The sequence below is a fragment of the Rhizobium sp. KNZ2-6A genome (genome assembly GCF_056755475.1).
On the sequence record NZ_JBNDIC010000046.1, the window covers coordinates 1 to 55,419 of the forward strand.

Genomic DNA, 55,419 nt, shown 5'->3' on the forward strand with positions numbered 1-55,419 from the left:
ATCACCATGTCAATCAACGCGTGAAGGCTGCTACGATGCCAGACGCGCCCCCTGTCCCAGCTTAAGGCGACGCCACCGTTCGCCATCCTCGCGCCGGCCCACAAATTGCGCAAATCGGTGCGAGCCGGCGCAGATCTCATCGCCACCGCCGCGGCATTCGTCTTCCTGGCGGTCGCCGGCGGCGGCATTGTCGCCTCGCTCGCCAAGAACATCATCGGCCGCGCCAGACCGGAACTGCTGCTGACGAATGGCGCCTTTTATTTTCGCCCCCTCGCCTTTCACGCCGACTTCGCATCCTTTCCCTCCGGACATTCTGCCACGGCCGGCGCCATGGCGATGTCGCTGGCGCTCGTCTTCCCCCGCCTTCGCCCCGTCTTCATGCCGGTCGGCGTCCTGATCTGCCTGTCGCGTCAATGGGTCGGCGCCCATTGGGCGAGCGACACGCTGATGGGCTGGGGCGTCGGCGTCGCCTTCGCCTTGTGGCTGGCGCATGTATTCGCGCGGCGGCGTCTCCTCTTTGCCTATGATCCCAATGGCCGCCTGCGCCTGGGCGAGCAATACAAGGCAATCCTTGCCGTCCGGCGCGCGTTGATACGGCGCATGCCGGTGGTCGGCAAAAAGGCGATACCCGCGGCAAAGGCATGTCCGTCACAGTCCCGCCCAGCATCCCAGACCTTTGAAATTCGATCCTGATCCCACGGCAAGCGCAGTTCTTCGGCAAGGGTTGCGCGGATTTGCGCACCGCAAATGCCCGCTTCCTCCTGTGAATGCAAAAAGATCGAACGCAGCGACGGATTTACCGATCGCAGCCGTTTAAGCGCTGAAGGGATAACAGCGTCAAGCTCTTCCAGGACGAATGAGGACATCATGAAAAAGATCATCTTGCTGGCTTTTGCAGCAACGGCCTGCTTCGCCGCGATCTCGCCGGCCGAGGCCCGCGACGGATGCGGCGTCGGCTTCCATCGCGGCCCCTATGGCTATTGCCGCCCGGATGGACGGCCGGTCGTGGTCGTACCCGTGGTTCCGGCCTATGGCGCGTTTTATCCCGGCCGAGGCTACTGGGACGGGCGCCGCTACTGGGTGCATCGCGAATGGTGGCACGGTGGCTGGCGCTATCGTTAAGTCTTTGCTCCAGTGGAAACACGGCCCGGTCATCAAGATCGGGCCGCATGCCGCCGGGCATCGAAGGCCCTGCTTTTCCGCTCCCCATAACCTGCTCTGCGATTCAAATCTCACGCTCCTGTGTTGGTTTGGCATGGCAGCCTTCCCAAACGTGCAATTGACGGCGGCAGCTCAACCGGACAATTCTGTGAGCAGACCGGGCACGGAAAACGCGACGTCGACATGAGCAATAGCAATAGCAGCGAATACCATGGGCCGATCATCGTCTTCGACGCCTTGTGCGTGCTCTGTACCGCCAATGCCCAGTTCGTGCTTCGCCACGACCGCATCGGCCACTTCCGCCTTGCCTCCATGCAGAATGAAACCGGCGCTGCTCTTTATCGCCGCTGCGGGATAGATCCTGCCAATCCCGACAGCCTGATCATCGTCGATGGCGCAAAGGTGCTGCGGGACAGCGACGCGGTGCTTTCGATCTATGAAGGCCTCGGCTGGCCCTGGAAGGCAATGTCCCTCTTGCGCCTTGTGCCCCGCATGTTGCGCGACCCGATCTATCATTGGCTTGCCCGCAACCGCTATCGCATCTTCGGCAGGCGGGAGACATGCTGGCTGCCGACAGCTGACCAGGCGAGCCGCATCCTTTGAGGAAGATCCCCGTTCTCGGCAGCGAAACAGGCTAGACTATCGAGGCCGGGCGATCTCTAGCGATCGCCGGCCAAACAGCCGAACATGCGAAAGTCATGGAAGGCCTCTTTGAACCGCGCCTTCTGCCGAAGCGTGCCCTCATACTGGAACCCCGCCTTTTCAAGAACCCGATCGGAGGCGGTGTTTCCCGGCAGCGTCCAGGCCTCGATGCGATTGAGGGAAAAAACGTCGAAGCCACATTGGACGACCGCCCTCGCCGCCTCACTCATGAGCCCTTTGCCCCAGGCCGAGGGATGCAGCTCATATCCGAGCTCGGCGCATCTGGCGTGCCGGTCGAGACTGTTGAAGCGGATGGCACCGAGCAAATGGTCGGAAGCGCGGTCCTCGATGATCCAAGTACAGCCCGTTCCCTTGGGGAAGATTTTGATCATCCATCGAACGGAGCGCTCGATCTGCGCCCTCTTCGGCGCATCGACCCAGTTCGAGAACCGTGTGACCTCCGGAATCGAAATCATCGTATGGAAATCGTCGCAATCATCCATGCTCGCTTCGCGAAGCCGCAGCCGGTCCGTCACAAGCGTGGGGAACTTGTCTTGTGGCTCAGCCATTTTCAGACTTTCAGGAAGTTGGCGAGAATGATTTCGCGCCAGACACGCGTGGGCGTTATCCAGGCGTCCCATGCATTGTATTTGCCGGAATAGATGACGGCGGCAATTCCCGCATCGGGCATCAGCCAGAGTCTTTGACCGCCGTTTCCGAAGCCCGCATGCCAGGGGCGTGGATTGGCAAATGCCGGCGCGGGTGCCTCGCCGCAAAACCACAGCATGCCATAGTCCAAACCGTCCCCGGTCGAAATCGCCGGCGCCAGCGATTGCGCGATCCACTCTTCCGAGACGATCCTTTGGCCGTTCCACACGCCCTTCTGGAGGAACAGCGTGCCGATCTTCAGCAAATCGGGTGCCGTAAGCCGCAATCCGGACGCCGACGACGCCACGCCGTCATAGCCGGCCGACCAGTGGAACTTCGCGATGTCGAGCGGCTCGAAGAGAATCTCTCGTGCGAAATCGGGCAAGCGCCTGCCCGTGCCGCGCTCGATGATCGCCCCCACAAGCGCAACGCTGCCGCCGGAGTAAATCCAACGCGTTCCCGGCTCGGCGATCACCGGACGCTCCAAGACGAAACGATATCGGTCCGGCGCATTCTCCATCGCAATTTCGCTGTTCAGCGGATCGGTATAGGGACGATCTTCGTCCCACTCCATCCCCAGCGTCATCGTCAGCGCGTGGCCAATGGTGATCCTGGCGCGTGCGGGATCTCCGGCGAGATCGTCGTATTCCGGGAACTGCTCATAGAGGGATGCGTCCGCTGGCGGCACTAATCCTCCGTCGAGTGCGATGCCATAAAGAAGACCGGTAATGCTCTTGGTGACCGAACGCAGATCGTGCAGCGTATCCGCATCGAAGGCGACGTCGCCGAGCGGGGCGCCCCAATTTTCATCGGAACCAACGCCGTAATACTCCATGAATATCTGCTGGGAACGAGCGGCAAGCACGACATGCAGATCGCGCAGCAAGCCGGATTCGATGCCAGCCGCAAACTTGCGATGAAGGGCCAGATCGAAGCCTACCGACTGCAGGATCTCGCTATCCGAAGCATTCTGCGTCATGCCCATAAACCGCGCCCTCCATTTAAGCGATTTCCAGCCTCAAGCTACAATCGGGACGCGCATTCGACAAGGCGGCAAAACCGGATTTCGGGCCATATTCGCAACCATCTAAAATCAGCTCTGCCCCATCTTCCGCTCTTCTTCCGCCTCCATTGCAAAGGCCGCTACCGTCCTGTTGCGTCCGTCGAGCTTTGCCTTCAGCAAAGCCCCATCGGCGCGATTGATCAATGTCTTGGCCGGTCCAGAAGCCGGGGATGAGGCAATACCGATGGAGACGGAGAGCGGCCCGACGATGCGCGCGCGATAGGAAAACGGCGTGGCGAAGACGCGCGCGCGCAGTTGCTCGGCCAGCGCGAAACCGGCTTCGTCGGCCATGTCGGTAGCGATGACCGTCAGCTCCTCCCCGCCGAAACGATAGACCGTGCCGGTTTCGGCGACCGTATCGGCGACGATCTGCCCGACATGGCGCAGCACTTCGTCGCCGGCATCATGGCCGAACTCGTCGTTGAAGCGCTTGAAGTGATCGATGTCGATCATCATGCAGATGACCGTGCGGGCTGAATGATCCCGGTAAAGATTGTTCAGCATCTCATCCAGGGAGCGCCTGTTGAGCAGGCCCGTCAGCGCGTCGCGCACGGCGAGGTTGATCAGCCTGTCGCGCAGCTGCAGGTTTGCAATCGCAAGGCCGATATTCTCGGCGATCAGTTCCAGGTAGAGCCGCGGCGCATCGGCGGCAGCGGCATCCTTCGATCGATCTTCGAAATAAAGCAGGCCGATCGCCTCGCCGAGCGCGGTCAAAGGCACGCAAAGGCCGGGGATGCCGGAACCATCCAGATGCTGGCAGGGAATATCATTCTCCGCGACATGGCTGACATGCGGCCGGCCGCGACGCAGCCCCCAGCAGGCCGAAGCGGGAAAGGACGTCTCGGTATGGGCGGGCTCCAGCCACCGACTGACTTCCGTCAGCGCAGTCCTGCTCTCGTTCATCGTATAGAGGCATCCGGCGATGCCCGGAAAGATCTGCGGCACGAACAGCGCGACGACTTCGGCAAGCTCGTTCTGAGCGTAGCAGGCCTGCAGGCGATGCATCATCTGTAGGATGAGATCCTTCGTCTCCAGGTCACGCTTGCGCTCGGCGTCGAGACGGTTCCGCTCCAGCCCGTTCTCGCGGAAGATCTGTATGGCGTCGTTCATCTCGCCGATTTCGTCACGGCGGCGGTCGGCCGGCACTTCGACGGCATAGTCTTGCTTGGCCAGCCGGTTGACGATCCCGGTCATGCGGATCAGCGGCAAGGCAACCCGGCGGCGCATGATGAAATAGAGCACGCCGAGAAACACCGCCGCGGTCAAGGCAAGCATCACCTTGGCAACATTGGCCCATAGATCGCTGCGGGCCTGAGCGCTGCGCACGGCCGCTTCGGTGCGCGCTGTTGCCATGGCGCGAAACTGGCGGACACCGTTGAGGAGAGCGATCTGGATGCGCTCGTGTTCCGGGCCGAACAGCGTGTCGCGCGCACCCGCCTGATTGCCGCCCCCATAGGCGGCCACCGCCCCTTCCTCAATCTTATCCAGTGCTTCAGCATTGGCCACCACCTGCTCGGCGACCTGAAGCTCGGCGTCGGGAATGCCCGAGCCGCGCAGGGAATTAAGCGCAGCATCGCGCCGGCGCTCCTCGCCCTCGTCGACTGTGAAAGCATCGAGATGCCTCGCCTCCCCGCGCATGGCGTAGAGACGAGCCTCGTCCGTCGTCTCTTCGGCTGCGAGCGCAAGTTCCTCGCCCATGCTGGTCAGCAGCAGATGCTGCTCCACTGCCTGCCTTTCCTGAATGGCGCTTCGGGCCGAGAGGATGAATGCCACGGCAGACAGCACGGTCAGGACGACGGTGATGCCGTAGGCCCAATTCGTAATCGTCGTAATTCTCATCTGCCGTTCCCTGCGCCTCGCTCATGCATTCCCGAAGTACTCCTCTCGAGCCTTCAGTTGTGACATCAGCCTCTATGATAAAGCGTGAATAAGCGGCGAGGAAAGCCTATTCCGGACCTCCGTAGCGCACATCCCCGCCAATCCAATCCACGACCATGGCGAATGGCTGGATTCCGACACCCCGATATTTTCAAGCCGCTTTCTCACTCTTTTGGGCACCCGCCGATCGGCATTGGTATCCTCTGACGGGAATCTCGGCCGCAGCTGAGGGCCGCCTCCGAGACTCCCGGCTGTCGTCAGGGGTGAGTACGACAGCGCCGACAACAAATCGATTTTCAAACCGGCAATCCATAGGCTGACTGGAAGCTGGCAAACGCAAGGTTAAGTTCCACAAGTAACTGCCCCATCTTGGAACATCCATCGCAAAAATCTCAATTGAATCCTGGCCAAGATTGGCCGCATTTGAAGCAATTGTTGTTCAGATCTCGCACAGTGTCGATGAATTCGACGTTCGAACTTAACCAATTTTCCTGAATAGCTCCCTCCGAACAGGGGGCAAGCAGCATCGGCGGCATCGTCGCTCACCAAAGAGCGGCCGATGGCTGAAACCATTGGCCGCTCCCCTGTTTCAGGAGCGAGAGCTTACGCCGCCTGTGACTGCGACTGAGCTTCCAAAGCCATTGCACGCGCCGTCACGAAATCGACCTTACCGGAACCGAGGACCGGCACCTTACCGACGGTGACTTCGGCGGGGACCATCATTTCCGTGGCGCCCTTCGATTTTGCGAATGCCAGAAAATCGCTTCGGGTCGCATCCGGCGCATCGGTCAGAAGCACAAGACGCTCGCCCTTCTTGGCGTCGGGCACGGACGAGACGACGCTCAAAGCACCAGGCGTTTCCTCGGCCTCATCGAGCGTTGCCAGGTCGGAATTGTCGTGGCAGGCGTCATTGAGTCTCTGTGTCTGCTGGGTTGCACGCGCCAGGCGCTCGCCGCGCTGCAACTCCTGCAATCGCGCTTCGGACGCGCGAACCGTTGCCTTGAGCTTGCCGATCGTCTGCGTGAACTGCGCCTGGGCTTCTCCATAATAATCCCGCTCGATACCCCACGGGCATTCTGAAACACGATGGATCACGCCTCGATCTGAATTCCCTCTGAAATGAGGAGCTTGAGAATTTACTCCGACCTGTCCGACGGGTGGTAAAACGCAAATGCACATCGTCAGCTTGCAGCGGCCATTCTGCGGGCAAAGAAGCCCCCTTCCCCGCCTCGCACACTCGACGGTGTTCGTCCTTCTCCAACCTTCGAATGACCCACCGAACGGCAAAGAGCGCAATCAACGTCGTTGGTGTCGACTCGCGCAGATCGCTGGCCTTGGCTGCATACAGACGTCGTCGGTGCCTGCCCCATTGGTCCGGGTCGCGCCACAAGCTGCCGTTCGATGCCGGCCCGGGAGCAGACACTAGACGAAAGCTCCATAAGGGCCGCTAGAGCGTTTCCGTCGAACGTTGAATCGATCGTGATGTGACGAACTCGGATCGGGCTGATGCCGATCAGACAAGCCGGCAGCTTGGCGAAGAGCGAAAGCAGTTGCGCTCGCCGAACTTGCCGCCGGACCATGACCGTGCCGCTCCGGTCGACGCCGTGAACCTGAAAGACCGACTTCGCGATGTCCAACCCGATTGTGACTGCCTGATCCATGCTCTCCTCCATCTCTGCGAGAGCTTACGCTCCTGCGGGGCTGGAGAGCCGTCCACAGCATCATGAGCGGACACTGGTATTTTACTGAAAAGCGGACACACGACTAATTCAAAAGGCTCGGATGAGCGCGTGACCGCGCCCAATACAAGCGGCGGCGTTCTGCGGTCTCCGCGGCGCGAGGGTCCTTATTTCGCCCGTGGCGTATTATTGGCGACGACCTGCTCATAGGCAACGAGATCTAGGAATGCTTCGGCCTCGGTGACCTTTCCGTCTCTCATCCGGAAGAGCCAGACGAACTGGTTGCGGTAGGGGTGCCCGCCGGTCGTCGTCGCGGTCGCGTCGAAACGGATCATGACGCGGTCCTCGACCGCCCAGATACGCTGGACCTGCGGGACAAGCGGCGTCGCAAGGCGGCTGACCAGCGGCATGGAAGCATTCTCGACGAAGTCTTTCATGCCGCGATAGGTACGAGCGACGGAGCCCGAGCCCGGAATCGTCCAGACGATGTCCGGCGCCAGGAGCTGCTGGAACACATTGTCGCCTGCCGCCCAACGCTGGAACGCATCGCGGACGATCATCTCGTTGCGCGCCGTGGCGGATGTGTCAGCCCGCGCCGGCGTGGCGACCATCGGAACGACCGTGAGGGCGGCGAGCGCAACCAACCCTCCACAGAACACGGTATTCGCCACACGGCGGCGCAAGATCTTGAATGTCATCGAATTTCTCCTTCTGCGAAAATAGGGAAAAGAAACGCTCCGGCACCGAGACGCGAGTTGCCGAGGCGGTAGGCGAGATCAGGGAGATATCGGCGTCGACGGCCGCGCACGTCGGAGCAGGACCATGCCGCCGTGATGCAGGGTGTCGGGCTCGACGAAGTCGCCATCAGCGGTGAAGCCCGTGTCGTCCCAGTACTCGATCCGGGTTCCGGTCACGGCGTAGCGTCCGCGATAGGCACCCTCGCGGTTGCCACGGGCTTCGACGTAGCTGCCGTTGGGCAAAAGCTCGTGGCGGACTGCGTTGTCGGCTGTGACCCACATGCCGACATAGGGATGATTGATTTGCTGCATTGGCGTTTCTGCCCAGGTGAGAGTTGCGAAAACCGACATGAGGCCGGTCGCCAGCATTAGGCGTGCGGCACACATTAGTGCGGCGCCTTCGTCGGGCGAATGACGATTTCATTCACGTCGACGTCGTCTGGCTGTTCCAGCGCGTACCGCACCGCGCGCCCGATGGCGTCGGGCTGAAGTGCGATCGCCCGATAGGCCTTCATGGCGTCGATCGCCGCGGGATCGGTGATCGTGCCGGCGAGCTCGCTTTCGACCACGCCGGGATGAATGCAGGTCACCCTGATGTCGGCCCGTTCCTGGCGAGCCCGTCCGAGATCGCGCGAACGGCGTATTTGGTGGCGCAGTAGACGGCCGCCGTGGGCGAGACGCTCAGCGCACCGATCGATGCGATGCTGACGATGTGGCCCGTGCCGCGAGACGTCATCTCCGGAAGGACCGCGGCGATGCCGTACAGGACGCCCTTAATGTTGACGTCGACCATGCGGTCCCACTCGTCGACCTTGAGCGAGGCCATGAGAGAAAGCGGCATGACGCCGGCATTGTTGACGATGGCGTCGACTTGGCCGAACCGTGCACGCGCCGCTTCGACGAAGGCTGTGACATCATCCCGGCGGGTGACGTCGAGGTTGCGATACTCGACCTCCGCGCCGAGCTGCCTGAGTTCGGTCGCCAGCGCGGCAAGCCGATCCGTCCGGCGGGCGCCGAGCATGAGATGGGCGCCGGCGGCTGCCAGCTCGCGGGCGATGCCGGCGCCGATGCCGCTCGAAGCACCCGTTATCAATACGGTCTTGTCCATGGTCTCGCTCCAAAGCCTTTCGATCGATCCGCTTCGAGGTGCGGATCCACGAACGAGACAATGGCCGCTAGCGAGCGTCGCGAGTAGCTGGCCATCGAGCGACATAGTGGTTAGATTCTCTAACCAATGACGCTTGATCTCAATGCACTGGCCACCTTCGTCCTCGTCGCAGAGGGGCGGAATTTCCGGGTCGCGGCTGACCGGCTCGGCGTTTCGCGTTCTGCTGTCAGCCAGACCATCAAGCGACTGGAAAACGAGATCGGGATCGCCCTTGTCCACCGGATCTGCAGCTGCGGCTGATCGAGGCGGCGCGCAATCGCATCGCTGCCGACGGCCTTTCAAATCTCAGGGCGCGCGACGTCACGCAGGATGTCGGCTGCGCTCTGGGCGGTCTTTATACGGTCTTTGCCGATCTCGACGATCTTGTCATTCATGTCAATTCGGCGACGCTGAAGGCGCTCGAGGCTTCCCTGACGCTGGCGGAGGTTCGGGATCACACGCCGACGGACCGGCTGCGAAACCTGGCGCGCGGCTATCTGCGGTTCGCGGTCGCGCACCGCAATCTGTGGAAGGCACTCTTCGATCATCGGCCACCGGACGATCGCGCGAGCCCCGAATGGCACCTGCAAGAGCATATGTTCCTGATGGGTGTCATTGCCGAGCCGCTCGCAGAATTGCAGCCGACTATGTCGGAGACGGGGCGCGCCATCCGGGCGCGAACCCTGTTCGCCGTCCACGGCGTCGTCAGCATCAGCCTCGAAGGCCGCTTTGTCGGCCTGCCGGTCGAGAGCCTGGAACAGGAACTCGATGACTTCATTCTGACGGTTGCGACGGGAGCCGCGGCGAGACAAGCCTAAGCAACAAATACGAGTGGTTCAAGGATTCGATGGCGCGTAGGTTCTGATATCGCCGAAGGCATAGCCGCGTTCGCGAAGCGAACGGATCAACGTTCTCAGATTATCCTGGCCGTTGAACTGATCCTGGAACATTTCGTCGTGCATCAGCAGGATCATCTTACCACGCTGCGTGAAGCGGCCGTATTGGAAGAGATGATCGATCTCGCTGACCAGATGGTCCACCGATTGGACCGGCTTGCCGTCGTCGCTGTGCACCCACTCGAAATCCCAGCCGTAGAGATAGAAGCCCGCTTCGGCGACGAGCTCGTAATCCAGCCATTCGCGCTCCCATTGCGCGACATTGATGGACAGATCCTCTCTCGCGACCGTGGGAAGCCGAAAGACGTCCCTGCCCGGCAGCCGCGCATGCACGACCGGGGTCAGGCCAAGCACTTCGTTGGCATGGCGCATGTCCGCCACCACGGCCTGGGTATCGGAGTAGTATTTCCTGTAACGATTGTTGGCGTGGCTGTAGCTGTGATTGCCGACGGTCACGAGCGGCATGGCCTTGGCTTCGGCAAGCAGGTCGCGCCCGGACGAAATGGTTTCGACATGCAGGCCGACCATGAACATGGCGGCGGGAACCTTTTCCTCGCTCAGCACGGCGAGAATGTTCTTCGTTCCCGGCAAGGGGCCGTCGTCGAATGTGAGATAGATCGTCTTGTCGGCCGCCTGGGCACCGAGGGCGCATACAGCAAGGAAGATGCCGGCAAGCAACCACGAGAATACGGCATTCCGTTGATTGTCCAATCCGCCCAAGCCAATCGCCCCCCGCATGATGAGCGCAAACTGGCATATCGCATCGGACAAGAAAAGGGCTGCGAACGCGACAAAAGCAAAGGGCGCTCTACCCATTTCTGGGGAGCGCCCTTGCTTTTTAACCCGGACAGCGAACACCGGCTCGACACGGAAATGTCAGCGGCAGGCCATCGATACAGGTGATGGCCAGCAGATAATCGCGAATCACACCCTTTACAAGGGCAAGCTTCGAAAAACTTCGCAGCTCTGCCACATGGGAAGACCATGTGGCATCATTCGCACACATGCGCGGTGCTGGGGCTTGCCTCAGGCGGCCTTCAAGGCCGCATCGCGCGGGATCTCGACATCGATCTCCAGCATGGAGACATCCTTATCGCGATCCATCTTCACCTGCACCTTGTCGCGATCGACCTGGACATGCTTCGCGATGACGGCGAGGATTTCCTCCCTCAGCACGGATACGAGATCCGAGCCCACGGAGGCGCGCTCGTGGGCAAGAAGGATCTGCAGACGCTCACGCGCCAACGGTGCAGATCTCTGCTTGCGGAACAGTCCGAAAATGCTCATGCGGCCCTCCTTGCGAAGATCTTGCCGAAAATACCCCGCTTTTCGCCGGGGATGGTGATCGGCAGCTGCTCGCCGGCAAGACGGCGCGCGGCTTCGAAATAGGCGAGCGACGGCGCGCAGCGTGCATCGGCAAGCGTGACCGGCGAGCCGAGGTTGGAAGCGCGCAGAACGTCCGTGCTTTCCGGGATGATGCCGAGCAACGGGATGGAGAGGATTTCCAGCACGTCGTCGACCTTCAGCATGTCGCCGCGTTCGGCGCGGCCGGCATCGAAGCGGGTCAGCAGCAGATGCTTTTCCATGCGCTCGCCGCGCTCGGCCTTCAGCGTCTTGGCATCAAGCAGGCCGATGATGCGATCGGAATCGCGCACCGATGATACTTCCGGATTGGTGACGACGACGGCGACGTCGGCATGGCGCATGGCAAGGGTTGCGCCGCGCTCGATGCCCGCCGGGCTGTCGCAGATGACCCAGTCGAAATAGTTCCTGAGCTCGTTGATGACGCGCTCGACACCCTCAGGCGTCAGATTGTCCTTGTCGCGGGTCTGCGAAGCCGGCAGCAGGAAGAGCGTCTCCAGCCGCTTGTCGCGGATCAAGGCCTGCGGCAGCTTGGCATCGCCATGGATGACGTTGACGAGATCGTAGACGACGCGGCGTTCCGCGCCCATGACCAGATCGAGGTTGCGCAGGCCGACGTCGAAATCGACCACGACGACCTTTTCGCCTCTCTGTGCCAGAGCCGCCCCCAATGCGGCCGTCGAAGTCGTCTTTCCAACTCCACCCTTGCCTGATGTGACGACGATTACCTTGCCCATCTCGCTCTCCTGTTTTGGCCGGCTTCGGCTCAGATTAGTTTTTCGGCCATGATCGTTTCGCCATCCAGCCAGAGCTGAACGGCCTGCCCCCTGAGGCCTGGTGCGATGTCTTCCGCCATCTTGTAAATGCCATCGATCGCCAGCAGCTCGGCCTCGAGCTTGCGGCAAAAGATTCGCGCCGAGGCGTTGCCGATCGAGCCTGCCATGGCGCGGCCACGAAGGGCGCCATAGATGTGGACCGATCCGCCCGCGATGACCTCAGCTCCGGAGGCCACCGAACCGATGACGGTGACATCGCCCTCGGGAAAGATCACCGACTGACCCGAACGCACCGGCTCGCGGATGATCAGCGACTGCGTGACCGGCCTAATTTCCGGCGGAGCCTGTTTGGGTTCGCTGTTGCGGCGCTCCACGACCGGCTCGGTCTCGTTAACTTCAAAATCCGCAGCCGGACGCCCACCCTTCAGTATTGGCGGCATGCCAGGCCCGGCGATCGACGGGCGCCCACCCTCGATGCCCATGATGCTGACATTGCGGGCCGAAAGCTCTGCAATCAGCTCCTTGAGCTGCGCCTTGTCGATCGACAGGTCAGTGATGTCGAGCACGACCGGCCGCCCTAAAAAGAAGCCGGCCGAACGGGCTGCGAGGTCGTCAAGCCTGATCAACCACTGATCCAGCGGAAGATCCGGCGAAAGCATGACCGCAAGAAAGGAGCGGCCCTTGATACGGATCGAACGAGCGTCTGTTAGCACTTTGGTCATCTATGTGAATAAATCGTTGATCCTGTGTACCGTCGATATGGTTAACAAGTGGTTAACGCGGGCTTCCATTCGGGCCCGAACCGCCCCACAAAACGGCGATGCTCGCGAGCGCCGAAGGCTCGTTGGAACTGGGGTCGTAGACGCATGGAGCGGCGAAAATCGCAGCTCCAGCAAGGAGAAGAATGACAGCCTTCATGTGATCCTCCAGGCGCAAGGCAGACGTTGCCTTGCTTGATATCCGATGCGATAAAAATTAACGATTCTGCACGCCGCATCCTCCGGAGCGGCGCGCAATACCCACGCTTGAGCGATTCTCAGGCGAGCTTCAGCTCGACATTGATGTTGCCGCGAGTCGCCTTCGAATAGGGGCAGGTCTGGTGCGCTTCTTCGACCAGCGTGCGTGCCAGCTCAGGCTCGATGCCGGGCATGCTGATGGTCAGGCGTGCCTGCAGGAAATAGGCGCCTTCCGTGGTGCCGAGATCCACTTCGGCATCGACGGCGAGATCGGCCGGCAGCTTGATCTTGCGCTTGCCCGCAGCTAGGCCCATGGCTCCGATGAAGCAAGCCGACCAGCCGGCAGCGAAGAGCTGCTCGGGATTGGTGCCGGCATGCGCGCTGCCGGGAGGCGAAAGCTTGATATCAAGCTGGTGGTCATCGCTGCGCGCAAAACCGTCGCGGCCGCCGATGGTGTGCGTTCTGCCGGTGTAGAGAACCTTGTCGATCTTGGTCATGGAACACTCCTTTGTTGCGTCGCCCGGCTTGTTATGTCGTCTGGGGCGACGTCTGCTGACGGAGTGGTTTTGATGGATCGACGTATCCGCCGTGTTTCCGGAATCGCCGGAAGTGTCACAGAACGTAGGCTCCAACAGACTGGATACAATTGCTTACAAAGAGCCTGGAAATCGTCGCAAGAACCGTCAGGAAATAACGACTTCGGCTGCCAGGCCGCCGCCCTCGCGGTTATAGAGCCTGACGGAGCCGCCGAGCGTCTGGGCAAGTTGCTGGGCAATCGCAAGCCCAAGTCCCGTGCCGCCGGTGTTGCGGTTACGCGACTGCTCCAGCCGGAAGAAGGGCTGCATGGCCGCCTCGATCTGATCCTCCGGAATGCCGGGACCGCGATCCAGAACCGTGATCGCAACCTGCCCCGTATCCCGACGGTCCACGGCGATTTCCGCCGCGCCTGCAAACTTTAGGGCATTGTCGATGAAGTTTGTGAGAATGCGGCGAAGGGCATGCGGCTTCGTTGCCGCCGTTCCGTAAACGAGGCCGAGAATTTCGACGGACTTGCCCGTGTCCTGATAGTCGTAGCAGATGCTTTCGATGAAGGAGGCAAGATCGATGCGCGCGCTCTTCTCGCCATTGCCATGAGCGCTGCGCGCATAGGCGATCCCGTCCTGCACCAGACGCTCGATCTCGCCGAGATCCTGCAGCAGCTTGGTCTTCTCGGGCGAATCATCGGCAATGTCGGCGCGCAGCCGCATGCGCGTGATCGGTGTTTGCAGGTCGTGCGAGATGGCTGCGAGAATCTGCACGCGCTCCTCGAGATAATGCGCGATCCGATCGCGCATGGCGTTGAAGGCCTTGGCGGCATGGGCCACTTCGCTTGGCCCCCGATCGCTCAATGCCTGGCTCTTCTTGTTGGGATCCAGCGCATCGGCCGCGGCGGCAAACTCGGCGAGCGGACGGATAGCCTGGCGAACGGCGAACCAGGTGCAAAAGACGATCAGCAGCATCTGGACGATGAAGACATAAGGAAGCCATGCCGCGATCGGCATGACGCCCTTCGGCGTGACGTCGATCGTCAGCGGACTGCCATCGCTCAAATTGAGATGCGCCTGCAGACGCATGACCGGACCCGGTATCGATTCCATGCGGATGGGAAAACGATGACCGACCGCCTCTTCTATCTTGGCGGCGATCTCCGCGCCATGCGCGGAGGTATCGGGCACACCGGGCAGACCGTTGCCCAGTTCGAAATTATAATTGCCGCGGCTGAGCCAATCGACGAAATTCGCCCTCTCGTCCGCCGGCAGGCGATCGAGCACGGCGATCGAGGTCGCGACGTCGCTCTCCAGCGTGCCGAGCATAACAGCCTTTGCCGACATGTAACGCTCGATGTAGAGCACGCTGAAGGACAGGCCGTAGGCAATCGCCAGGCCGGCGAGCAGGATCAGAAAAATGCGCGAACGCAAGGTGCTGGGCCACCATGGCCGGCGACCTGACAGGTCCGCCATGGTCATGGGCGAAGCTCCGTTATTTCCACCGGAACGGAGAAGACATAGCCTTCGCTGCGGACCGTCTTGATGTAGGCCGGTTCGCGCGCATCGTCTCCCAGCCGCTGGCGAAGACGGCTGACAAGCAGGTCTATGGACCGATCGAAGAGATCGGCGTCGCGGCCCTGCGTCAGGTTCAGCAGCTGATCGCGATTGAGCACTCGCTGCGGATGGTCGATGAAGACGCGCAGCAGGCGATATTCGGCGCCGCTGAGCGTGATCTCCGTTCCATCCCGGTCGAGCAGATGACGCCCGACCGTATCCAGCCGCCAATCGCCGAAGACCAGCATCTGGCCGGCTTCGCTGATCTGCAGGTTGGGCGGCAGCATGCGGGTGCGGCGCAGAACCGCCTTGATGCGGGCAAGAAGTTCGCGGGCGGCAAAAGGCTTTGCCAGATAATCGTCCGCGCCCATCTCCAGCCCGAGAATGCGGTCCATTTCGTCGCTGCGCGCCGTCAGCATCAGGATGGGCGTCGCCTTGTGCTTTCCGGCGCGAAGCTCGCGACACAGCACCAGGCCATCGTCGCCCGGCATCATCACGTCGAGCACGATCAGATCGACCGAATTGGCCTCGAGAAAGCTGCGCATCTGGCGGCCGTCGGCGGCCGTCGTCGCCCTCAAGCCGTTCTTCTTCAGATAGCTGGACACCAGCTCGCGGATTTCCCGATCGTCATCCACGATCAGGATATGGTCGACATGCTCCATTTTGATTTCCCGCTCAACATCGTAAGCACCAACCTACGAATAGTCATCCTTCGTCGCGCCAACGGCAACGGGCGCCGGCCTATGCCGGCGCCCACTCGCACACTACCGCCGAACTAGAAACGATCAACATCTATCACAGCCTGGGCGAAGGCTTGCGGTGCTTCCTGGGGAAGATTGTGGCCGATGCCGCCGGTGATGGTGCGATGTTCATATTTGCCCGAGAACTTGCCGCGATAGGCCGAAGGCTCCGGGTGAGGCGCGCCGTTGGCATCGCCCTCCATGGTGATCGTCGGGATCGAAATCACCGGCCCCGCGGCAAGCTTCTTTTCGACCGCATCGAACTTCGCCTCGCCCTTGGCAAGATCCAGCCGCCAGCGGTAGTTGTTGATGACGATATCGACATGATCCGGATTATCGAAAGCGGCGGCCGAGCGGTCAAAGGTGGCGTCGTCGAAAGCCCATTGCGGCGAGGCGGTGTGCCAGATCAGCTTTGCGAAATCGTGGCGGTTTTCCTGATAGCCGAGGCGGCCGCGCTCGGTGGCGAAATAGAACTGATACCACCAGGCAAGCTCGGCCTTCGGCGGCAGCGGCTTGCGGTTGACCTCCTGGCTGCCGATAAGATAGCCGCTGACCGACACCAGCGCCTTGCAACGCTCGGGCCAAAGCGCGGCCATGATGTCGGCGGTGCGGCCGCCCCAGTCATAACCGGCAACGACAACCTTTTCGATTTTCAGCGCGTCGAGAAGCGCGATCATATCGGCGGCAATGGCTGCCTGCTGGCCGTTGCGCGGGGTCTTCTTCGATAGGAAGCGGGTGGTTCCATAGCCGCGAAGATAGGGAATGATGACCCGGTAGCCGGCACCGGCCAATAGCGGCGCGACATCGACGAAGCTGTAGATGTCATAGGGCCAGCCGTGCAGCAGCAGCACGACCGGGCCATTGGCCGGGCCGGCTTCGGCGTAACCGACGTTGAGCACGCCCGCATCGATCTGCTTCAGCGCGTCGAAAGAGGTGTGGCTCCCGGCCTTGACCGCCGGCAGGGTCGAAGCGGAAGTCTTTTCCTCAGCGCCGGCGATCGCGGGCAGGCCGAATTCGGCGGCTGCGACGGCGATGGCGGCAACACCAAAGAAGCGGCGGCGATTGTGATTGATTTCCTCAGACATCTGTCTCTCCTGTCGATTGGATCGTGAGGTTGAGAAAGCCAGCCGCATGTATCGCCGATGTGTCGCCAGTCGCGTGGTTTTGAATGACTATGTAGCTTCCGAAGGCGCAGATACAGTCTGATACAATCCACCCCCTTTGTCGGGCAATGTCTGGAAGCCTCTGAAGCGCCGTTAAAAATCGCGCCGGCCTCCTGCAATTTGTATCGCATTGTATCGAAGCCGAAGACATCGACGTTTCGGTACATTCTCCCATCTGGCCAGACACATTCGAGATACGTCGCCAACGGCAGATGGCGTCACTGCCGGGCGCGGCGCGTCGCCGTCCGCAGCCGGTTGATTGCTTCTAAAGGAACAAGACGATGACGCTTCTTATCATAGCCTATCTCGGCGGTGCGCTGACGATCTTAAGTCCGTGCATCCTGCCCATTCTCCCCTTCGTCTTTGCCCGTGCCGGTCAGCCCTTCGTCAAGAGCACGCTGCCCATGCTGGCAGGCATGGCGCTCACCTTTGCGCTTGTTGCAACGCTGGCTGCGGTCGGCGGCGCATGGGCGATCCGCGCCAATGAATATGGCCGCCTGGCAGCCATCGTCCTGCTCGGCCTCTTCGGCCTGAGCCTGATCTCGCCACGCATCGCGAGCGCCCTGTCCCGGCCCGCCGTCGATCTCGGCAACAATCTCCTGAACGCGGCGGGCAACGGTCGCGCGACATCGAGCGTCAGAAGCTCCTTCCTACTCGGCATTGCAACCGGCCTGCTCTGGGCGCCCTGCGCCGGCCCGATCCTCGGGCTCATCCTGACGGGCGCCGCGTTGAAGGGCGCCAATCTGCAGACCACATTCCTGCTGCTTGCCTATGCCGAGGGTGCTGCAACCTCGCTTGCCGTTGCACTCTTTGCCGGCGGCAGGATCTTTGCCCGCATGAAACAGTCGCTCGGCGTCAGCGAACGCATCCGCCAGCTCGCGGGCGCTGCCGTCCTCGCCGGCGTGGCGGCCATCGCCCTTGGTCTCGACACCGGCCTGCTTGCCCGTCTTTCCTACGCAAGCACCGGCTCCTTCGAGCAAGCCCTTCTGGAGAAGCTGCAGAGCAAGAGTGCGAGCCCGGGGACCGAAGTTGCCAGCAACAATGCAATGAAGATTGCCAGCGACGCGACGCATCCCTTCCATAGCAACCTGCCCATCGAAGGCCCCGCCCCTTCGCTCGACGGCGCCGTCACCTGGCTGAACTCTCAGCCGTTGACGTCAACCGAGCTTCGCGGCAAGGTCGTGATCGTCGATTTCTGGACCTATTCCTGCATCAACTGCATCCGCACCATTCCCTATGTTCGTGCCTGGGCGGAAAAATACAAAGACCAGGGCCTCGTCGTCATCGGCGTCCATTCTCCCGAATTCGCCTTCGAGAAGAATGTCGATAACGTCAAGAAGGCGATCGCCGACTTCAAGATCGGCTATCCGGTCGCGATCGATAACGACTACCGCATCTGGCGCGCCTTCGAGAACAACTACTGGCCTGCCCTTTACCTGATCGATGCCAAGGGACAGATCCGCTACCAGCACTTCGGCGAAGGCAACTATCGACAGACCGAACAGGCGATCCAGGACCTTCTGCGCGAGGCGGGCAGCGACATGGCCCAAAGCGGTCCAGTCGTTCCGGAAGCAAAGGGTGCGGAAGCAAGCCCCGACCTCAGCCATATCCGCTCGGGTGAGACCTATGTCGGCTACAAGCAGGCAACGGGCTTCATTTCTCCCGAAGGTCTGAAGGCCGATACGGCGGCCGACTATTCGATTGCCAATCCCGGCCTCAACCAATGGGGTCTGGAAGGCACTTGGACCGTCGGCCCGGAAGAGGCCTCCCTCGACAAGGCAGGCGGCGGCATCACTTACCGCTTCAGCGCCCGCGACCTGCATCTCGTCCTCGGGCCGGCGGCCGACGGAAAACCGATCCGCTTCCAGGTGACCGTGGACGGAAAGGCGCCCGGCGCCGACCACGGCTCCGATATCGACGCCGACGGCAATGGCACCGTGACGGAAACCAAGCTCTACCAGCTCGTCCGTCAATCCGGTGACGTCACCGCGCACAACTTCGAGATCCGTTTCCTCGACCCCGGAGTCCAGGCCTACGCCTTCACCTTCGGCTGAAATTCCCCTCCCACCCAAGCATGAACCTCAACTGACAGGAGTCACATCATGAGCATCCGTTTTCTCTCCATCGTCGCTCTCGGGCTTGCCGCAAGCACGTTTGCCTTTGCGGCGCAGGCAGCCGAGATCAAGAACATCGTCATCGTCCACGGCGCCCTTGCAGATGGTTCGGGATGGCGCAAGACCGCCGAAATCCTTGAAAAGGACGGCTTTAAGGTCACTGTGGTGCAGGAGCCGATCACCTCGCTGGCCGACGATGTCGCTGCCACCAACCGCGTGCTCGACCTTCAGACCGGGCCGAGCCTGCTCGTCGGCCACAGCTATGGTGGCATGGTGATCACCGAGGCGGGCAATCGACCGGATGTCGCAGGCCTCGTCTATGTCGCCGCGTTCCAGCCGGACAAGGGCGAAAGCCTGATCAGCCTCGCAAGCTCCAAGCCCGCCGGCGGCATGAACATCCGCGAAACCAAGGACGGCCAATATCTCTATCTCGATCCTGCGGCCTTCGCAGCCGACTTCGCGGCCGACCTGCCGAAGGACGAGGCCGATTTCATGGCGAAATCTCAGGTCTTCGCGGCCAAGGCCGCCTTTACCGCCAAGATCAGTGATCCGGCCTGGCGGGCGAAAAAGAGCTGGGCCGTCGTTGCAACCAACGACCGCTCCATCAATCCCGAGCTCGAGCGCGACATGGCAAAGCGCGCCGGCAGCGACGTCACCGAAATCAAGGCAAGCCACGCCGTCTTCGCCTCGCAGCCGGAAAAGGTTGCCGCCGTAATCGAGAAGGCGGCCAAGGACGCTGGAAAGTAATTAAGCCAGCGGCGGCTTCATGAACGGGGCCGCCGCCGATATCGGAGGATCTTGAAGGATCGTCCGGGCTCTCGGTCGGCATTCAGGTTCTCGTTAGAATCACGCCCTATCCTTGGAACGCTTCAAATCCGAGGAGATCCGATGCCTGCCAGATCTGCCTATTCCGTTCCGCAACGCATTCTTCACTGGCTCATGGCCGTGCTCATCCTCTTCAATCTCCTGTTTCCTGACGGGATGAACGCGTGGCGACGTCTGGTCCGCAACGGCCAGGCGCCGTCGTCAGCCGACATCGCCAGCGCCAATATCCACGCCTATGCCGGCATTGCCATCCTGCTGTTGGCCATCATACGCCTTGCGGTCAGGTTTTCCTCCGACGTCCCCGCCACGCCGGATGGCCAGCCCGCCTTCCTGCGCTACCTTGCAACGCTGACACATGTCCTGCTCTACGTGCTGATCTTTGCGATGCCGCTATCGGGAATGGCAGCCTACTATCTGGGGATCGATACGGCGGCCTTCGTCCATGGCGGCCCGATCAAATCCCTGCTCTGGATCGTCGTCGTCCTTCACATCCTCGGCGCACTCGTCCAGCACTTCTATTTCAGATCGGACGTGCTGCGGCGAATGACGATCGGCTAAATTGCGGCGAGACCGGCGGCTATGCCCGCAAGCCGCCAAAGTGCTTCTCAAAGGAAAACAGGGCGGTCGGCAATGCGCTTCCGCCGTCGAGCGCCAAATCCGCAAGGATTTCGCCGACCACGCTTGCAAATTTGAAGCCATGGCCGGAGCAGGCCGAAGACACGACGATATCAGGCTGTCCCGGCAAGGTGTCGATGAGAAAATCCTCGCTCGGGAGCATGGTATAGCGGCAGGTCGTTGCCCGCACCCGAAACGACGCCGCTTCCGGCAGGCGCTTGCGGGCGAAACTATCGAGCAGACCGGTATCGGTGTCATTGACCGGCGGATTGGGCATCGTGGGGTCGATCGGCTCACGGAAATGCGCGTGGCGGCCGATTTTCACGCCATCGACACCGATCGCCGGGAAGCCGAAATAGGAACCTTCGGCGCCTTCGTCGCGCAGGAAGCAGGGCATGCGCTGCGGTTCGGCAACAAAGCCGTCCTTCGGCTGATACCAGGCAACCACCTGCCGGATCGGCTGCGCATGCGCCCTCAGCTGCGGCACGAGCTCCGCGATCCATGCGCCGGTCGCGACGATCACCTTGCGGGCGCGATATTGCCCCGTCGAGGAAACGACCGTTACGCCCGTATCGTCGGGCTCGATGGAAACGACGCGTTCGCCGAAATGCAGGACCGCACCGTCCTCCGCCGCAAGCCTCAGATAGCCCATGATCGCAGCTTCCGGCCTGATATAGCCGCCCTGCGGATCGAGCAGCCCGACCTCGCCCTCTTCCAGCGTAAAAGCCGGGAAGCGTCGCTTCATGGCATCCCGGTCGAGTATCTCATGCGGCAATCCGTGCATGTCGCAGGAAGCGCGCGTGCCGCTGACGATCTTGCTGTCGGGCGCGCCGATCTGCAGGACGCCGGTGACCGTCAGGATCTCGGCGCGCAGCCTTGCCTCCAGCGAGCGCCAGTTTTCATAGGCTCGTTTCAGCAAGGGAACATAGGAGGGGTCCTCGAAGTAGCCAAGGCGGATCAGCCGGCTGTCGCCATGCGAGGAGCTAAGGGCATGAGCGGGGAAATGCACCTCGATCCCGATCGCCTTTGCGCCGCGAGCGGCGGCGAAGGACAATGCAGCACTTCCCATCGCGCCGAGCCCGATGACAGCAACGTCAAATTCCGCAGACATATTATGCTCCAGCTTCACTTTCGGCCGGCGGCGCGACTTGAGCGATCATGTCGCGTAAACTCTCCATGTCGACATTCAGCGGACGATCGTCGCCATAGAGAGGAACCCGCGAACGGACCGCGGTGTAGAGGCGATCCGTTCCCGGCGCTCGCGTCCCTTGCGAGACAAGAAAGTCATGGGCCTGCGCCGCCGCCATCAGCTCGATCGCCAGGATATATTCGGCATTGTCGAGGATCGCGAGCAGCTTGTTGGCAGCCGCTGTCGGATGGGCGAGAAAATCCTCCTGAAGGCCCGAGGTCAGGCCGCCATCGAGCGATGCGGGAGCGGCTAGGCGCCGGTTGTCGTTGCTCAGCGCCGCAGCAGTGTATTGCGCGATCATGAGGCCGGAATGGCTGCCGGCGTCGGTCGCCAGGAACGGCGGCAAGCCGCTGACCAGCGGATTGACCAGGCGATCCGTCCGCCGCTCGCTCATGGCTGATACTTGGGCGATGGCGATCGCCAAACTATCGGCCGCCTGACCAAGGGCCGGCGCTACTGCATGGGCTTCGGAGGAGACGATCGGGTGTTCAGGGGTACCCGAGACGGCCGGGTTATCCGTCACCGAGGCTAGCTCCTGATCGACGATGCGAGCCGTCTGTTCGAAGACATCCCAGGCCGCGCCATGGGCGTGCGGGACCGACCTCAGGCTCAACGCATCCTGCGTCCGACGGCCAAGGGCCGCAGCGACAAGGCCGCTGCCCTGCAGGCGGCTGCGCAATCGGCGCCCGACCTTAGCGATACCGGTCGACGGGCGGAGCGCCAGCACCTTCTCGTCGAAAGCGGCAATCTGGCAGCCCACGGCTTCCAGCGTCAGGGCCGCAATGGCGTCGGCCCAATCGAGCAGGCGTTCGGCGCGGGCGACGGCAAGCGCCGACAATCCGGTGGCGCAGGCCGTACCGTTGACGAGGCTCAAGCCTTCCTTGGCGCCGAGCACCAATGGGCTCAAGCCGATCGCCGCAAGCGCCTCGGCACCCGGCATGGACTTGCCCTTCACGACCGCCCTGCCCTCGCCGATCAGGACGAGGGCGGTGTGGGCATTGTGCGTGAGATAACCGGCTGACCCTTTGGACGGGACTTCCGGAATGCAGTCACGTTCGAGAAACGCAGTCAGATACCGGATGATTTCGGGGCGTACGCCGGAATGGCCGTGGGCGAAATTGGCGATCTGCGCCGCGATGATGGAGCGCACCTCGCGCGCCGGCAGAAGCGGGCCGACGCCGCAGGCATGGCTCAAGATGATGTTGCGTGACAGCCGGCTCTGGGAATCGCGGTCAACCACCGTATCGGACAGGGCGCCGACACCGGTATTGATGCCGTAGGCGCGCACGCCCGTTTCGACGATCCGCTCGACGATACGGCTTGCCTCGGCAACGCGGTCCCACGCCGCCTCGGAGAGGGAGAGCGGTTCTCCGGCACCGACGCGCGCGACCTCACGCCAGGAAATCGGCCTGTCGATGGTGATGGTCATTGCCCGGTTCCGAAATGACCGATGAACTGGCGGAAGGCCGGCGATGCGCCGCCGCCGAACATCTCGTCCGGTGTGCCGCTGCTTTCGACCAACCCTTCCTTCATGAAGACGACGCGGTTGGAGACGTTGCGGGCGAAGCTCATCTCGTGGGTGACAACAAGCATCGTCGTGCCCTCTTCGGCAAGCGAGCGCATGACGCGCAGCACTTCGCCGACGAGTTCGGGATCGAGCGCCGAGGTCGGCTCATCGAACAGCATCAGCTTCGGCTTCATGGCAAGCGCGCGGGCAATCGCCGCACGCTGCTGCTGGCCGCCGGAGAGATGGGCGGGATAGGCATGACGCTTGTCGGCAATGCCGACTTTCTCCAAAAGGATTTCGGCCTCGGCGATGCACTCGGCGCGCGAGCGCTTCAACACATGGACCGGCCCCTCGATGATATTCTGCAGGATCGTCATGTGGGACCAGAGATTGAAGCTCTGGAACACCATGCCGAGTTCGGAACGGATATGATCGACCTGCTTGTGGCTCGCCGGATAGCTTTTGCCATTCTTGTGGATCATGCGGATCTGCTCGCCATCCACCCAGATCTCTCCATCCGTGGCGATCTCGAGGAGGTTGATACAGCGAAGGAAGGTCGATTTGCCCGAGCCGGAAGCACCGAGCAGCGAAATCACATCGCCATCCTGGGCATCGAGCGATATGCCGCGCAAGACCTCATGTGTACCGAAGCTCTTGCGGATGTTGCGGACGGATAGTCGAGTGACACCTGGCATGATTTGCCTGCTCCAGTAAGCTTTACGCCTTCAGCGCCGGCGGAATGGCGCGGCGATGGCGGGACAAGGAATATTCCAGCAGGGCCATGGCCTGCAGAATGACGAAATTCAGCACGAGGTAGATGATCGCGGCGCAGATGAAGACTTCCATCGTGCGATAGGTCTGCGAGATCAGCCGCTGGGCAACGCCCGTGACTTCCCAGACCGTGACCAGGCTCGCAAGCGCCGTCGACTTCATCATCAGCACGATCTCGGTCGAATAGGCCGGCAGCGCGTGCCTAAAGGCGATCGGCGCGATGATGCGGCGAACGAGCAGCAAGCCGGACATGCCGATCGAACGCGCCGCCTCGATTTCCTTCGGCGAAACGGCACGGATGCCGCCACGGAAGATCTCGGCCGAATAGCCGGCGGTGCAGAGCGCCAGCGACAGGATGGCGCAAACGACAGGTTCGCGCAGGAACGGCCAGAGGAACGAATAGCGAATGATGGAGAATTGCGCCAATCCATAGAAGATCAGGAACATCTGGATCAGCAGCGGCGAGCCGCGAAATACGAAAATATAGCCCTTGGCGAAACCCGACAGGATCGGATTGCCGCTGACGCGCATGGCGACGATGACGAGAGCGAGGAGGCCGCCGCAGAGGATCGACAGCGAGAACAGCAGCAGCGTCATCGGCACTGCCTTCAGCAGGGTGACCGTCGTGCTCGAAAGAAAATCGATATCCATGTCTCCCCCTCAAGCCTGGCCGATCGTCGCAGCAGGCATGCTGCGATTGGCGCGTCGTTCCGCCCTGTTGAAGATGCGATCCGACAGGCTGGTCAGGATCAGGTAAAGCAGGCCGCCAGCGATGAAGAAGAGGAAATACTGGCGGGTTGAGCCGGCAGCCACCTGGCTGGTGCGCATCAACTCGGCAAGGCCGGTCACCGAGATCAGCGCGGAATCCTTCAGGCTGAGCTGCCAGACATTGCCGAGGCCAGGAATGGCGAAGCGCAGAACCTGCGGTATGATGATGCGCCGCAGGCGCAGGCCGCGATGCATGCCGATCGCTGACGCCGCCTCAAGCTCCCCCTTGGAGATGGCAAGATAGGCGCCACGGAAAACTTCCGCCTGATAGGCGCCGGAAATGATGCCGACGGCAAGCGCGCCCGCGGCAAAGGACGGCAGGCCGAGAAAGCCTTCATAGCCAAGCCATTTGCCGATCGAGGTCATCGCCGACGAGCCGCCGAAATAGATCAGGTAGATGATCAGGAGTTCCGGAACGCCACGAAAGACAGTGGTATAGATGTTACCGAGCGTCTTCAGCGCGAGACTTCCGGAGAGCTTGGCGAAAGCGACGATCGCGCCCAGCACGGCTCCAATGGCCAGGGCTGTCGCCGTGACGGCGAGCGTCATCAAGGCGGCGACGAGCAGCAGCGCGCCCCAGCCGTTCGGGCCGAAGCCCAGCAATTGCAAGGTTGCCATAGATCCAATCCCTGTCCGTGGCAGTTTCAGGCGTCAGCATATCATACGGTCTCCGGCCGCAAAGCCGGGGACCGGTGATAACGGCCCGAAGGCCGCACTCGTCATTGCGGGCTGACGTCTACCTTGAACCACTTCATCGACAGGGTCTTGATCGTGCCGTCGGCAAGCGCCGACTTGATCGCCTCGTTGAACTTGTCGCGCAGATCGGTATCGGCCTTGCGGATACCGAGGCCTTCGCCTTCGCCCCAGATGGAGCCGGCGATTTCCGGGCCGGTGAAGGCGAGCGAGTCATTGGCGCTGGCAAAGGCGTTCGCGAAGTAGACGGCGTCATCGAAGCCGAGATCGATACGGCCGTTCTGCAGGTCGAGATCGCGGTCGGCGCCGGTCTTGTATTCGCGGATCGTGGCGATCGAGCCGAAATTGTCATAGACGAATTTGGCATAGACGGTCGCGGCCTGGATGCCGATGGTCTTGCCCTTGAAGGCTTCCTTCAGGACGTCGATTTCCTTGACGCCGGTCTGGCCGGGGGTCATCTTGATCGTGGCGCCGGTGCCGGCGGCATTGGCAAGCGGGCTATCCTTGGCGGTCGCAAAGGCGGCGGGCGTCGCGGCATAAGGAATGGTGAAGCCGATGACCTGCTTGCGCTCGTCGGTGATCGACAGCGCATCCATGATCACGTCGAACTTGCCGGCGTTCAGCGCCGGGATCATGCCGTCCCAATCGGAGGCAACCAGCTTGCAGTCGATCTTGGCGCGTTCGCACAGAACCTTGGCAAGTTCCGGCTCGAAGCCGCCAAGCGTGCCGTCGGCATTGGTCATGTTCCATGGGGCGTAGGCACCTTCCAGGGTGATCGTCGCCGTCTTCCAGTCCTTGGCGGCAGCAGGGACCGCGAACGCGGCGGCGGCCACGACGCCTGACAAGAGAATTGCACTGAATTTCATCGTGTAGAGCTCCTCTGAGGTTGAAAACAGGCCTTTCAGCACTTCCTACCGATCTTCGCCGGCTTGCCCGCTTTCCCAATTAAATTTTAGGATTGATTGCGAGGTTGTATAGGGTACCATATGAGATAATTTATGATATGCAAGTGGGAAAGTTGTTTTCGAGGCAGATTCACTCGGTGCAAAGGGAATAGGCAATGAAGCGCTCCGGCGAGATGAAACGCGAACTGGCGGAAAACGACGCCGCGCCTCTCTATGCCGGCGTCAAGCAGATGATACTCGATCGCATCCACAGCGGCGAGTGGCCACCCAAATATCGCGTCCCCTCCGAGAACGAACTCGTTACCGAACTCGGCGTCAGCAAGATGACGGCCAATCGGGCGCTGCGCGAACTCGCCAACGAGGGTGAGCTGGTGCGCATCCAAGGCGTTGGCTCCTTCGTCGCCGAACGCAAAGGCGCATCCGCCCTGTTCGAGGTGCGCAACATCGCCGACGAGATCGCCGAACGCGGCCATTCCCACCAGGCAACGGTGATCGTGTTGGCCCGGGAAACCGCCTCGCCCGACGTTGCCGATGCGCTGGAACTCGACATCGGCTCGCCGGTCTTTCACTCTCTGATCGTGCATAGCGAAAACGGGGTGCCGGTCCAGATCGAGGACCGGCATGTCCATCCGGAGGCGGCCCCCGACTACCTGCAGCAGGACTTCAGCGGCATGACGCCAAACGCCTATCTTTCCGCGGTCGCGCCCTTGAGCGGCTCGGAACATGTGGTCGAAGCGGTCATGCCGCAAGCCTGGGAATGCAAGCTCCTGACCATCCTGAAAACCGAGCCCTGCCTGACGATCCGCCGGCGCACATGGTCGACGCGCGGCGTCGTTTCCACGGCGCGGCTGGTTTATCCGGGAAATCGCTACCGGCTGGAAAGCCAAAGCAGCAGGTCTTCGGATCGCTAGGTTGTATATGGAGGATGCCTCCTCCGCATAGCGCGGCCTCGACGACATCGGCCATCTTCAAAGACTGCTGAGCAGCAGGCTGGTTTCGCTGTTGGCAACGCCATCGATCATCCGCACTTCGCGCAATACCCGGTCGAAGTCCGAAAGGCTGGTCGCGCGGATATTCGCCACCAGGTCCCAATTTCCGTTGGTCGTGTGCAGCGAGTAGATCTCGGGCAGACCACGCAGCTTGCGGATAACCTGGGTCGTCGATTTCCCGACGACTTCGATCATCATGACGGCATGGACGGTCTGCTCCTCATAATCTTCGCGCACCCGCACGGTGAAACCGAGAAGCGTGCCGGTCTCGATCAGCCGGTCCAACCGGTTCTGCACGGTCCCGCGCGCCACGCCCAGGGCATCCGACAGCTTGGAGAGCGAAGCGCGGCCATCGGCGCGCAAATGCGCTATGATGCGTCGATCAAGATCGTCCGGAATATATTTGGCGAGCGCCATCGCGTAATCCCGTTCTGCGTTTTCGGTCAAAAATACTAGGCAATTTGCACAAAGCCATACCAGAGCTGACACAGTTTTGCGATTTCAGTCAATCGATCCGCTTGTTACCCTATGGGAAATCTTTGCATTGAGGACATGACGATGCCCGCACCGCTCCCTTCGGAAAAAGCCTTCATTCCCTTCGTCAGCGTCGAGAATATGATGCGGCTCGTCCATCATGTCGGCATTGAAACCATGCTGATCGAACTCACCGACGCCATCGAGGCGGACTTCCGTCGCTGGGACCTTTTCGACAAGACGCCCCGCGTCGCCTCCCATTCGCATGACGGCGTCATCGAGCTGATGCCGACCTCCGACGGAGCGGTCTACAGCTTCAAATATGTGAACGGCCATCCGAAGAACATGGCTCAGGGACTGCAGACCGTCACCGCCTTCGGCCTGCTGGCGGAGGTCTCGACCGGCTACCCGGTGCTGCTGACCGAAATGACGCTGCTGACGGCGCTGCGCACGGCTGCGACTTCGGCGATGGCGGCCCGCCATCTGGCACCGGCCAATTCGCGCCGCCTCGCCCTGATCGGCAATGGCGCGCAGGCGGAATTCCAGGCGCTGGCGATGAAGGCGGTTCTCGGCATCGAGGAAGTCCGCCTCTACGACATCGATCCGAAGGCGACGGAAAAGACCGTGCGCAACCTCACCGGAACGGGCCTACGGCTGGTGCCATGCACCTCGGCCCAGGCCGCCATCGAAGGCGCCGACATCATCACCACCTGCACGGCCGACAAGCAGTTCGCGACCATTTTGACCGATAACATGGTCGGCGCCGGCGTGCACATCAACGCCATCGGCGGCGACTGCCCCGGCAAGACCGAGCTTCACCGCGACATCCTGCTGCGCGCCGACACCTTCGTCGAATATCCGCCGCAGACCCGCATCGAAGGCGAGATCCAGCAGATGGATCCGGACTATCCGATCACCGAACTCTGGCAGGTCGTCGCCGGCCGGGCACAGGGCCGCAGCAGCGAGCGGCAGATCACACTGTTCGACAGCGTCGGCTTCGCGATCGAGGATTTCTCCGCCCTGCGCTATGTGCGCGAGAAGCTGGCAGGCACGGACTACTTCCAGAAGCTCGACATCATTGCCGACCCGGACGACCCGCGCGACCTGTTCGGCATGCTGCAGCGGGCGGGGTGAAAAAATCGATGGCGATCGCATTCGCGACCGCCATCGAATTCATCCATTCATTGCGGATGCTTTCAGCCCCTGCCGCCCGACGCGACCAGTTTCGGTTCCTCTACCTTGCCGCTCAGCGAGAAGGCGAGCAGCGCCGATAGCAACATCAGCGCCCCGACGATGAACATCGGCAGTTGGTAAAGGCCGGTCGCATCCTTGACGACACCGGTGATATAGGGCGCGGCAAAGCCGGCAATATTGCCGATCGTGTTGATCAGGGCGATGCCGGCCGCAGCCGCCGGTCCCGTCAGGAAGCGGGATGGAATGGCCCAGAAGTTCGGCAGGGCGGAAAAAATCGCGCACGCCGTCAGCGTGATCATGACGATCGTTGCTTCGGGCGAGCCCATATAGAGCGCAGCCGGAATGCTGAGAGCGCCGATCAGGGCCGGAATGCCGATATGCCACGGCCGCACGCCGCGCCTGGATGCATCGCGGCTCCAGAAGAACAGGGCAACGGCTGCCGGCAGATAGGGAACGGCCGTGATCAAGCCCTTGTCGAAAACGTCGAACTTGGTACCGAATTTCGTTTCGAAACCGGCAATGATGGTCGGCAGGAAGAAGGCCAGCGCATAGAGGCCGTAGATCAGGCCGAAATAGATCACCGACAGCAGCCACACACGGCCATCCGTCAAGGCCAGGCCGGTCATCTTGCCATGAGCGGCCGTCTTTGCCTTCTCCTCACGGGCAAGTTCCCGGTTCAGCCAATCCTTCTCCGTCTGCGTCAGCCACTTGGCATCATCAGGTCGATCCGCCAGATAGAACCATGCAACGATGCCGATGACGATGGCGGGGACGGCAACGCCGAAGAACATGACGCGCCAGCCTTCCAAGCCGAAGAGGCCGTGCATCTGTATGAGCATCGCCGCAAAGGGTGCACCGATGACCGTTGTCAGCGGCTGGGCGAGATAGAACAATGCCAGGATCTTGTTGCGATGCTTGGCGGGCACCCACATGCTCAAAAACAGGATCGCGCCCGGAAAGAAGCCGGCTTCGGCAACCCCGAGGAGGAAACGCAGCACGTAGAGTTCCGTCGCGCTCGATACCCAGGTGAACAGCAGCGCCACGATGCCCCAGCTCACCATGATGCGAGCGAGCCAGCGACGGGCGCCATATTTGTGAAGCGCCAGATTGCTCGGAATCTCCAGCACGATATAGCCGAAGAAGAAGATGCCCGCCGCGAAGCCGAACTGCGCCGCCGTCAGCGCCAGATCGGTCGTCATGCCATTCGGCCCCGCAAAGGAGATCGCGGTACGGTCAAGGAAGTTGATGAAGAACATCAAGGCGATGAACGGCACCAGCCGCTTCGACACCTTGGCGATGGCCGAACGCTCGACCTGTGACATTTCCCGATTAGCAGGCTGCAATAGAAATCCTCCCCCAGTTCTGAAACCCTCGCGACGCAGCGCTCCGCTTGCGTCGCTGACAGAACGGAAACTCCGACTTCCCTTCCAATCCCTGCCTTCGGCCGCATGCGCCCTCGAATGACCCTGATCTCTAGCGGTATGGACAAGCCGCAAGCAAACGATTTAATCTCCCCGTCATGTGAGGAAAAATCACATCATATTATCGCAGGACTGGAAAATGAGCGGCCCTCTTCCATCGTTGAATGCCTTGAAGGCTTTCGAAGCGACCGCGCGGCACAGGTCGATGACGCTTGCCGCCGACGAGCTTTGCGTCACGCATGGCGCGATCAGCCGGCACGTTCGCGGTCTCGAACAGACATTGGGCGTCATTCTCGTCAACCGCCGGGCGCACTCCACCGAGCCGACGCCCGAGGGGCTGCGGCTGGCCGAGGGGCTGGCGAGCGCCTTCGGCCTAATGCAGGCGAGTGTCGAGCGTGTTCGTCCCGGCCCGCTGACGCTTTCCTGCTCCTCATCCATCATGATGGGATGGATCATCCCCCGCATCGGCCAATTCCACGAGCGCCATCCGCACATCGCCCTGCAATTCAACATGAACTACGATCAGGTCGATTTCGTCCGGGACAAGATCAGCCTCGCGATCCGCTCGAGCGTCATCGAACCGCCGAAGGATGCGATCATCCGCGAGCTTGGCGGCGAGGCGATCGGCCCCGTCTGCTCGCCGGAATATCTGAGCCGCTTGGGCATTCTTAGCCCAGGCGACATGGAGAATGCGGCACTCCTCTCTACACGCACGCGCCCGCAGGCCTGGAGCGACTGGCAGGCGATCGCCGGCGAGAGGGATCTGCCGCTCACGTCCCAGTCCGCATTCGACCATTTCTACCTGCTGATCCAGGCCGCCGCCTGCGGCCTCGGCATTGCTGTTGTTCCGCAGATGCTGGTGCTCGATCAGCTCGCCTCGGGGCGGCTGGTGGCACCGTTCGGTTTTCTGCCTGGACCCAGGCGCATGGTGCTCTGGATCGCCCCGCATATTGCAGGCAGGCCGGACGCATTGGCGCTCGAGCGGTGGCTGACGGCCGAAATGCATGCAAGGCCGGACACCTGACGGCACCGATCGGGACCGGTTTGAAAGACGTTGAAATCAGCGGAATTTTCTCTCTGCGCGTCGCAATCGGGAATGTGCTATGAATTCTTGCGAACATGAGCAAACGGGACAAGCCTTGCAAACCCAGCCGTCGTTCGAGAGGGGATCCGTCCTGAACATCGTGGCAAGTCACACCGGTGAAATGGCAGCGCTTATCTCTGACCTGGATTGGGGAGCGACCAGTCTCGGTCCTCCATCGGCATGGCCCTCTTGCCTCACAGTCGCGGTCGATATCATGCTGGCGGCACGGGCCGAGATCGTCATGTTCTGGGGCGAGGACTTCGTCGCCCTCTACAATGACGCCTATGCCGCCACGATAGGCGACAAGCATCCGCAGGCCCTGGGACGTCCCGCGCGGGAAAACTGGGCAGAACTTTGGAACGATCTGGAGCCGCTTCTGCGCTCCGTCCTGCAGGAAGGCAATACGGTCGTCGCCAAGGACCGGCCGTTCTACATCGAGCGCCACGGCTATCCCGAAACGGTCTATTTCGACATTTCCTATTCGCCCGTTCGCGATGCGAACGGCAAGGTGCTGGGCGTTTTCTGCATCGTCAACGAGACGACGGAACGCGTTCGCTCCGAACAGATATTGCGGGAAAGCGAGGAACGAATCCGTGCCGTCATTTCCCAATCCGCGACGGGAATGGCCCAATGCGAGCTCGACGGCCGCTTCGTTCAGGTGAATGGGCGCTTCTGCGAGATCGTCGGCTATTCCGAGACCGAGCTTCTCGGCATGCGGATGGACGACATCACCTATCCGGACGATCTGCACGAGAACACACGCCTGTTGGAGAAGATGATGGCGACCGGCGAAAACTTCGAGATCGAAAAGCGCTACGTCCGCAAGGATGGCAGCCTCATATGGGTTGCAAACTCCGTTTCCGGCCTGCGGGACGGTTCGGGACGCATCCAGCGGATCGCCGGCGTCATCACCGATATCACCGAACGCAAACGGGTACAGCAGGTGGAGCGGCGACTGGCGGCCATCATCGCCTCTTCGGACGACGCGATCCTCAGCATCGATCTCAACATGGTGATCACAAGCTGGAATACCGGTGCGGAAAGGCTTTACGGCCACTCCGCCGAAGAGGCGGTCGGCGAGTCGGTCACGATGCTCCTCCCGGACGACCGAAGCGAGGAGGAACCGACGATCCTCGCCCAGATCCATGCTGGTCAGAAGGTCGAGCCCTATGAAACCAAGCGGCGCTGCAAGAACGGCGAACTTGTCGACGTCCTGCTCAGCGTCTCCCCGATCTATGACGCCTATGGTAGGATCGTGGGGGCCTCGAAGACCGCCCACGACATCAGTGCGAAGAAGGAAGCTGAGCGCCTGCAGACGGTGCTGGTCGGCGAACTCAATCATCGCGTCAAGAACGTGCTTGCAACCGTCATGGCCATATCACGCCAGACATTGGGGCGCGACGAAGTCGACAAGGCGGCCGTCGAGACATTCGAGGCGCGGCTGGCTTCGATGGCGCGCGCGCATGACCTGCTGATCCACGGCAAATGGGAGGAAGCGGACCTCGTGGCAGTCATAGGCCAGGCACTGTCGCTCTATCCCAAGGAGAGGTTCGAAATTTCCGGTCCGGCGATCAAACTGGCGCCGCGAACCATTGTCTCCATATCGCTTGCGATCCACGAGCTTGCGACGAATGCCGCCAAATACGGCGCGCTGTCGGTGCCTGATGGCCGGGTGGCCATCCGCTGGTCTCTGGAACCCGGCAGGACCGATCGGCTGAGCCTGCGCTGGCAAGAAGCGGGAGGACCGACGGTCAAACCACCCACGCGCAAGGGGTTTGGCTCCCGGTTGATCGAAAGCCTGCTGGCGGCCGAGCTGAACGGTCAGGTCAATATCAGCTACGAGCCGAGCGGCGTGATCTGCGAGGTACATGCCGCGACAGGCATCGGCTGGGATCAGTCCTGAGAAAGAACTGCCTGAAACAAGGTATGCGCGGAGTAGGCAGCTTGTTCAGCGCGGATTTTTCGGCCGCGTCGCAAGCACATTGCGGATCGAGAAGCTCGAATGGATTCGCAGCACTCCCGGCATGGTCGACAGGATATCCTTATGGATACGTTCGAAGTCGCCGGGATTGGCGACTTCGACACGCAGCAGATAGTCGGAGTCGCCCGTCATCAAAAAGCATTCCTTGATCTCGGGATGTTTACGCACCGCCGCCTCGAAGCGATCGAGATGCTCTTCCGTCTGCCGCTCAAGCGTGATGTTGATGATGACGGCGATCGATGCCTCTGCCTGCGACGTGTCCACCAGCGCCGTATAACCGCGGATTACCCCGGCCTGCTCCATCAATTTGATGCGCCGCAGGCAGGCCGATGGCGATAGTCCAACTTCGCTTGCCAGCCTCGCATTGCTGACACGGGCATCAAGTCGAAGCAGGCGGAGAATATTGCGGTCGATGGCGTCGAGAGCGGCCATGTGGAATCTTTCAAAAATTCGCAGATCATTTCAATATCTTTGGAATTACACAATAATCAATCACTGTTTGGCGAGCAATTTCACGATCCTTTCAATAATCTGCCTTTGAAGAAGCGAGGGCGGATATGGACGGCGGTATTGTGGATTCTCGGACGCCAAAGTTGGCGATGGATAGTGGAGCATGTGGCTATCTGACGATCGATCCGGCCGCTCTATGCCGGAATTACGACAAGTTATCCGCCATCGTTGCGCCGGCAAAAACAGCTGCCGTCGTCAAGGCTGATTCCTATGGGCTCGGTGCCAATCAAGTCTCGAAAGCGCTCTACGAGCGCGGGTGCCGGCATTTCTTCGTCGCCCATTTCATCGAGGCACTGCGACTGCGGCCGCAACTCGCTGGCGATGCGACGATTTTTGTACTGAACGGCCTATTGCCCGGCAATGAGGCTACCTGCGCCGATGGCGGCATCGTGCCTGTCATCAATTCGCTCGATCAGTTGCAGCAATGGTCGCAGACTGCACGCTCTCTTCAGCGCAGGCTCCCTGCGGTTTTGCAATTCGATACCGGCATGTCGCGCCTTGGCATTCCGCCGGAAGACAGAAGTGCCGTCGCTGCTCATCTGCAGACATCCGACGACATCGAGATCCTGTTCATCATGAGCCATCTTGCCTCCGCAGATGAGGCCGACAGCGAACAAAACGCCGATCAGCTGGCGGAAATGCGCCGCGTCGCAGCGGAGTTTCCCAGCTACGATATTTCTTTCGCGAATTCTGGCGGCATCTTTCTCGGCGGCGATTTTCACGGCGTGCTGGCGCGGCCGGGCATTGCCCTTTACGGCGGTGCACCGACGAGCGGTGTCGCCAATCCGATGGAAGCCGTCGTCCGGCTCGATGTCGCCGTGGTGCAGACCCGAACGGTTCCGGAAGGCGTGCGTGTCGGCTATGGCGGCGTGCACGTGACGAAGACCCGGACCCGGCTTGCGACGATCGCCGCCGGCTATGCCGACGGCCTGCCGCGCAGCCTCAGCGACCGTGGCGCGGTTTATTATAACGGCGTGCGTCTGCCGATCGTCGGCCGCGTGTCGATGGACAGCGCGACAATCGATATCAGCGCTCTGCCCGAAGACGCGCTCTCTTTCGGAAGCATGGTGGAGGTTCTCGGAGATCACCAGAGCCTGGAGGATCTTGCGCGGGATGCCGGCTTGATTTCCTATGAGATCCTGACCAGTCTCGGCCACCGCTTCCACCGTCAATACCGCTGACCTTCCCATCTCTCAAGTCTCTGAGGACATCATGAAAGTCGTCGTTCTGGGTGCCGGCATCATCGGCGTGACGTCAGCCTACCAGCTTGCCAAGGCGGGCCACGAAGTCACGGTCATCGACCGGCAGCAGGGACCGGCGCTGGAGACGAGTTTTGCCAATGCCGGCGAGGTCTCCTTCGGCTACTGCTCGCCCTGGGCGGCACCCGGCATTCCCATGAAGGCGATCAAGTGGCTTTTCATGCACCACGCGCCGCTCATCCTGCGCCCGAAGGTCGATGGCGCCATGCTTTCATGGCTCGTCAAGATGCTGTCCAACTGCACGTCGGAACGCTACGCAATCAACAAGAGCCGGATGCTGCGGCTTGCCGATTACAGCCGCATTTCCCTCGCTGAGCTTCGTGAAGAGACCGGTATTGCCTATGACGAACGCATGCAGGGCACGCTGCAGCTTTTCCGCACGCAAGCGCAGCTCGACGCATCGGCCAAGGACGTCAAGGCTCTGGCAGCCGACGGCATCCCCTATGAAGTGCTTGATCCCGACGGCTGCGTCGGCGTCGAACCGGCGCTCCGGCATGTCCGCGGCAAGATCGTCGGCGGCTTGCTGACGCCGAAGGACGAGACCGGCGATTGCTTTAAATTCACCAATGCGCTTGCGGCGAAGGCGATCGAGCTCGGCGTGAAGTTCCGATATGGCACGACGATCAAGGGGCTCGATGTCGAAGGCAGCCAAGTACGTGGCGTGATGACGAATCTTGGACGCGTGGATGCCGATGCGATCGTTGTCGCGCTCGGCAGCTATTCGCCGCTTTTGCTGAAGCCGCTCGGCATCAGCCTCTCCGTCTATCCGGTTAAGGGCTACTCGCTGACGATCCCGATTACCGATGCGTCACGCGCGCCGGAATCGACTGTGATGGACGAGACCTACAAGATCGCCATCACCCGGCTTGGCGATCGCATCCGCGTCGGCGGCATGGCGGAGATTTCCGGCTATACCAATGATCTCGGGCTTGCCCGGCGCCAGACGCTCGAGCACTCCGTCACCGATCTCTTCCCCGGCGGCGATGTTGCCAAGGCTTCCTTCTGGTCAGGCCTGCGGCCGATGACGCCGGACGGCACGCCGGTCATCGGGCCGACGAAGATCAAGGGCCTTTACCTCAATACCGGCCACGGCACGCTTGGATGGACGATGAGCTCCGGCTCGGCGCGCGTCATCAGCGATCTCGTCAGTGGCCGCAAGCCTGATATCGACGCAACCGACCTCGCGATCAGCCGCTACGCCTGACCAGCAGGATTCGGCATATAGGCGCTTGAAAAAGCGGCGGGCTCTTCGTCAGCCGATATCGATCAATGCCGCGAGATTCGTGGCAGGAAGATCGTGAACAGGCCGAGCAGCGGCAGATACGAGCAGATCGTGTAGACGAAGGAGATGCCGTGCGTGTCGGCAAAATCTCCGAGCGCTGCCGCGCCAAGGCCACCGGCTCCGAAGGCGAAGCCGAAGAAGATGCCGCCGATCAGCCCGACGCGGCCGGGAATCAGTTCCTGCGCAAAGACGACGATCGCCGGGAAGGCCGAGGCCAACACGAGGCCGATGATGACGGTCAGGACACAGGTCCAGAACAGGTTTGCATAGGGCATCATCATCGCGAAGGGAATGACGCCGAGGATCGAGAACCAGATGACGAAGCGGGCGCCCAGGCGGTCGCCGACCGGGCCACCCATGATGGTACCGACGGCAACGGAGCCGAGGAAGAGGAACAGCATCAGCTGCGCATCGCGGACATCGAGATGGAACTTGTCGATGACGTAGAAGGTGAAATAGCTCGAAATGCTGGCCATGTAGACGTTCTTCGTTGCCGTCAGCAGGATGAGGATGGCAAGCGCCCACATCGCCTTGTTGCGCGAGATCGGCAAAGCGCGGCTCGGCGCGGGACGCGCCGACTGCTGGCGACGGTGATTGACGAACCAGTTTCCGACCCAGCTCAGAACGATGAAACCGATGACGGCCAGCACCGAAAGCCAGGCCACGCTCTTCTGGCCGTGCTGCAGGACGAAGAAGGCGGCGATCAGCGGCCCGATTGCCGAACCGGCATTGCCGCCGAGCTGGAAGAGCGATTGCGCCAGGCCGTGACGTCCGCCGGACGCCAGACGGGCAACGCGCGACGCCTCCGGATGGAAGACCGCCGAACCGAAGCCGATCAGGCTTGCGGCTATCAGAAGCACGCTGAAACTGCCGGCATAGCCGAGCAGCAGCAGGCCCGAAAAGGTGCTGACCATGCCGAACGGCAGCGAGTAGGGCATCGGCCATTTGTCGGTGACGATGCCGACCACCGGCTGCAGCAGCGATGCGGTAATCTGGAACATCATCGTCAGCAACCCGATCTGCACGAAATCGAGCGCGTAATTCTCTCTGAACATCGGGTAGAGCGATGTCAAAAGCGACTGCATCGTATCGTTCAAAAGATGGCAGGTACTGACCGCCATAACGATCGACATCGTCGTCTTTTCATATCGGGCCTGCGTACCCGAAAATGCCGCAACCATGGGAGGATTCCTTGCCTGTGTCGACCGCCTTGCCGACCATATTGTTTCTTCCGCCTTTAACACGGCTTGCGTGTGTCCTTCTTTCGTGTTTTGGTCCAATAGTTTCTCGATCGGGCCAAAATGGAAAAGCTATCGAAACAGTTGCTGGCAACCCTCGACAACGATCATGTGCAGAACATGCGCTGGATGGAGGATTCGCCCGCCGATGTGCTTGTCCATAGCGCCGAGCCGCCGCAGGGCTATACCGTTCCCTGGCACCATCATCGCCGCACGCAATTGCTTTGCATCTTCGCCGGCGTGGCCCTGATCATGACGGCGCGCGGCCGCTGGATGGTGCCGCCTGGTCATGCTCTCTTCATCCCTGTTGGGCTGGAACATTCGATCGAGATCCTGAGCGATGTCAGCATGAAATCCGTCTACGTGACGCCGCGTGGCCAGCCGCCGAAGGATGAGGCTCCGCGCGTCGTCGAAGTTACGGATTTCGCCCGCAGCCTGCTGTTGGAGGCCATTCGGTTGCGAGAGGCGCCGGTCAGTCATCGAAAGGCACGGCTTGTCCTGTCTCTACTCGTCGAGGAAATCGCGACCCTGCCGGAGCGTCCGCTCGGCCTCCCCTTCCCCTCCGACCGTCGGATGGCCGTGCTCTGCCGCGACTATCTGTCCAACCCGTCGCCCAACGCCAGGCTCGACGATTGGGCCGAGAAGCTTTCGGTAAGCCGCCGAACGTTCACACGGCAATTTCGCAAGGAAACCGGCATCAGCTTCACCACATGGCGCCAGCAGGCGAGCGTTTTCGCCGGCCTGCCGCAGCTTGCCGAGGGCCAACCCGTCACCAATGTCGCACTCGAAGCAGGCTACGAAAGCGTAGCGGCATTTACCACCATGTTCCGCCGCATGCTCGGCACCTCTCCGCGCAGCTATATGGCCAACCGCTGGACGTTTGAGCGGCAATCGGCTTGAAGCTCCTCTTGAAATGATCGGACGCTTCCGGCAAACAGCGCCAGAGCGGCTCAACCTTTCAAGTAATCTCCGAGCCGCTCTATCTCTTTGTTTCCTTGCAATTCCGGACGGAAAACCGCTGCGCACTTTTCCTGGAATTGCACCAAGAGCGAGGGCAAGCATATGCGGCATATCCACATCGTCGGCATCGGCACGGGAAATCCCGAACATCTGACCGTGCAGGCGATCAATGCGCTGAACGCCGCCGATGTCATCCTCATTCCCAGCAAGGGCGCGGCCAAAAGCGAACTTGCCGACGTCCGACGGGAGATCTGCCAACGCTATGTCACCCATCCCGCCACGCGCTTCGTCGACTATGACGTGCCGTCACGGCAGACGGCGGAGCGCAGCTATGTACAGAGCGTCGACGAGTGGCATGACGCGATTTCCGCGACCTATGAACGGCTGTTCCTGGAGCACCTGACGGAAAGCCAAAGTGCTGCCTTCCTCGTCTGGGGCGATCCCGGCCTCTACGACAGCACCTTGCGCATCCTCGAGCGGGTCGTTGCGCGCGGCAATGTCGCTCTCGACTATAGCGTTGTTCCCGGCATCACCAGCATCCAGGCGCTGACGGCAAGCCATCGCATCCCGCTCAATCTCGTCGGTAAGCCGGTGCAGATCACCACCGGCCGGCGGCTGGGCGAGAGCTTTCCCGGCATTGCCGAAACGGCCGTCGTTATGCTTGACGGCGAGCAGGCCTTCAGCAAGATCGACGATCCCGATGCCTATATCTACTGGGGAGCCTATCTCGGCACCAAGGACGAGATCACCATCGCCGGCCGGCTGGCGGATGTTTCCGAGCGCATTCTTACTGTTCGGGCCGAAGCCCGCGAGCGGCACGGATGGATCATGGATATTTATCTCATGCGCAAGGGACACGATTTCGACGATCTCGAATAAGCGCTGAGTAGCAAATCGTTTGCCCGCCGATCCGGTTTGTGCAAGGAAATGTGCCTTATGAAGGGCAGTTTATGGTAGCGGTCGACACGCAGACAATGGAGGAACAAGCGTGCTTCTCTCAGGAGGGAGCTGCCGAGGATGGCGTTGCGTCGCCTCTGCCCTCCATGGTTCGCGGTGCGTGCCCCTCCTTGAGCGCGCCGATGCAGACGGGCGACGGGCTGCTCGTGCGCTTGCGGCCCTCGACGCCAGGCCTGACGGTTGCGCAGTTCCGCGCCTTGGCCGAGGCTGCCCAAAAGCATGGCAACGGCTTGATCGAAATCACGGCGCGCGGCAATCTCCAGCTTCGCGGTATGAGCCCGGAAAGCATGGCCGGGCTGGCCACCGATATTGACCGCGCCGGTATCAGGCCGGAGAGCGGTGTTGCCATCGAAGTCCCGCCGCTCAGCGGCCTCGATCCATCGGAAATTGCAGACGCACGCGGGCTCGCCGAGCACCTGCGCAGCGCCATCGATGCCCTTCATCCCAAGCCGCTGCTCGCTGCCAAGCTCGCCATTATCATCGACGGCGGCGGGCGGCTGGTCCTCGACGACCTCTCGGCGGATATCAGGCTGAAGGCCGTCAAGCTTGCTGATGGCCGTCGACTGTGGGCACTCGCGATCGCCGGAGCGGCGGTGACGGCCACGCCGCTTGCCGCTTTGCCGGACGAACAGGCGATTGCCGGCGTCATCACGCTGCTGAAAACCTTGGCTGCGATCGGACCCCGCGCACGTGGCCGCGATCTGGACATCGCCACTCTGCGCGCCCAATTTCCCGCCGCGCCAGCTCTTGCACGCAGCGAAACCATCTCTTCAGCCTCCCCCGTCGGCATTATTCGTCTCGGTAAGGAACAATCCGCTCTCGGTCTACGGCCGGTTTTCGGGCAGATCCATGCCCAGGATCTCATCCGCTTTCTTGGGCTGGCCGAGGCGGCGGGCGTTCGTGAAATCCGGACGGGACCGGAACATAGCCTGTTGCTGCTCGGCCTTCCGCGTGATCGGGTCGAAAGTCTCCTGGCTACGGCAGCCGATTGCGGCTTTCAGACGCGCGCCGACGAGCCGGCAAATTATGCCATCCCATGCTCCGGCGCCGGCGCCTGCGCTTCCGCCCATTATGCCACGAGACAGGCCGCCGCTGATCTGGTCGAAGTGGGTGCCGACCTGCTGGACGGCTCGCTCAAGGTGCACCTGTCCGGCTGCACAAAAGGCTGCGCCCATCCGTCTCCGGCAATGCTGACCATCGTCGGTGCTGCAACAGGCTATGCTATTGTCGTAAATGGGTCATCATCAGCGGAGCCCGTGGCTTACATCCACAAGGAAGACCTGAAATCGGCGCTGGCTGCGCTCGGGAAACTGGTACGAAACAAAGCTGCTGGCGAATCGGCACAGCAGTGTCTTAAACGGCTCGGCCGGGACGCAATCGCGACGGCTTTACGACAGGGATAGAAATGCCTGACTATGACTATATCCGCGAGGGGGATGCGATCTACGAACGCTCCTTCGCGATCATCCGCAGCGAAGCCGATCTCACGCGTTTTCCCGAAGCCGAGGCCGATGTCGCAGTGCGCATGATCCATGCCTGCGGACTGGTGGAAGCAGCACAGCATTTCATGTTCTCGCCCGATTTCGTCGCATCCGCCCGCAAGGCGCTGTCTGCCGGCGCACCGATCTTCTGCGATGCTGAAATGGTCGCGCGCGGCGTCACGCGCGCCCGCCTGCCGGCCGCCAACGAGGTGATCTGCACTTTGCAGGATCCGCGCACGGCGGACATCGCAAAGACCATCGGCAACACGCGCTCGGCTGCCGCCATGCATCTGTGGGCCGATCGGCTTGCCGGCTCGGTCGTCGCCATCGGCAACGCGCCGACCGCCCTCTTCCACCTTCTGGAAATGCTGCGCGATGGCGCGCCGAAGCCTGCCGCCATCATCGGCATGCCCGTCGGCTTCGTCGGCGCGGCGGAATCGAAGGATGCGCTTGCCGAGAACTCCTACGGCGTTCCCTTTGCCATCGTGCGCGGCCGGCTTGGCGGCAGTGCCATGACGGCAGCCGCCCTTAACGCTTTGGCGAGGCCGGGCCTATGAGCGCGCCTTCAATCGGAAGCCTGATTGGCGTCGGCACCGGCCCCGGCGATCCGGAACTGCTGACTGTCAAGGCCGTCAAAGCCTTGGAGCGTGCCGATGTCGTCGCATACTTTGCCAAACAGGGCAGAGGTGGCAACGGAAAGGCCATTGTCCGCGACCTGCTGAAAGCGGACGTGACGCTGCTGCCGCTCTACTATCCCGTCACGACGGAGATCGATAAGGACAAACCGGACTATATCGGCCAGATCACCGCCTTCTATGACGTCTCGGCCGAGATGGTGGCGGCGCATCTGCGCGAAGGAAAGACGGTTGCCGTGCTCAGCGAAGGTGACCCGCTTTTTTACGGCTCCTACATGCATCTGCATGTGCGCCTTGCCGATCGTTTTCCTACCGAAGTCATACCGGGCGTGACGGCCATGTCCGGCTGCTGGTCGCTTGCCGGATTACCGATGGTTCAGGGAGACGACGTACTCTCCGTGCTGCCGGGAACGATGGCGGAAGCCGAGCTTACCCGCCGCTTGGGCGACACGCAGGCAGCCGTGATCATGAAAGTCGGCCGCAATCTGCCGAAGATCCGCCGCGCGCTTGATGCGGCCGGTCGGCTGAACGAGGCCATCTATGTCGAGCGCGGCACGATGGCGAACGGCGCGATGGCGCCGCTTGCCAGCCGCGACGATGCCGAGGCGCCCTATTTCTCGCTGGTTCTCGTCCCCGGCTGGGAAGGACGGCCATGAGCGGGCGCCTCTATGTCATCGGCACAGGCCCCGGCAATCCCGTACAGACGACGCCGGAGGCATTGAATGCGGTTGCCGATGCCCATGAATTCTACGGTTACGGCCCTTATCTCGACCGCCTGACGCTTCGCGGCGATCAGATCCGCCAGGCATCCGATAATCGCGAGGAGCTGGATCGCGCCAAGCTGGCGCTGCAGCGGGCCGCAGCCGGCGTCAATGTCTGCGTCGTTTCCGGCGGCGATCCCGGCGTCTTTGCCATGGCTGCCGCAGTCTGCGAAGCGATCGATCACGGCCCGGCGGAATGGCGGACGGTGGATCTGGTTGTCGTGCCTGGCATTACGGCCATGCTTGCCGTGGCGGCGCGCATCGGTGCGCCTCTCGGTCATGATTTCTGCGCGATTTCGCTGTCGGACAATCTCAAGCCCTGGCCGCTGATCGAAAAACGGCTCCGCGCCGTCGCAGAAGCGGGCTTCGTGATCGCGCTCTACAATCCGATCAGCAAGGCGCGGCCCTGGCAACTGGGCAAGGCTTTCGAAACCCTGCGCGCCGCGTTGCCTGCAGACACGCCGGTCATCTTCGGACGTGCCGCCGGCCGCCCCGACGAGCGCATGACAGTGGCGCGGCTGGCGGAGGCACAAGCCTCGCAGGCCGATATGGCAACCTGTGTCATCATCGGTTCGGCCGAGACGCGCGTCATTACTCGCGAAGGACGCCCGGATCTGGTCTATACGCCGCGTTTCATCAGGGAAGAGACGAGATGATCGATCCGATCGAGCGCAGCATCGACTGTTTCGACCACCGGCAAGCCAGCAGTCTCCGCGCGCTCGACCATGATCACCCTGATGCCGAGCTGCCTTGTCGCCTCGATCTTCCCGTAGGTCGCGTCACCGCCGCTATTCTTAGCGACGACGACCTCGATTGCATGCCGTTGCAGCACATCCAACTCGTCGGCCAATCGGAACGGGCCCCGGCTGTGGATGTAGCTGACATGCGGCACAGTCAGCGGCGGCTCGACGGGATCGACGCTGCGGACCCAATAATGGTGTTGCGGCGCCGCATTCGCCTGATGCGCCTCCTGCCGGCCCGTCGCCAGGAAAACGCGCAGAGGTGCCGCACCGAGCGCGGCTACGGCCTGCGAAACGCTATGCACCGACAGCCAATCGTCTCCTTCCACCGGCAGCCAAGCGGGACGGCGCAACGCAAAGGCCGATACATCGCATTGAGCAGCCGCCTGCGCGGCATTGGCGGAGATGCGGGCCGCGAAGGGATGGGTGGCGTCGATCACCAGATCGATCTTTTCATCGCGAAGATAACGCGCGAGCCCTTCCGCTCCGCCAAAACCGCCGCTGCGCACCGGAACGGGCTGCGGGGCTGGATCGGCGGTCCTGCCGGCAAGCGACAGGACAACGTCGAGATTGGCGCGGGAGGCAAGGGCTGCCGCGAGCGCTCGGGCCTCCGTCGTACCGCCGAGGATCAAAATGCGGGCCTTGCCCATGGCTGAGACACCTTCAATTCAACGCTGGCTTACTCTTATCGGCATCGGCGAGGACGGTCCAGCCGGCATCGGCGACGAAGCCAAACGGCTGATCGCCGAGGCACCGGTCGTTTTCGGCGGAGCGCGCCATATCGAGTTGATGAAGCCGCTCATCATCGGCGAGACGCAGGTATGGCTCTCCCCATTCGAAAGATCGGTAGAGGCGGTGCTTGCCCGGCAAGGCAAACCGACAGTGGTTCTCGCCTCCGGCGATCCCTTCTTCTACGGCGTCGGCGCGACGCTTTCACGGCACATTCCGGTCGCTGATATGACCGTTATCCCGGCGCCCTCGTCCTTCAGCCTTGCGGTATCCCGCCTCGGCTGGCCCTTGCAGGAAACCACAATCCTCTCGCTCCATGGACGGCCAATCGACCTCATCCGGCCACATCTGCATCCCGGCCGCAAGATCCTGGCGCTGACCTCAGACGGCAAAGGTCCCGCCGAATTGGCCGCCCTGCTACAGGCTTCGGGTTTCGGTCAGACCGAGCTTACGGTTCTGGAAGCACTCGGCGGCCCGCATGAGAAGATCTCTCGCCAGAGTGCGGCCAATTTCACCCTTTCCGGCATCAACGATCTCAATCTCTGCGGGGTCGAGGTCAAGGCTGACGCCGGCGCGCGGATTTTGTCGCTGAGCGCCGGCCTGGCGGATGAGCTTTTCGAGCATGACGGCCAGATCACCAAGCGGGAGATACGGGCAATCACGCTATCGGCCCTGGCGCCACGCCATGGCGAGCTGCTCTGGGATGTCGGCGCAGGTTCCGGCTCAATCGGCATCGAATGGATGCTGGCCGATCCTTCGCTGCGCGCCATCGCCATCGAGGCATCAACTGAGCGTGCGGCGCGTATCCGCCGCAACGCTGCGAATTTCGGCGTGCCGGGCCTGACCATTGTCGAAGGCGAGGCGCCGAATGCGCTTGCTGGCTTGCCGGCACCGGATGCGATCTTTATCGGCGGCGGCGGCAGCGATGCTGGCGTGCTCGATGCCGCCATTGGCCAATTGAAAAGCGGCGGCAGGCTGGTCGCCAACGCCGTTACCACCGAAATGGAAGCCCTTCTGCTGGCCGAACAGGCACGCAGGGGCGGCTCGCTGATCCGTATCGATATTGCGCGCGCCGCACCCGTCGGCCGCATGACCGGCTGGCGGCCGGCCATGCCGGTGACGCAATGGTCGTGGACCAAGCCCTAATTCAGAATGAGGTAGAGCGATGACAGTGCATTTCATTGGCGCAGGCCCCGGAGCCGCCGACCTGATCACGGTACGCGGCCGGGATCTCATCGGCAAATGCCCGGTCTGCCTCTATGCCGGCTCGATCGTTTCGCCGGAGCTGTTGCAATATTGCCCGCCCGGTGCCCGGATCATCGACACCGCGCCGATGTCGCTCGATGAAATCGAGGCCGAATACCTGAAAGCGGTCGCCGCAGGCGAAGACGTCGCGCGCCTGCATTCCGGCGATCTCTCGGTGTGGAGCGCTGTCGCCGAGCAGATCCGCAGGCTCGAGCAACATGGCATCCACTATACGCTGACCCCAGGCGTTCCCGCTTTCGCGGCTGCCGCCTCTGCGCTTGGCCGCGAACTGACCATCCCGGCCGTCGCCCAGAGCCTGGTTCTGACGCGGGTCTCCGGCCGTGCATCGCCCATGCCGAACAACGAGACGCTGAAAACATTCGGCGCGACCGGCGCGACGCTCGCCATCCATCTGGCCATCCATGCGCTTCAAAAGGTCGTCGAGGACCTGACGCCGCTTTACGGCGCGGATTGCCCGGTCGCGATCGTCGTCAAGGCATCTTGGCCGGACGAACGGATTATTCGAGGCACGCTTGCCACGATCGAGGAAAAGGTCGCGGCCGAACCGATCGAGCGCACCGCATTGATCTTTGTCGGCCCATCGCTTGGCGCCAGCGATTTCCGCGAAAGCTCGCTTTACGACCCGACCTACCAACGTCGCTTCCGCAACCGTCAATAAGCCTGACACCGTTGCAAATCGCCTCGAAATTTCCTCTAGTCGTTGCCAACACGCTGTGGGGAACGAGGATCACGACATGCAACGCATTACCATCACCATCGATGACGATCTTCTGGAGACGATCGACAAGATCAGCGCGCACCGGGGCTATGCCAGCCGCTCCGAAACCTTGCGCGATCTTGTTCGCGACGCGGTCACCCGCGCGCAGCCGACGGTTGACAGGGAAGCCAGATGCTACGCCACGCTGACCTATGTCTATGAACACGAAACCCGCGATCTGTCGCGCCGGCTCACGACGGCACAACATCATCACCACGATCTCTCGGTCTCGACACTTCATGTCCATATCGATGGGCATGATTGTCTGGAAGTCTCCGTGCTGAAGGGCAAAGCGGAGGAGATAATGACCTTCGCCGACAGCGTGGTGACGCAGCGCGGCGTACGCTTCGGCAACCTGCACATCATCCCCTCGGACCACGGCGCAGATCACCCCGAAACGCATTCGCATGATTGAGGGGGTGGATCGGTTGCCCGCGGACTACCGCGCCGATCAGAGCTGAGCCGCGATATAGGCCATGCTCTCCTTGAGGGCGGCAACCGGCTCCTTCAGGGCATGGACCGTCGGGGCAAAAGGCTCAAAGGATGCCGGACCAACGTAACCGCCAGCGATCAACGCCCGCAGCTGGCCGACATTGTCGAGACGATCTTCGGCGTCGACGAGAACGCGATGCGGGTCGCGCATGTCGTCCACCGAGATGTTGGGATCGGTGACGCCAGAAATATGCACGAGGCCCGTCAGCTCGGGGAAAATTGCTGCCTCGCCGGCCAGATGATGATGGAAGGTATCGTGCACCAGGCAGAAGGTGGACTTCGCGCCCAGTTCCTCGATCGCGGCGGCCGCTTCGCTCTTCAGGCGCAGCGAGCAGATTTCGAAGCCGAGCGGCTCGACGAGACCGATGATGCCGGCCGCTTCCAGCATCGGCTTCAGCGCCAAAAGCGATTTGCGAAGATTGGCGCGGCGCACCTCCGGCTCACGGCCGCTGCCGTCATTGACCGGAACGAGAACGAGCGCTCTGGCGCCGCAATCGCGCGCATAATCGATCAGCTCCGCCGCTTCCCGGGCGCGCTCGTCGTTCCATTCATTGAACCGCTGCAGCGCGTTGATGGAGATGATCGTGACGCCTTCGCGCGCCGCAAGCTCCTTGACGACCGTTGCCGGCGTACCGTCGAGAATAGCGTTTCCGGCAAGATCGTTGCGGATCTCCACGTTGTCGATGCCGAGCTCTTTTGCAGCGGCGAAGAACGCCTCCAGCTTCAGGGACGGCACGCACATATGATTGAGCGCGAAGCGGATGGAACTCATGATAGGCACTCCTCCTCAAGGCGTCCGGCCACAAGAGACATTTCCAGATCGCCGCGCCTGTTTCTCGAAGGACTAGCGGCATTCACGTCTTTCTTCCATCGTTCCTAGCCATCATTCTTGATAGAATTATTGGCAAAATGATGGAACTCCATCATGAATGCTAGATGTTTTCCGAAACGAAGATTTCAAACGGCAGAAAACTTTGTCCGGGCACGGCCGCCTCATCGCTCTCGACGGACCTGATCATCAGGCTCATCAACTCCTTGCAGAGCGCGGGCAATGGGGTGCCGATCGCCATGGCGACGACGTCGTCGGCAAGTGCAGCCCTCGATTCCGGCGTCAACTCGTTGACCACGGCGATCAGCTTGCCCGATAAGCGCTCCTCGCGAATGGCGGAAATCGCCCCTTCCATGCCACCGCCGCAGACATAGAAGCCGATGAGGTCGGGGTGCTTCTGCAGCAGATCGAGCGTCGCCTCATGGGTGATCTCCGGTGTGTCGAGGTTGATCAGCGTATCCAGCACCTCGAACTCGGGAGCATTTTCGCGGAAGTAAGACCGAAAGCCGATTTCGCGCAGCTCATGACCGAGGAAGCGATGGCTGCCGACGAAACAGGCGACCTTGCCGGGACGGCGCGCCGAACGCGCGATGATCCAGGCCGCCGTACGCCCCACCTTGCGATTGTCGACGCCGATATAGCCCTGACGCGCCGTGGTGGAGAAATCGGACAATAGGGAAAAGACGGGAATGCCCTTTTCCTTCAGCTCCTCGATCGTCGCCGTGACGCCAGGATAATCCGGCGCGACAAGTGCAACGGCCTGGCTGCGGGCCGCCATCGCCTTCAATCTCTCGACGATCGCCGTCGGCGTCGATGCGGTTACGAAATCGACCTGAGCGTTGATCCGCGCTGATGTGACCGCCTGCGCGGCCGTGGCGATCTCCTTGGCAAAAGCCTGGTAGAAAGCCTGAGCCGGCTTCTGCAGGACGAAACCCAATCGATATTGCGGCAAGTCCTCGAAGACGCGCTGACGCAGCAGACCGACGGCGTGGTAGCCGATCTCCTGCGCCGCCTCGTAGACCCGCCTTGCCGTCTCCTCGCGGACACGATGGCGTCCGTTCAGCACGCGATCGATCGTCGCGACGCTGACGCCGGATGCCTTAGCAAGATCCGATATGGTGGGGCGACGCATGGCTGCTCCTGAGATATGTCATCATTCATGACATCAGAGTTTGATGTACTTTGATAGATTCCATCATTCCCGCATTGAGGCAAGCGAAAAGTCGATCTATCGTTTCCGGCATCGAGGGCGAGACGCCGTTGCGTATCGCGGGAGGCAGGAATGACGACGACAATCAAGCGGGATTACGATCTGCTCGGCGAAAGCGGCAGGCGGGCAGTTGAAACGGGGCTTGCTGCCGCCGAATGGTATCACACGGACATCGCGCGAAAGGACATGAAGGCGCTGATGCAGCGATCGGACGCGCCTGCGATCCGCGACACCGTCGTCTGGCTCGGCAGCATGGTCGTCTTCGCTGCGCTCGGCGTCTATTTCTGGGGATCCTGGATCTGCATCCCCTTCTTCCTCGCCTATGGCGTGCTCTACGGTTCTGCCTCCGACAGCCGCTGGCATGAATGCGGCCACGGCACGGCCTTCAAGACGCGCTGGATGAACGACGCGGTCTATCAGATCGCCTGCTTCATGATCATGCGCAATCCAGTGACCTGGCGCTGGAGCCATGCGCGCCATCACACCGATACCGTCATCGTCGGCCGCGACCCGGAGATATCAGTCATGCGGCCGCCGGATCTCTTCCACCTCGTTCTGAATTTCTTCGGCATCGTCGATGCCTGGTACGCAATGGTCGATATGCTGCGCAATGCAAGCGGCGTCATCAGCTCAGCGGAAAGAACCTTCATTCCCGAGATGGAGCAGCCGAAGGCTATTCGCATCGCCCGCATTTGGCTTGCGATCTATGTCGCAACCATTGCAACGGCGATCGCCATGGGTTCAATCCTGCCGCTGATGCTGATCGGTCTTCCCCGGCTCTATGGCGCCTGGCATCACGTCCTGACCGGACTGCTGCAGCATGGCGGCCTTGCCGACAATGTCATCGACCACAGGCTGAACAGCCGCACCGTGATGATGAACCCGGTCAGCCGCTTCATCTACTGGAACATGAACTATCATGTCGAACATCACATGTTCCCGATGGTGCCCTATCACGCGCTTCCGAAGCTGCATGCGATGATCAAGCACGACCTGCCGGCTGCCAATCCATCCATATGGTCCGGCTATCGCGAGATGATACCGGCATTCCTGCGGCAATTGCGCAATGAGGACTATTTCCTGAAGCGCGAGCTGCCATCGACCGCGCGGCCCTATCGCGAGGAATTTCACGGCGAGCTGCCGGCTGCCGCCGCTCAATAAAATCGGACATCCAAAGGGAGGAAAATATGAGCAGCTGGATCGAAGTCTGTGCCGTTGACGCGATCGACGAAGAGGACGTCATCCGCTTCGACCATGATGGGCGAACCTTCGCCGTCTATCGCAGCCCCGAAGACGATTATTTCGCCACCGATGGCCTATGCACGCATGAGAAGATCCATCTCGCGGACGGTCTGGTCATGGACAACATCATCGAATGTCCCAAGCACAATGGCCGCTTCGACTACCGCACCGGCGAAGCCAAGGGTGCTCCGGTCTGCCTCAACTTGCAGACCTATCCGGTCAAGATCGAGAACGGCACCGTCTTCATCGGGCTCTGAGGAGGCAAGCGTGGCGCATTTCGTCATTATCGGAGCCGGAGAATGTGGTGCCCGTGCCGCCTTCGCGCTTCGTGAAAAGGGTTTTGGCGGCGATATCACCCTTATTGGCACCGAGCCGCTGGCGCCGTACGAACGCCCGCCCCTTTCGAAAGGCAGATCGGCTGAGGCGCCCGAGCCAAAATTTATCGCCGCATTGGAGCGTTATCGCGAGCAATCGATCGACCTCAGGCTCGACACGACGGCGGCAGCGATCGATCCCGCCACAAAGACGATCCGGCTCGCGGATGGAGAAACGCTCAGCTACGACAAGTTAATGCTTGCAACCGGAGCCTCGGCGCGCAGCTTTCCCGGTGTCGACGGCGCGTCGCAGCGCATCCGCGTGCTGCGCACCCATGCGGATGCGGTGGCCTTGCATGCAGCCCTTCATCCCGGACGGCACATTGCCATCATCGGCGGCGGCTTCATCGGCCTTGAGCTGGCGGCAACTGCGCGCATGCGCGGCGCCGACGTCACCGTCATCGAAGGTCTGCCGCGCGTCTTGAAGCGCGGCGTGCCGGAGGCGATTGCCGGGGCCATTACCGAACGTCATCGTCAGGAAGGTGCTGACATCCGCTGCGGCCAGAGCATCGAAGCCGTACAGGAACAAGCCGGCAAAGCGATCGTCAAGCTCAGCAACGGCGACGTGATCTCCGCCGATGTTCTGCTCGTCGGCATCGGCGCCTTGCCGAATGCCGCGCTTGCCGCCGAAGCCGGCCTTGCGATCGACAACGGCATCGCCGTCAACGAGCGGCTGGAGACCTCCATTGCCGACATTTATGCGGCGGGCGATTGCTGCTCGTTTCCGTTGGCGCTTTATGGCGGCAGGCGTGTACGCCTCGAATCCTGGCGCAATGCGCAGGAGCAGGCCAATCTTGCCGCCGCCAATATGCTGGGAGACGGCGCGGAAATATCCGCCGTGCCATGGTTCTGGTCCGACCAATATGACCTGACACTGCAGATCGCAGGCCTGGCGGATGAGGCGGTCACCCATGTGCGGCGCGACCTCGATGACGGGGCATTCATCCTCTTCCATCTCGCTGCAGACGGGCGGCTGCTCGCCGCCAGCGGTATCGGCCGCGGCAATGCCATCGCGCGTGACATCCGCCTCGCCGAAATGCTGATCGCCGCCCGCGCGCATCCGGATCATGCCGCGCTAGCGGCAAGCTCCGTCAAGCTGAAGTCATTGCTAGCTGCATAAGATCGCGCTTAAGACCTTGACGAAGGACGGCGAAGCATAAATGTCTTCCCATCACGGCAAACGGGGAAAGCGATGAAGATACTCGGCATTTCAGGCAGCTTGCGCAAAGGCTCTTTCAACACGGCCCTGCTCCACGCGGCGGTCGAACTAGCGCCAAGCGGTGTCGAACTGATCGCCCGCACCATTCATGGCGTGCCGCTCTATGACGCCGATTTCGAGGCCGCGGAGGGCATTCCTGAAAAAGTTCGGGAACTCAAGGAGCTGGCCATATCAGCCGATGGGCTGATCCTGTTCACACCGGAATACAACAATTCGCTCCCGGGCGTCTTCAAGAACGCCATCGACTGGATGAGCCGTCCCTCCAGCGACATCGCCCAGGTCTTCGGCGGCAAGCCGGTCGCCGTTCTCGGAGCCTCCCCCGGCAATTTCGGCACCATCCTCAGCCAGAACGCCTGGCTGACGGTCCTGCGCACGCTCGGCGCCGATGCCTGGTTCGGCGGCCGGCTGATGGTGTCGCGGGCCGGCAGCGTCTTTAATGAAGAAGGCGTACTCATCGATGAGAAGGTCAAACACAATCTCACAACCTTCATCGAAGGTTTCAGCGCCTTCGTCGCGGATCGCAAAAAGGGGTGATGGTTGCTCTCCGGCGGGACCGGAAGGCAAATATGATCCTATGATTGACACCGCGAATAGCCTGGAACATTTCCGCTTTTCTTCGAATCGCGAAAACGCTCTATCTTCTTATTTTTACGCATTCCGGACGGAAAACCGCTGCGCACTTTTCCTGGAAATGCTCTAATGTAACCACAGCGCCGGGAGTCCCGGCGCCTCCAGGGCCTCGCACATCTTCTTCCTTCGAAAATCATGAAATCCAATAGAGCCGGTTACGTCTTCACGCTGTTGGCCATCAGCATCTTCGCCATACAGGACGGCATATCCAAGCACCTCGTCAGCGCCTATCCGCCGCTTCTGGTGGCGATGATCCGCTATTGGGCCTTCATGCTTTTCGCCATCGCCATGGCCTCGCGCGCGCCGGGCGGATTGCGACGCAACGTCAGGACCAAACGGCCTCTCCTGCAGATCGCCCGCGGCCTGCTGCTCGCCGCACAGATCGTCGTCGCCATCTCATCCTTCGTCATCGTCGGACTGGCCCATTCGCAGGCGATCTTTTCGTCCGGCCCGCTGATGGTGGCGCTACTCTCCATACCGATCCTCGGAGAAAAGGTCGGCTGGCGGCGTTGGCTGGCGATCTGCTTCGGCTTCGTCGGCGTCCTCTTGATCCTGAAGCCGGAAAGCGGCGTCTTCGACGCACGGTTCCTGGTGCCGCTATTCGGCGCGCTGCTGTTTTCGTTCTATGTCGTCCTCACCCGCTATGTCAGCCGCGAAGACGGCGCCATGACCAGCTTTTTCTATACGGGTGTTGTCGGCGCTGTCGCGATGAGCTGCATCGGGCCATTCTTCTGGACGACGCTGGCGCCCCATGACTGGATCTTCATGGGTATTCTCTGCCTGACGGGCGTGTCGAGCCACTATTTCCTCATTCGCGCCTACGACCTGCTCGATGCCGTGGTGATCCAGCCGCTGACCTATCTGCAGCTCGTCTTCTCCGCCATTATCGGCGTTGCCATATTCGGTGAAAAGCTGAGCGCGCCCATGATCATGGGCGCGCTCATCGTCGTGGCGGCGGGCATATTCACGATCTGGCGTGAACATGCCCTGGCAAGGTCCCGGCTCAAGGCCGGCAAGGCATGAGTGAATTACGCATCCACCTGGGCGCGCGGCTGCGGCTCGGTGTAGTAGCTCACATATTTCTGCCGATAGCGCTCCGTTCCGCCGAAATCGCTGTAGCGCGGCAGTTCCGACATGTCGGTCTTATTCAGGATGACGCCGAGAATACGTGAGTTGATCTGCGGCTCCTGCTCGAGCACGTCGCGCACCAGGTTGGTCGGCGTCGCACCCCACTCGGTGACGAGCAGGAAGGCATCGACCTGCGGTGCGAAGGCCTTTGCATCGATGATCGGGCCGAGCGGCGCGAGATCGACGACGATATAGTCAAACATCTTGCGCGCGTTTTCCATGAGATGCTGCATGCCTTGCGATGACAAGAGCTCGCTGGTGTGCAGCAGCTGATCGCGCACCACGACCGGCAGGATGGCAAGCTTGGTGCGTGGATCGACCTTCACGGCATTCGTCCACGGCACTTCGCCGAGCACGGCTTCGATGAGCCCCGCCTGCGGCGGCGACCTCAGCGTGCGGCTGAGACCCGGATTGCGCAAGTCGGCGTCGATCAGCAGCGTGCGCTTGCCGCTGCTGGCAAGCAGTGCGGCAAAATTGGCGGCCGTCGTCGACTTGCCCTCGCCCGGCAGCGCCGAGATGACGCCGATCACGCGATCGGCCCGTCCCTGCAGCATGACGTCGCTCGCGAGCTTCGCATTCCTCAGGGTCTCGGCGAAGATCGAGCGCGGCGCCTCGACCGAGATGCGCATCATCCGCTCGAAGGTAACACCGTTTTCGACCTCTTCCGCCGTTACCGGCTCCGCTCCGGCATTGGTCTTGCGCCGTTTCTTCTTGCCTGTGGCCTGTTGGCCGAGCAATGGCAGATAGCCAAGGAACTTCAATCCAAGCGCGGAGCGCACGTCGGCTTCAACGCGGAAGAACCGATCGCGGAACTCCTGGAATGCGGCCACGCCGCAGCCGACCATCAGGCCGAGGATGATCGAAAGCGCCATGACAAGCGTCTTCTTCGGGCTCGACGGAGCTGTCGGCACGCCGGCGACCGAGATGACGCGCGCCTTGGCGATCGGGAAGGATCGCTGCTGGCTCGCCTGCTCGAAGCGGCCAAGGTAGGATTCATAAAGGGTCTTCAGCGCCGTCGCCTTCTGGTTCAGCTCATTCAGGTGAACCAGCGACTTGTTGGCTTCGGAATTCTTGCCGACGACGTTTTCGATGCTTTCGCGCAGCGATACCGCCCGCGATTGCGCCACATCATACTCGTTCTTGTAGCTCGCCGTGAGCTGCTGAAGTTCCTGATAGATCTGCCGCGTGATGTCCTGCCGTTCGGCGTGAAGCGCGACGGCCTGCGGATGGTTGGCACCGAAATTCTGCGTGATGTCCTGCTCGCGCTTTTGGACAGCGAGGTAACGCGTCTTCAGATCCTGCAGCACCGAATTATCGGTCGAACTCGACGAGATGGTGGCGTTCTTGACGGCGTTGTCGGGACCTTGGTCGATGATCGACTTATATTGATTATAACGAGCGGCTGCGCTGGCCGTATCGGCCTGGGCGATGATCAGCTGCTTGTTTAAATCGGAAATCTGCTGTTCCGACATCAGCTCGCCGCCGGTCGAGGTCAGCCCATTGTCGGCCTTGTATTTCTCGACTTCGAGCGAAGCCTCCTGCGCACGCTGGCGCAGGTCGTTCAGACGTTCCTGCAGCCAGACCGATGCCCGTTCGGTCGCATCGAAATTGGCGTTCAGCTGATCGGTCAGATAGGCGTTCGCATAGGCACTCGTGACGCTGGCGGCGAGCCGCTTGTCGGTCGAGCTGAAGGAGACGGCGACGACCGAGCTTCGCGTAACGCGCTCGACCTTGAGGCTCTCCTGCAGGACGGCAGCGACTTTCTGGCGCTGGGCCTCGCGTTGCTGCTCGGGCGTCATCGGGGGACGGGCCGGCGTAAAGACGCTGACGATCAGGCCAATGCCGGATTTGAGCAGCGCCGCTGGCGACATCGGCGGATTGAGCAGCGTGTTATTGTCGGCAAGACCGGCCGTGTCGACGACACGCAGCGCCATCTCGTTCGATTTCAGGATTTCGACCGCGCTGGCGATTTCCATGTCCGCCTGTTGGCTACTGGCCGCCGGCGGCTGATCCTCCGCATATTTCGTCATGCTTTCGTCGAGCAATATCTGCGTCATCGAGGTGTAGCTCGATGTCGCTGTCAACAGGTAGGCGACAGCCAGAATGACGAAAGCGGCCACGGCGAAAATAATGGTGCGGATGCGGCGGCCAATGACCGCCATCAACCGATCGAGATCGATGAAGCCATCCTGCGATTCCGCTTGCGGAAGAGCGCTGTGGAAAGTGAAGTTCTTCTGATGCATGGCGACCACCTTGTCGGA

At 61.5% G+C, this 55,419-nt stretch carries 54 protein-coding genes and 4 pseudogenes; 28 read left to right on the forward strand and 30 right to left on the reverse strand.

The genetic code is table 11. From position 1 onward, the window contains the following. The first annotated feature begins 117 nt into the window (after positions 1 to 117). The 3 genes from ACPYOP_RS25475 (at position 118) to ACPYOP_RS25485 (ending at position 1,764) form a co-directional block, all read left to right on the forward strand. Positions 118 to 693, forward strand: a complete 576-nt coding sequence (locus ACPYOP_RS25475) for a phosphatase PAP2 family protein (protein ID WP_481413057.1) — start codon at positions 118 to 120, stop codon at positions 691 to 693. Between the two features lie 174 nt (positions 694 to 867). Further along, complete coding sequence (locus ACPYOP_RS25480; protein WP_481413058.1) at positions 868 to 1,122, forward strand: GCG_CRPN prefix-to-repeats domain-containing protein; 255 nt, start codon at positions 868 to 870, stop codon at positions 1,120 to 1,122. A gap of 222 nt (positions 1,123 to 1,344) precedes the next feature. Then, positions 1,345 to 1,764 carry a thiol-disulfide oxidoreductase DCC family protein gene (locus tag ACPYOP_RS25485; RefSeq protein WP_481413059.1) on the forward strand — a complete coding sequence of 140 codons (420 nt, stop codon included), beginning with the start codon at positions 1,345 to 1,347 and terminating at the stop codon, positions 1,762 to 1,764. Positions 1,765 to 1,820: 56 nt separating this feature from the next. Here ACPYOP_RS25485 and ACPYOP_RS25490 read toward each other — a convergent pair whose 3' ends face one another. The 8 genes and pseudogenes from ACPYOP_RS25490 to ACPYOP_RS25525 all read right to left on the reverse strand — a co-directional run bounded on the left by ACPYOP_RS25490 (position 1,821) and on the right by ACPYOP_RS25525 (position 8,916). Next, a complete protein-coding gene (locus ACPYOP_RS25490; RefSeq protein ID WP_481413060.1) occupies positions 1,821 to 2,372 on the reverse strand; it encodes a GNAT family N-acetyltransferase in 552 nt (183 codons plus the stop codon). 2 nt (positions 2,373 to 2,374) lie between these two features. After that, a complete protein-coding gene (locus ACPYOP_RS25495) occupies positions 2,375 to 3,436 on the reverse strand; it encodes a serine hydrolase domain-containing protein (RefSeq protein WP_481413061.1) in 1,062 nt (353 codons plus the stop codon). A gap of 108 nt (positions 3,437 to 3,544) precedes the next feature. Then, the gene (locus tag ACPYOP_RS25500; RefSeq protein ID WP_481413062.1) at positions 3,545 to 5,353 is read right to left on the reverse strand and encodes a diguanylate cyclase; all 1,809 of its coding nucleotides are present in this window, start codon (positions 5,351 to 5,353) and stop codon (positions 3,545 to 3,547) included. A gap of 642 nt (positions 5,354 to 5,995) precedes the next feature. Continuing rightward, a pseudogene (locus ACPYOP_RS25505) lies at positions 5,996 to 6,307 on the reverse strand (hypothetical protein); the annotation flags it as partial. A 590-nt stretch (positions 6,308 to 6,897) separates the two neighbouring features. After that, positions 6,898 to 7,053: pseudogene (locus ACPYOP_RS25510) on the reverse strand (IS110 family transposase); the annotation flags it as partial. Between the two features lie 185 nt (positions 7,054 to 7,238). Next, complete coding sequence (locus ACPYOP_RS25515) at positions 7,239 to 7,769, reverse strand: nuclear transport factor 2 family protein (RefSeq protein ID WP_481413063.1); 531 nt, start codon at positions 7,767 to 7,769, stop codon at positions 7,239 to 7,241. 78 nt (positions 7,770 to 7,847) lie between these two features. Continuing rightward, positions 7,848 to 8,159 carry an Atu4866 domain-containing protein gene (locus ACPYOP_RS25520; protein ID WP_481413107.1) on the reverse strand — a complete coding sequence of 104 codons (312 nt, stop codon included), beginning with the start codon at positions 8,157 to 8,159 and terminating at the stop codon, positions 7,848 to 7,850. 35 nt (positions 8,160 to 8,194) lie between these two features. After that, positions 8,195 to 8,916: pseudogene (locus tag ACPYOP_RS25525) on the reverse strand (SDR family oxidoreductase). 126 nt (positions 8,917 to 9,042) lie between these two features. Here ACPYOP_RS25525 and ACPYOP_RS25530 point away from each other — a divergent pair. After that, positions 9,043 to 9,198, forward strand: a pseudogene (locus ACPYOP_RS25530) (helix-turn-helix domain-containing protein); the annotation flags it as partial. A 2-nt stretch (positions 9,199 to 9,200) separates the two neighbouring features. Beyond that, positions 9,201 to 9,773, forward strand: a complete 573-nt coding sequence (locus ACPYOP_RS25535) for a TetR/AcrR family transcriptional regulator (protein WP_481413108.1) — start codon at positions 9,201 to 9,203, stop codon at positions 9,771 to 9,773. 18 nt (positions 9,774 to 9,791) lie between these two features. Here ACPYOP_RS25535 and ACPYOP_RS25540 read toward each other — a convergent pair whose 3' ends face one another. The 8 genes from ACPYOP_RS25540 to ACPYOP_RS25575 form a co-directional block, all read right to left on the reverse strand. Beyond that, positions 9,792 to 10,562 (reverse strand): polysaccharide deacetylase family protein, encoded by a 771-nt coding sequence (locus ACPYOP_RS25540; RefSeq protein ID WP_481413064.1) that lies wholly within the window; start codon positions 10,560 to 10,562, stop codon positions 9,792 to 9,794. 315 nt (positions 10,563 to 10,877) lie between these two features. Further along, a complete protein-coding gene (minE, locus tag ACPYOP_RS25545) occupies positions 10,878 to 11,138 on the reverse strand; it encodes a cell division topological specificity factor MinE (RefSeq protein WP_481413065.1) in 261 nt (86 codons plus the stop codon). Next, on the reverse strand, positions 11,135 to 11,950 hold the full coding sequence (gene minD / locus ACPYOP_RS25550; protein WP_481413066.1) for a septum site-determining protein MinD: 816 nt from the start codon (positions 11,948 to 11,950) through the stop codon (positions 11,135 to 11,137). Before minD ends, minE begins: the two co-directional genes overlap by 4 nt. A 29-nt stretch (positions 11,951 to 11,979) precedes the next feature. Continuing rightward, positions 11,980 to 12,711 carry a septum site-determining protein MinC gene (gene minC / locus ACPYOP_RS25555; protein ID WP_481413067.1) on the reverse strand — a complete coding sequence of 244 codons (732 nt, stop codon included), beginning with the start codon at positions 12,709 to 12,711 and terminating at the stop codon, positions 11,980 to 11,982. A 314-nt stretch (positions 12,712 to 13,025) separates the two neighbouring features. Beyond that, positions 13,026 to 13,442: an organic hydroperoxide resistance protein gene (locus ACPYOP_RS25560; RefSeq protein ID WP_481413068.1), complete on the reverse strand. Its 417-nt coding sequence runs from the start codon at positions 13,440 to 13,442 to the stop codon at positions 13,026 to 13,028. A gap of 186 nt (positions 13,443 to 13,628) precedes the next feature. Beyond that, complete coding sequence (locus tag ACPYOP_RS25565) at positions 13,629 to 14,951, reverse strand: sensor histidine kinase (protein ID WP_481413069.1); 1,323 nt, start codon at positions 14,949 to 14,951, stop codon at positions 13,629 to 13,631. Next, positions 14,948 to 15,688 (reverse strand): response regulator, encoded by a 741-nt coding sequence (locus ACPYOP_RS25570; RefSeq protein WP_481413070.1) that lies wholly within the window; start codon positions 15,686 to 15,688, stop codon positions 14,948 to 14,950. Before ACPYOP_RS25570 ends, ACPYOP_RS25565 begins: the two co-directional genes overlap by 4 nt. A 113-nt stretch (positions 15,689 to 15,801) precedes the next feature. Further along, entirely contained in the window at positions 15,802 to 16,851 is a 1,050-nt protein-coding gene (locus tag ACPYOP_RS25575; RefSeq protein WP_481413071.1) for an alpha/beta fold hydrolase, read from the reverse strand. A 359-nt stretch (positions 16,852 to 17,210) separates the two neighbouring features. Between ACPYOP_RS25575 and ACPYOP_RS25580 the strand changes: the two genes are divergently transcribed. From ACPYOP_RS25580 to ACPYOP_RS25590, 3 genes are all read left to right on the forward strand, one after another. Beyond that, positions 17,211 to 18,983, forward strand: coding sequence for a cytochrome c biogenesis protein DipZ (locus ACPYOP_RS25580; RefSeq protein WP_481413072.1), 1,773 nt, complete (start codon positions 17,211 to 17,213; stop codon positions 18,981 to 18,983). A gap of 48 nt (positions 18,984 to 19,031) precedes the next feature. After that, complete coding sequence (locus ACPYOP_RS25585; protein WP_481413073.1) at positions 19,032 to 19,790, forward strand: alpha/beta fold hydrolase; 759 nt, start codon at positions 19,032 to 19,034, stop codon at positions 19,788 to 19,790. A 141-nt stretch (positions 19,791 to 19,931) separates the two neighbouring features. Continuing rightward, positions 19,932 to 20,426, forward strand: coding sequence for a cytochrome b (locus ACPYOP_RS25590; RefSeq protein WP_481413074.1), 495 nt, complete (start codon positions 19,932 to 19,934; stop codon positions 20,424 to 20,426). Between the two features lie 19 nt (positions 20,427 to 20,445). On the opposite strand, the gene solA is transcribed toward ACPYOP_RS25590, so the two are convergent. From solA to ACPYOP_RS25620, 6 genes are all read right to left on the reverse strand, one after another. Next, positions 20,446 to 21,594: an N-methyl-L-tryptophan oxidase gene (solA, locus tag ACPYOP_RS25595; protein WP_481413075.1), complete on the reverse strand. Its 1,149-nt coding sequence runs from the start codon at positions 21,592 to 21,594 to the stop codon at positions 20,446 to 20,448. Between the two features lies 1 nt (position 21,595). Beyond that, complete coding sequence (locus ACPYOP_RS25600; protein ID WP_481413076.1) at positions 21,596 to 23,101, reverse strand: HAL/PAL/TAL family ammonia-lyase; 1,506 nt, start codon at positions 23,099 to 23,101, stop codon at positions 21,596 to 21,598. Beyond that, positions 23,098 to 23,874, reverse strand: coding sequence for an ABC transporter ATP-binding protein (locus ACPYOP_RS25605; protein WP_481413077.1), 777 nt, complete (start codon positions 23,872 to 23,874; stop codon positions 23,098 to 23,100). The genes ACPYOP_RS25600 and ACPYOP_RS25605 overlap by 4 nt, the downstream gene beginning before the upstream one ends. Positions 23,875 to 23,896: 22 nt before the next feature. Further along, a complete protein-coding gene (locus ACPYOP_RS25610) occupies positions 23,897 to 24,601 on the reverse strand; it encodes an ABC transporter permease (RefSeq protein ID WP_481413078.1) in 705 nt (234 codons plus the stop codon). A 9-nt stretch (positions 24,602 to 24,610) separates the two neighbouring features. Next, entirely contained in the window at positions 24,611 to 25,336 is a 726-nt protein-coding gene (locus ACPYOP_RS25615) for an ABC transporter permease (RefSeq protein ID WP_481413079.1), read from the reverse strand. Between the two features lie 101 nt (positions 25,337 to 25,437). Beyond that, on the reverse strand, positions 25,438 to 26,277 hold the full coding sequence (locus ACPYOP_RS25620; protein WP_481413080.1) for a transporter substrate-binding domain-containing protein: 840 nt from the start codon (positions 26,275 to 26,277) through the stop codon (positions 25,438 to 25,440). Positions 26,278 to 26,471: 194 nt separating this feature from the next. Between ACPYOP_RS25620 and hutC the strand changes: the two genes are divergently transcribed. Next, a complete protein-coding gene (gene hutC / locus ACPYOP_RS25625) occupies positions 26,472 to 27,227 on the forward strand; it encodes a histidine utilization repressor (RefSeq protein WP_481413081.1) in 756 nt (251 codons plus the stop codon). A 57-nt stretch (positions 27,228 to 27,284) separates the two neighbouring features. Here hutC and ACPYOP_RS25630 read toward each other — a convergent pair whose 3' ends face one another. Continuing rightward, the gene (locus tag ACPYOP_RS25630) at positions 27,285 to 27,722 is read right to left on the reverse strand and encodes an Lrp/AsnC family transcriptional regulator (RefSeq protein WP_149635275.1); all 438 of its coding nucleotides are present in this window, start codon (positions 27,720 to 27,722) and stop codon (positions 27,285 to 27,287) included. Between the two features lie 141 nt (positions 27,723 to 27,863). On the opposite strand from ACPYOP_RS25630, the gene ACPYOP_RS25635 reads away from it, so the two are divergent. Next, complete coding sequence (locus ACPYOP_RS25635; RefSeq protein ID WP_481413082.1) at positions 27,864 to 28,913, forward strand: ornithine cyclodeaminase; 1,050 nt, start codon at positions 27,864 to 27,866, stop codon at positions 28,911 to 28,913. 62 nt (positions 28,914 to 28,975) lie between these two features. Here the strand turns inward: ACPYOP_RS25635 and ACPYOP_RS25640 are convergent, their stop codons facing one another. Then, on the reverse strand, positions 28,976 to 30,295 hold the full coding sequence (locus ACPYOP_RS25640) for an MFS transporter (protein ID WP_481413109.1): 1,320 nt from the start codon (positions 30,293 to 30,295) through the stop codon (positions 28,976 to 28,978). Between the two features lie 238 nt (positions 30,296 to 30,533). On the opposite strand from ACPYOP_RS25640, the gene ACPYOP_RS25645 reads away from it, so the two are divergent. Both ACPYOP_RS25645 and ACPYOP_RS25650 read left to right on the forward strand, forming a co-directional pair. Continuing rightward, on the forward strand, positions 30,534 to 31,418 hold the full coding sequence (locus ACPYOP_RS25645) for a LysR substrate-binding domain-containing protein (protein WP_481413083.1): 885 nt from the start codon (positions 30,534 to 30,536) through the stop codon (positions 31,416 to 31,418). Between the two features lie 181 nt (positions 31,419 to 31,599). Then, positions 31,600 to 33,381 (forward strand): PAS domain S-box protein, encoded by a 1,782-nt coding sequence (locus ACPYOP_RS25650; RefSeq protein WP_481413110.1) that lies wholly within the window; start codon positions 31,600 to 31,602, stop codon positions 33,379 to 33,381. Between the two features lie 45 nt (positions 33,382 to 33,426). On the opposite strand, the gene ACPYOP_RS25655 is transcribed toward ACPYOP_RS25650, so the two are convergent. Then, the gene (locus ACPYOP_RS25655; protein ID WP_481413084.1) at positions 33,427 to 33,891 is read right to left on the reverse strand and encodes an Lrp/AsnC family transcriptional regulator; all 465 of its coding nucleotides are present in this window, start codon (positions 33,889 to 33,891) and stop codon (positions 33,427 to 33,429) included. Positions 33,892 to 34,016: 125 nt separating this feature from the next. Between ACPYOP_RS25655 and alr the strand changes: the two genes are divergently transcribed. Beyond that, positions 34,017 to 35,150, forward strand: coding sequence for an alanine racemase (gene alr / locus ACPYOP_RS25660; RefSeq protein ID WP_481413085.1), 1,134 nt, complete (start codon positions 34,017 to 34,019; stop codon positions 35,148 to 35,150). A 31-nt stretch (positions 35,151 to 35,181) separates the two neighbouring features. After that, positions 35,182 to 36,432 carry a D-amino acid dehydrogenase gene (locus tag ACPYOP_RS25665; RefSeq protein WP_481413086.1) on the forward strand — a complete coding sequence of 417 codons (1,251 nt, stop codon included), beginning with the start codon at positions 35,182 to 35,184 and terminating at the stop codon, positions 36,430 to 36,432. A gap of 62 nt (positions 36,433 to 36,494) precedes the next feature. Here the strand turns inward: ACPYOP_RS25665 and ACPYOP_RS25670 are convergent, their stop codons facing one another. Then, the gene (locus ACPYOP_RS25670) at positions 36,495 to 37,691 is read right to left on the reverse strand and encodes an MFS transporter (RefSeq protein WP_481413087.1); all 1,197 of its coding nucleotides are present in this window, start codon (positions 37,689 to 37,691) and stop codon (positions 36,495 to 36,497) included. 120 nt (positions 37,692 to 37,811) lie between these two features. Between ACPYOP_RS25670 and ACPYOP_RS25675 the strand changes: the two genes are divergently transcribed. The 6 genes from ACPYOP_RS25675 (at position 37,812) to ACPYOP_RS25700 (ending at position 43,198) form a co-directional block, all read left to right on the forward strand. Beyond that, a complete protein-coding gene (locus ACPYOP_RS25675; protein ID WP_481413088.1) occupies positions 37,812 to 38,648 on the forward strand; it encodes an AraC family transcriptional regulator in 837 nt (278 codons plus the stop codon). Positions 38,649 to 38,810: 162 nt separating this feature from the next. Then, positions 38,811 to 39,587, forward strand: coding sequence for a precorrin-6A synthase (deacetylating) (cobF, locus tag ACPYOP_RS25680; RefSeq protein ID WP_481413089.1), 777 nt, complete (start codon positions 38,811 to 38,813; stop codon positions 39,585 to 39,587). Between the two features lie 71 nt (positions 39,588 to 39,658). Further along, positions 39,659 to 41,068, forward strand: coding sequence for a precorrin-3B synthase (gene cobG, locus ACPYOP_RS25685; RefSeq protein WP_481413090.1), 1,410 nt, complete (start codon positions 39,659 to 39,661; stop codon positions 41,066 to 41,068). Positions 41,069 to 41,070: 2 nt separating this feature from the next. Next, positions 41,071 to 41,703 carry a precorrin-8X methylmutase gene (locus tag ACPYOP_RS25690; RefSeq protein WP_481413091.1) on the forward strand — a complete coding sequence of 211 codons (633 nt, stop codon included), beginning with the start codon at positions 41,071 to 41,073 and terminating at the stop codon, positions 41,701 to 41,703. Then, positions 41,700 to 42,437, forward strand: a complete 738-nt coding sequence (locus ACPYOP_RS25695; protein ID WP_481413092.1) for a precorrin-2 C(20)-methyltransferase — start codon at positions 41,700 to 41,702, stop codon at positions 42,435 to 42,437. Before ACPYOP_RS25690 ends, ACPYOP_RS25695 begins: the two co-directional genes overlap by 4 nt. Further along, positions 42,434 to 43,198 carry a precorrin-3B C(17)-methyltransferase gene (locus ACPYOP_RS25700; protein ID WP_481413093.1) on the forward strand — a complete coding sequence of 255 codons (765 nt, stop codon included), beginning with the start codon at positions 42,434 to 42,436 and terminating at the stop codon, positions 43,196 to 43,198. Before ACPYOP_RS25695 ends, ACPYOP_RS25700 begins: the two co-directional genes overlap by 4 nt. On the opposite strand, the gene ACPYOP_RS25705 is transcribed toward ACPYOP_RS25700, so the two are convergent. After that, on the reverse strand, positions 43,162 to 43,932 hold the full coding sequence (locus tag ACPYOP_RS25705; RefSeq protein ID WP_481413094.1) for a cobalt-precorrin-6A reductase: 771 nt from the start codon (positions 43,930 to 43,932) through the stop codon (positions 43,162 to 43,164). The genes ACPYOP_RS25700 and ACPYOP_RS25705 overlap by 37 nt on opposite strands. Between ACPYOP_RS25705 and cbiE the strand changes: the two genes are divergently transcribed. From cbiE to nikR, 3 genes are all read left to right on the forward strand, one after another. Next, positions 43,916 to 45,157: a precorrin-6y C5,15-methyltransferase (decarboxylating) subunit CbiE gene (gene cbiE, locus ACPYOP_RS25710; RefSeq protein WP_481413095.1), complete on the forward strand. Its 1,242-nt coding sequence runs from the start codon at positions 43,916 to 43,918 to the stop codon at positions 45,155 to 45,157. The genes ACPYOP_RS25705 and cbiE overlap by 17 nt on opposite strands. Positions 45,158 to 45,176: 19 nt before the next feature. Beyond that, entirely contained in the window at positions 45,177 to 45,935 is a 759-nt protein-coding gene (gene cobM, locus ACPYOP_RS25715) for a precorrin-4 C(11)-methyltransferase (protein WP_481413096.1), read from the forward strand. A gap of 76 nt (positions 45,936 to 46,011) precedes the next feature. Then, a complete protein-coding gene (gene nikR, locus ACPYOP_RS25720) occupies positions 46,012 to 46,449 on the forward strand; it encodes a nickel-responsive transcriptional regulator NikR (RefSeq protein WP_481413097.1) in 438 nt (145 codons plus the stop codon). 36 nt (positions 46,450 to 46,485) lie between these two features. Here nikR and ACPYOP_RS25725 read toward each other — a convergent pair whose 3' ends face one another. Together ACPYOP_RS25725 and ACPYOP_RS25730 are read right to left on the reverse strand one after the other, a co-directional pair. Beyond that, positions 46,486 to 47,298 (reverse strand): TIM barrel protein, encoded by an 813-nt coding sequence (locus ACPYOP_RS25725; RefSeq protein ID WP_481413098.1) that lies wholly within the window; start codon positions 47,296 to 47,298, stop codon positions 46,486 to 46,488. Positions 47,299 to 47,458: 160 nt separating this feature from the next. Further along, a complete protein-coding gene (locus tag ACPYOP_RS25730) occupies positions 47,459 to 48,487 on the reverse strand; it encodes a LacI family DNA-binding transcriptional regulator (RefSeq protein WP_481413099.1) in 1,029 nt (342 codons plus the stop codon). A 150-nt stretch (positions 48,488 to 48,637) separates the two neighbouring features. On the opposite strand from ACPYOP_RS25730, the gene ACPYOP_RS25735 reads away from it, so the two are divergent. The 5 genes from ACPYOP_RS25735 (at position 48,638) to ACPYOP_RS25755 (ending at position 53,053) form a co-directional block, all read left to right on the forward strand. Next, on the forward strand, positions 48,638 to 49,726 hold the full coding sequence (locus ACPYOP_RS25735; RefSeq protein ID WP_481413100.1) for a fatty acid desaturase family protein: 1,089 nt from the start codon (positions 48,638 to 48,640) through the stop codon (positions 49,724 to 49,726). A gap of 26 nt (positions 49,727 to 49,752) precedes the next feature. Further along, positions 49,753 to 50,064, forward strand: a complete 312-nt coding sequence (locus ACPYOP_RS25740; protein ID WP_481413101.1) for a MocE family 2Fe-2S type ferredoxin — start codon at positions 49,753 to 49,755, stop codon at positions 50,062 to 50,064. Between the two features lie 10 nt (positions 50,065 to 50,074). After that, positions 50,075 to 51,301, forward strand: coding sequence for an NAD(P)/FAD-dependent oxidoreductase (locus tag ACPYOP_RS25745; RefSeq protein ID WP_481413102.1), 1,227 nt, complete (start codon positions 50,075 to 50,077; stop codon positions 51,299 to 51,301). Between the two features lie 72 nt (positions 51,302 to 51,373). Further along, on the forward strand, positions 51,374 to 51,934 hold the full coding sequence (locus tag ACPYOP_RS25750; protein WP_481413103.1) for an NADPH-dependent FMN reductase: 561 nt from the start codon (positions 51,374 to 51,376) through the stop codon (positions 51,932 to 51,934). Positions 51,935 to 52,165: 231 nt separating this feature from the next. Then, positions 52,166 to 53,053: a DMT family transporter gene (locus tag ACPYOP_RS25755; RefSeq protein ID WP_481413104.1), complete on the forward strand. Its 888-nt coding sequence runs from the start codon at positions 52,166 to 52,168 to the stop codon at positions 53,051 to 53,053. A 5-nt stretch (positions 53,054 to 53,058) separates the two neighbouring features. Here ACPYOP_RS25755 and ACPYOP_RS25760 read toward each other — a convergent pair whose 3' ends face one another. Next, complete coding sequence (locus ACPYOP_RS25760) at positions 53,059 to 55,401, reverse strand: polysaccharide biosynthesis tyrosine autokinase (RefSeq protein ID WP_481413105.1); 2,343 nt, start codon at positions 55,399 to 55,401, stop codon at positions 53,059 to 53,061. Positions 55,402 to 55,419: the final 18 nt, after the last annotated feature.

Bases quoted from the DNA above. Each gene is read 5' to 3' on its own strand.
- cobF (WP_481413089.1), top strand. From the start codon at position 38,811: ATGCGGCATATCCACATCGTCGGCATCGGCACGGGAAATCCCGAACAT.
- ACPYOP_RS25485 (WP_481413059.1), top strand. From the start codon at position 1,345: ATGAGCAATAGCAATAGCAGCGAATACCATGGGCCGATCATCGTCTTC.
- minD (WP_481413066.1), bottom strand. From the start codon at position 11,950: ATGGGCAAGGTAATCGTCGTCACATCAGGCAAGGGTGGAGTTGGAAAG.
- alr (WP_481413085.1), top strand. From the start codon at position 34,017: ATGGACGGCGGTATTGTGGATTCTCGGACGCCAAAGTTGGCGATGGAT.
- ACPYOP_RS25615 (WP_481413079.1), bottom strand. From the start codon at position 25,336: ATGGCAACCTTGCAATTGCTGGGCTTCGGCCCGAACGGCTGGGGCGCG.
- ACPYOP_RS25735 (WP_481413100.1), top strand. From the start codon at position 48,638: ATGACGACGACAATCAAGCGGGATTACGATCTGCTCGGCGAAAGCGGC.
- ACPYOP_RS25665 (WP_481413086.1), top strand. From the start codon at position 35,182: ATGAAAGTCGTCGTTCTGGGTGCCGGCATCATCGGCGTGACGTCAGCC.
- ACPYOP_RS25690 (WP_481413091.1), top strand. From the start codon at position 41,071: ATGCCTGACTATGACTATATCCGCGAGGGGGATGCGATCTACGAACGC.
- ACPYOP_RS25620 (WP_481413080.1), bottom strand. From the start codon at position 26,277: ATGAAATTCAGTGCAATTCTCTTGTCAGGCGTCGTGGCCGCCGCCGCG.
- nikR (WP_481413097.1), top strand. From the start codon at position 46,012: ATGCAACGCATTACCATCACCATCGATGACGATCTTCTGGAGACGATC.
- ACPYOP_RS25495 (WP_481413061.1), bottom strand. From the start codon at position 3,436: ATGGGCATGACGCAGAATGCTTCGGATAGCGAGATCCTGCAGTCGGTA.
- cbiE (WP_481413095.1), top strand. From the start codon at position 43,916: ATGCGGGCCTTGCCCATGGCTGAGACACCTTCAATTCAACGCTGGCTT.
- ACPYOP_RS25730 (WP_481413099.1), bottom strand. From the start codon at position 48,487: ATGCGTCGCCCCACCATATCGGATCTTGCTAAGGCATCCGGCGTCAGC.
- ACPYOP_RS25515 (WP_481413063.1), bottom strand. From the start codon at position 7,769: ATGACATTCAAGATCTTGCGCCGCCGTGTGGCGAATACCGTGTTCTGT.
- ACPYOP_RS25670 (WP_481413087.1), bottom strand. From the start codon at position 37,691: ATGGTTGCGGCATTTTCGGGTACGCAGGCCCGATATGAAAAGACGACG.
- minE (WP_481413065.1), bottom strand. From the start codon at position 11,138: ATGAGCATTTTCGGACTGTTCCGCAAGCAGAGATCTGCACCGTTGGCG.
- ACPYOP_RS25590 (WP_481413074.1), top strand. From the start codon at position 19,932: ATGCCTGCCAGATCTGCCTATTCCGTTCCGCAACGCATTCTTCACTGG.
- ACPYOP_RS25580 (WP_481413072.1), top strand. From the start codon at position 17,211: ATGACGCTTCTTATCATAGCCTATCTCGGCGGTGCGCTGACGATCTTA.
- ACPYOP_RS25560 (WP_481413068.1), bottom strand. From the start codon at position 13,442: ATGACCAAGATCGACAAGGTTCTCTACACCGGCAGAACGCACACCATC.
- minC (WP_481413067.1), bottom strand. From the start codon at position 12,711: ATGACCAAAGTGCTAACAGACGCTCGTTCGATCCGTATCAAGGGCCGC.
- hutC (WP_481413081.1), top strand. From the start codon at position 26,472: ATGAAGCGCTCCGGCGAGATGAAACGCGAACTGGCGGAAAACGACGCC.
- cobM (WP_481413096.1), top strand. From the start codon at position 45,177: ATGACAGTGCATTTCATTGGCGCAGGCCCCGGAGCCGCCGACCTGATC.
- ACPYOP_RS25520 (WP_481413107.1), bottom strand. From the start codon at position 8,159: ATGTCGGTTTTCGCAACTCTCACCTGGGCAGAAACGCCAATGCAGCAA.
- ACPYOP_RS25705 (WP_481413094.1), bottom strand. From the start codon at position 43,932: ATGGGCAAGGCCCGCATTTTGATCCTCGGCGGTACGACGGAGGCCCGA.
- ACPYOP_RS25695 (WP_481413092.1), top strand. From the start codon at position 41,700: ATGAGCGCGCCTTCAATCGGAAGCCTGATTGGCGTCGGCACCGGCCCC.
- ACPYOP_RS25490 (WP_481413060.1), bottom strand. From the start codon at position 2,372: ATGGCTGAGCCACAAGACAAGTTCCCCACGCTTGTGACGGACCGGCTG.
- ACPYOP_RS25725 (WP_481413098.1), bottom strand. From the start codon at position 47,298: ATGAGTTCCATCCGCTTCGCGCTCAATCATATGTGCGTGCCGTCCCTG.
- ACPYOP_RS25640 (WP_481413109.1), bottom strand. From the start codon at position 30,295: ATGTCACAGGTCGAGCGTTCGGCCATCGCCAAGGTGTCGAAGCGGCTG.
- ACPYOP_RS25645 (WP_481413083.1), top strand. From the start codon at position 30,534: ATGAGCGGCCCTCTTCCATCGTTGAATGCCTTGAAGGCTTTCGAAGCG.
- ACPYOP_RS25565 (WP_481413069.1), bottom strand. From the start codon at position 14,951: ATGACCATGGCGGACCTGTCAGGTCGCCGGCCATGGTGGCCCAGCACC.
- ACPYOP_RS25635 (WP_481413082.1), top strand. From the start codon at position 27,864: ATGCCCGCACCGCTCCCTTCGGAAAAAGCCTTCATTCCCTTCGTCAGC.
- ACPYOP_RS25675 (WP_481413088.1), top strand. From the start codon at position 37,812: ATGGAAAAGCTATCGAAACAGTTGCTGGCAACCCTCGACAACGATCAT.
- ACPYOP_RS25570 (WP_481413070.1), bottom strand. From the start codon at position 15,688: ATGGAGCATGTCGACCATATCCTGATCGTGGATGACGATCGGGAAATC.
- ACPYOP_RS25610 (WP_481413078.1), bottom strand. From the start codon at position 24,601: ATGGATATCGATTTTCTTTCGAGCACGACGGTCACCCTGCTGAAGGCA.
- cobG (WP_481413090.1), top strand. From the start codon at position 39,659: ATGGTAGCGGTCGACACGCAGACAATGGAGGAACAAGCGTGCTTCTCT.
- ACPYOP_RS25500 (WP_481413062.1), bottom strand. From the start codon at position 5,353: ATGAGAATTACGACGATTACGAATTGGGCCTACGGCATCACCGTCGTC.
- ACPYOP_RS25750 (WP_481413103.1), top strand. From the start codon at position 51,374: ATGAAGATACTCGGCATTTCAGGCAGCTTGCGCAAAGGCTCTTTCAAC.
- ACPYOP_RS25630 (WP_149635275.1), bottom strand. From the start codon at position 27,722: ATGGCGCTCGCCAAATATATTCCGGACGATCTTGATCGACGCATCATA.
- ACPYOP_RS25755 (WP_481413104.1), top strand. From the start codon at position 52,166: ATGAAATCCAATAGAGCCGGTTACGTCTTCACGCTGTTGGCCATCAGC.
- ACPYOP_RS25740 (WP_481413101.1), top strand. From the start codon at position 49,753: ATGAGCAGCTGGATCGAAGTCTGTGCCGTTGACGCGATCGACGAAGAG.
- ACPYOP_RS25480 (WP_481413058.1), top strand. From the start codon at position 868: ATGAAAAAGATCATCTTGCTGGCTTTTGCAGCAACGGCCTGCTTCGCC.
- ACPYOP_RS25650 (WP_481413110.1), top strand. From the start codon at position 31,600: ATGGCAGCGCTTATCTCTGACCTGGATTGGGGAGCGACCAGTCTCGGT.
- ACPYOP_RS25575 (WP_481413071.1), bottom strand. From the start codon at position 16,851: ATGTCTGAGGAAATCAATCACAATCGCCGCCGCTTCTTTGGTGTTGCC.
- ACPYOP_RS25600 (WP_481413076.1), bottom strand. From the start codon at position 23,101: ATGACCATCACCATCGACAGGCCGATTTCCTGGCGTGAGGTCGCGCGC.
- ACPYOP_RS25655 (WP_481413084.1), bottom strand. From the start codon at position 33,891: ATGGCCGCTCTCGACGCCATCGACCGCAATATTCTCCGCCTGCTTCGA.
- ACPYOP_RS25605 (WP_481413077.1), bottom strand. From the start codon at position 23,874: ATGCCAGGTGTCACTCGACTATCCGTCCGCAACATCCGCAAGAGCTTC.
- ACPYOP_RS25700 (WP_481413093.1), top strand. From the start codon at position 42,434: ATGAGCGGGCGCCTCTATGTCATCGGCACAGGCCCCGGCAATCCCGTA.
- solA (WP_481413075.1), bottom strand. From the start codon at position 21,594: ATGTCTGCGGAATTTGACGTTGCTGTCATCGGGCTCGGCGCGATGGGA.
- ACPYOP_RS25760 (WP_481413105.1), bottom strand. From the start codon at position 55,401: ATGCATCAGAAGAACTTCACTTTCCACAGCGCTCTTCCGCAAGCGGAA.
- ACPYOP_RS25585 (WP_481413073.1), top strand. From the start codon at position 19,032: ATGAGCATCCGTTTTCTCTCCATCGTCGCTCTCGGGCTTGCCGCAAGC.